At 29.6% G+C, this 57,671-nt stretch carries 54 protein-coding genes (1 of these 54 running past the window's edge); 43 read left to right on the plus strand and 11 right to left on the minus strand.

Annotation, left to right across the window (positions count from 1 at the left end; all coding sequences use genetic code 11):
* The 5 genes from ACAG39_10345 to ACAG39_10365 all read left to right on the plus strand — a co-directional run.
* Positions 1–192 (plus strand): hypothetical protein (locus ACAG39_10345; GenBank protein MEZ0537631.1); only part of this gene is annotated, 192 nt, incomplete at its 5' end.
* Between the two features lie 116 nt (positions 193–308).
* A complete protein-coding gene (locus tag ACAG39_10350; GenBank protein ID MEZ0537632.1) occupies positions 309–518 on the plus strand; it encodes a hypothetical protein in 210 nt (69 codons plus the stop codon).
* Between the two features lie 67 nt (positions 519–585).
* Positions 586–1,002: an ATP-binding cassette domain-containing protein gene (locus ACAG39_10355; protein MEZ0537633.1), complete on the plus strand. Its 417-nt coding sequence runs from the start codon at positions 586–588 to the stop codon at positions 1,000–1,002.
* Between the two features lie 529 nt (positions 1,003–1,531).
* Positions 1,532–1,975 (plus strand): hypothetical protein, encoded by a 444-nt coding sequence (locus tag ACAG39_10360; protein MEZ0537634.1) that lies wholly within the window; start codon positions 1,532–1,534, stop codon positions 1,973–1,975.
* Position 1,976: 1 nt separating this feature from the next.
* Entirely contained in the window at positions 1,977–2,765 is a 789-nt protein-coding gene (locus ACAG39_10365; protein MEZ0537635.1) for a hypothetical protein, read from the plus strand.
* A gap of 202 nt (positions 2,766–2,967) precedes the next feature.
* On the opposite strand, the gene ACAG39_10370 is transcribed toward ACAG39_10365, so the two are convergent.
* Positions 2,968–3,093, minus strand: a complete 126-nt coding sequence (locus tag ACAG39_10370; protein ID MEZ0537636.1) for a hypothetical protein — start codon at positions 3,091–3,093, stop codon at positions 2,968–2,970.
* A gap of 566 nt (positions 3,094–3,659) precedes the next feature.
* On the opposite strand from ACAG39_10370, the gene tnpB reads away from it, so the two are divergent.
* Positions 3,660–4,730, plus strand: coding sequence for an IS200/IS605 family element RNA-guided endonuclease TnpB (gene tnpB, locus ACAG39_10375; GenBank protein ID MEZ0537637.1), 1,071 nt, complete (start codon positions 3,660–3,662; stop codon positions 4,728–4,730).
* A 406-nt stretch (positions 4,731–5,136) separates the two neighbouring features.
* Entirely contained in the window at positions 5,137–5,613 is a 477-nt protein-coding gene (locus ACAG39_10380) for a hypothetical protein (GenBank protein MEZ0537638.1), read from the plus strand.
* A 57-nt stretch (positions 5,614–5,670) separates the two neighbouring features.
* On the opposite strand, the gene ACAG39_10385 is transcribed toward ACAG39_10380, so the two are convergent.
* Positions 5,671–7,890, minus strand: coding sequence for an ABC transporter permease (locus tag ACAG39_10385; GenBank protein MEZ0537639.1), 2,220 nt, complete (start codon positions 7,888–7,890; stop codon positions 5,671–5,673).
* Positions 7,890–8,588, minus strand: a complete 699-nt coding sequence (locus tag ACAG39_10390) for an ABC transporter ATP-binding protein (GenBank protein MEZ0537640.1) — start codon at positions 8,586–8,588, stop codon at positions 7,890–7,892. The genes ACAG39_10385 and ACAG39_10390 overlap by 1 nt, the downstream gene beginning before the upstream one ends.
* A gap of 235 nt (positions 8,589–8,823) precedes the next feature.
* On the opposite strand from ACAG39_10390, the gene ACAG39_10395 reads away from it, so the two are divergent.
* A complete protein-coding gene (locus tag ACAG39_10395; GenBank protein MEZ0537641.1) occupies positions 8,824–9,081 on the plus strand; it encodes a hypothetical protein in 258 nt (85 codons plus the stop codon).
* Between the two features lie 199 nt (positions 9,082–9,280).
* On the opposite strand, the gene ACAG39_10400 is transcribed toward ACAG39_10395, so the two are convergent.
* Complete coding sequence (locus tag ACAG39_10400; GenBank protein ID MEZ0537642.1) at positions 9,281–9,406, minus strand: hypothetical protein; 126 nt, start codon at positions 9,404–9,406, stop codon at positions 9,281–9,283.
* A gap of 279 nt (positions 9,407–9,685) precedes the next feature.
* Here ACAG39_10400 and amrA point away from each other — a divergent pair, with 279 nt between their 5' ends.
* The 17 genes from amrA (at position 9,686) to ACAG39_10485 (ending at position 26,944) form a co-directional block, all read left to right on the plus strand.
* A complete protein-coding gene (amrA, locus tag ACAG39_10405) occupies positions 9,686–11,086 on the plus strand; it encodes an AmmeMemoRadiSam system protein A (GenBank protein MEZ0537643.1) in 1,401 nt (466 codons plus the stop codon).
* Positions 11,087–11,100: 14 nt separating this feature from the next.
* A complete protein-coding gene (gene amrS, locus ACAG39_10410; protein MEZ0537644.1) occupies positions 11,101–11,946 on the plus strand; it encodes an AmmeMemoRadiSam system radical SAM enzyme in 846 nt (281 codons plus the stop codon).
* 18 nt (positions 11,947–11,964) lie between these two features.
* Positions 11,965–12,813, plus strand: a complete 849-nt coding sequence (gene cdaA / locus ACAG39_10415; protein ID MEZ0537645.1) for a diadenylate cyclase CdaA — start codon at positions 11,965–11,967, stop codon at positions 12,811–12,813.
* A 2-nt stretch (positions 12,814–12,815) separates the two neighbouring features.
* Entirely contained in the window at positions 12,816–14,033 is a 1,218-nt protein-coding gene (locus ACAG39_10420) for a YbbR-like domain-containing protein (protein ID MEZ0537646.1), read from the plus strand.
* Between the two features lie 24 nt (positions 14,034–14,057).
* A complete protein-coding gene (gene uvrC, locus ACAG39_10425) occupies positions 14,058–15,851 on the plus strand; it encodes an excinuclease ABC subunit UvrC (protein ID MEZ0537647.1) in 1,794 nt (597 codons plus the stop codon).
* Between the two features lie 24 nt (positions 15,852–15,875).
* A complete protein-coding gene (gene hprK, locus ACAG39_10430; GenBank protein ID MEZ0537648.1) occupies positions 15,876–16,808 on the plus strand; it encodes an HPr(Ser) kinase/phosphatase in 933 nt (310 codons plus the stop codon).
* A gap of 17 nt (positions 16,809–16,825) precedes the next feature.
* On the plus strand, positions 16,826–17,386 hold the full coding sequence (locus tag ACAG39_10435) for a Uma2 family endonuclease (GenBank protein MEZ0537649.1): 561 nt from the start codon (positions 16,826–16,828) through the stop codon (positions 17,384–17,386).
* 149 nt (positions 17,387–17,535) lie between these two features.
* Positions 17,536–18,597: a bifunctional phosphoglucose/phosphomannose isomerase gene (locus ACAG39_10440; protein ID MEZ0537650.1), complete on the plus strand. Its 1,062-nt coding sequence runs from the start codon at positions 17,536–17,538 to the stop codon at positions 18,595–18,597.
* 12 nt (positions 18,598–18,609) lie between these two features.
* The gene (locus tag ACAG39_10445) at positions 18,610–19,335 is read left to right on the plus strand and encodes a phosphatase (GenBank protein ID MEZ0537651.1); all 726 of its coding nucleotides are present in this window, start codon (positions 18,610–18,612) and stop codon (positions 19,333–19,335) included.
* A gap of 21 nt (positions 19,336–19,356) precedes the next feature.
* On the plus strand, positions 19,357–20,319 hold the full coding sequence (gene fba, locus ACAG39_10450; protein MEZ0537652.1) for a class II fructose-1,6-bisphosphate aldolase: 963 nt from the start codon (positions 19,357–19,359) through the stop codon (positions 20,317–20,319).
* Between the two features lie 141 nt (positions 20,320–20,460).
* A complete protein-coding gene (scfA, locus tag ACAG39_10455; GenBank protein MEZ0537653.1) occupies positions 20,461–20,601 on the plus strand; it encodes a six-cysteine ranthipeptide SCIFF in 141 nt (46 codons plus the stop codon).
* 99 nt (positions 20,602–20,700) lie between these two features.
* Entirely contained in the window at positions 20,701–22,062 is a 1,362-nt protein-coding gene (scfB, locus tag ACAG39_10460; protein MEZ0537654.1) for a thioether cross-link-forming SCIFF peptide maturase, read from the plus strand.
* A 1-nt stretch (position 22,063) separates the two neighbouring features.
* Complete coding sequence (locus ACAG39_10465) at positions 22,064–22,576, plus strand: gamma carbonic anhydrase family protein (protein ID MEZ0537655.1); 513 nt, start codon at positions 22,064–22,066, stop codon at positions 22,574–22,576.
* A gap of 143 nt (positions 22,577–22,719) precedes the next feature.
* Complete coding sequence (gene secD / locus ACAG39_10470) at positions 22,720–23,967, plus strand: protein translocase subunit SecD (GenBank protein MEZ0537656.1); 1,248 nt, start codon at positions 22,720–22,722, stop codon at positions 23,965–23,967.
* Positions 23,967–24,893 (plus strand): protein translocase subunit SecF, encoded by a 927-nt coding sequence (gene secF, locus ACAG39_10475; protein MEZ0537657.1) that lies wholly within the window; start codon positions 23,967–23,969, stop codon positions 24,891–24,893. Before secD ends, secF begins: the two co-directional genes overlap by 1 nt.
* A gap of 78 nt (positions 24,894–24,971) precedes the next feature.
* Positions 24,972–26,648 (plus strand): ribonuclease J, encoded by a 1,677-nt coding sequence (locus ACAG39_10480; protein MEZ0537658.1) that lies wholly within the window; start codon positions 24,972–24,974, stop codon positions 26,646–26,648.
* Between the two features lie 65 nt (positions 26,649–26,713).
* Positions 26,714–26,944, plus strand: coding sequence for a PRC-barrel domain-containing protein (locus ACAG39_10485; protein MEZ0537659.1), 231 nt, complete (start codon positions 26,714–26,716; stop codon positions 26,942–26,944).
* A gap of 25 nt (positions 26,945–26,969) precedes the next feature.
* Here ACAG39_10485 and ACAG39_10490 read toward each other — a convergent pair whose 3' ends face one another.
* The 3 genes from ACAG39_10490 to ACAG39_10500 all read right to left on the minus strand — a co-directional run bounded on the left by ACAG39_10490 (position 26,970) and on the right by ACAG39_10500 (position 29,087).
* Positions 26,970–28,301: a glycoside hydrolase family 28 protein gene (locus ACAG39_10490; protein ID MEZ0537660.1), complete on the minus strand. Its 1,332-nt coding sequence runs from the start codon at positions 28,299–28,301 to the stop codon at positions 26,970–26,972.
* A gap of 94 nt (positions 28,302–28,395) precedes the next feature.
* Positions 28,396–28,692, minus strand: coding sequence for a nucleotidyltransferase family protein (locus ACAG39_10495; GenBank protein MEZ0537661.1), 297 nt, complete (start codon positions 28,690–28,692; stop codon positions 28,396–28,398).
* Positions 28,689–29,087, minus strand: a complete 399-nt coding sequence (locus tag ACAG39_10500) for a nucleotidyltransferase substrate binding protein (protein ID MEZ0537662.1) — start codon at positions 29,085–29,087, stop codon at positions 28,689–28,691. Before ACAG39_10500 ends, ACAG39_10495 begins: the two co-directional genes overlap by 4 nt.
* Positions 29,088–29,268: 181 nt before the next feature.
* On the opposite strand from ACAG39_10500, the gene ACAG39_10505 reads away from it, so the two are divergent.
* From ACAG39_10505 to ACAG39_10550, 10 genes are all read left to right on the plus strand, one after another.
* Entirely contained in the window at positions 29,269–29,817 is a 549-nt protein-coding gene (locus ACAG39_10505; protein MEZ0537663.1) for an SGNH/GDSL hydrolase family protein, read from the plus strand.
* A gap of 39 nt (positions 29,818–29,856) precedes the next feature.
* A complete protein-coding gene (locus ACAG39_10510; protein MEZ0537664.1) occupies positions 29,857–30,636 on the plus strand; it encodes an ABC transporter ATP-binding protein in 780 nt (259 codons plus the stop codon).
* Positions 30,633–32,249 (plus strand): hypothetical protein, encoded by a 1,617-nt coding sequence (locus ACAG39_10515; protein ID MEZ0537665.1) that lies wholly within the window; start codon positions 30,633–30,635, stop codon positions 32,247–32,249. Before ACAG39_10510 ends, ACAG39_10515 begins: the two co-directional genes overlap by 4 nt.
* A 262-nt stretch (positions 32,250–32,511) precedes the next feature.
* Entirely contained in the window at positions 32,512–33,756 is a 1,245-nt protein-coding gene (locus tag ACAG39_10520) for a UDP-N-acetylglucosamine 1-carboxyvinyltransferase (GenBank protein MEZ0537666.1), read from the plus strand.
* A gap of 26 nt (positions 33,757–33,782) precedes the next feature.
* Positions 33,783–34,580, plus strand: coding sequence for an MBL fold metallo-hydrolase (locus tag ACAG39_10525; GenBank protein MEZ0537667.1), 798 nt, complete (start codon positions 33,783–33,785; stop codon positions 34,578–34,580).
* Between the two features lie 14 nt (positions 34,581–34,594).
* Positions 34,595–35,038, plus strand: a complete 444-nt coding sequence (rpiB, locus tag ACAG39_10530; protein ID MEZ0537668.1) for a ribose 5-phosphate isomerase B — start codon at positions 34,595–34,597, stop codon at positions 35,036–35,038.
* A gap of 21 nt (positions 35,039–35,059) precedes the next feature.
* Positions 35,060–35,701 carry a uracil phosphoribosyltransferase gene (gene upp / locus ACAG39_10535; protein MEZ0537669.1) on the plus strand — a complete coding sequence of 214 codons (642 nt, stop codon included), beginning with the start codon at positions 35,060–35,062 and terminating at the stop codon, positions 35,699–35,701.
* A 38-nt stretch (positions 35,702–35,739) separates the two neighbouring features.
* Positions 35,740–36,183, plus strand: coding sequence for a cytidine/deoxycytidylate deaminase family protein (locus ACAG39_10540; GenBank protein ID MEZ0537670.1), 444 nt, complete (start codon positions 35,740–35,742; stop codon positions 36,181–36,183).
* A 20-nt stretch (positions 36,184–36,203) separates the two neighbouring features.
* On the plus strand, positions 36,204–37,592 hold the full coding sequence (glmU, locus tag ACAG39_10545; protein MEZ0537671.1) for a bifunctional UDP-N-acetylglucosamine diphosphorylase/glucosamine-1-phosphate N-acetyltransferase GlmU: 1,389 nt from the start codon (positions 36,204–36,206) through the stop codon (positions 37,590–37,592).
* A gap of 163 nt (positions 37,593–37,755) precedes the next feature.
* Positions 37,756–38,733: a ribose-phosphate diphosphokinase gene (locus tag ACAG39_10550; GenBank protein ID MEZ0537672.1), complete on the plus strand. Its 978-nt coding sequence runs from the start codon at positions 37,756–37,758 to the stop codon at positions 38,731–38,733.
* A gap of 70 nt (positions 38,734–38,803) precedes the next feature.
* On the opposite strand, the gene ACAG39_10555 is transcribed toward ACAG39_10550, so the two are convergent.
* The 3 genes from ACAG39_10555 to ACAG39_10565 all read right to left on the minus strand — a co-directional run bounded on the left by ACAG39_10555 (position 38,804) and on the right by ACAG39_10565 (position 43,572).
* Positions 38,804–39,859, minus strand: coding sequence for an HD-GYP domain-containing protein (locus ACAG39_10555; protein MEZ0537673.1), 1,056 nt, complete (start codon positions 39,857–39,859; stop codon positions 38,804–38,806).
* Positions 39,860–40,293: 434 nt separating this feature from the next.
* Positions 40,294–40,884 carry a class I SAM-dependent methyltransferase gene (locus tag ACAG39_10560; GenBank protein ID MEZ0537674.1) on the minus strand — a complete coding sequence of 197 codons (591 nt, stop codon included), beginning with the start codon at positions 40,882–40,884 and terminating at the stop codon, positions 40,294–40,296.
* Entirely contained in the window at positions 40,885–43,572 is a 2,688-nt protein-coding gene (locus tag ACAG39_10565; protein MEZ0537675.1) for a DEAD/DEAH box helicase family protein, read from the minus strand.
* Between the two features lie 238 nt (positions 43,573–43,810).
* On the opposite strand from ACAG39_10565, the gene ACAG39_10570 reads away from it, so the two are divergent.
* The 8 genes from ACAG39_10570 (at position 43,811) to ACAG39_10605 (ending at position 56,482) form a co-directional block, all read left to right on the plus strand.
* Complete coding sequence (locus ACAG39_10570) at positions 43,811–45,967, plus strand: HD domain-containing phosphohydrolase (protein MEZ0537676.1); 2,157 nt, start codon at positions 43,811–43,813, stop codon at positions 45,965–45,967.
* Between the two features lie 198 nt (positions 45,968–46,165).
* Entirely contained in the window at positions 46,166–46,726 is a 561-nt protein-coding gene (gene pth / locus ACAG39_10575) for an aminoacyl-tRNA hydrolase (GenBank protein MEZ0537677.1), read from the plus strand.
* 4 nt (positions 46,727–46,730) lie between these two features.
* Positions 46,731–50,153, plus strand: coding sequence for a transcription-repair coupling factor (gene mfd, locus ACAG39_10580; protein ID MEZ0537678.1), 3,423 nt, complete (start codon positions 46,731–46,733; stop codon positions 50,151–50,153).
* Between the two features lie 75 nt (positions 50,154–50,228).
* Positions 50,229–51,251, plus strand: a complete 1,023-nt coding sequence (locus ACAG39_10585) for a peptidylprolyl isomerase (protein ID MEZ0537679.1) — start codon at positions 50,229–50,231, stop codon at positions 51,249–51,251.
* Between the two features lie 17 nt (positions 51,252–51,268).
* Positions 51,269–52,657, plus strand: a complete 1,389-nt coding sequence (tilS, locus tag ACAG39_10590) for a tRNA lysidine(34) synthetase TilS (GenBank protein MEZ0537680.1) — start codon at positions 51,269–51,271, stop codon at positions 52,655–52,657.
* Positions 52,654–53,187 (plus strand): hypoxanthine phosphoribosyltransferase, encoded by a 534-nt coding sequence (hpt, locus tag ACAG39_10595; protein MEZ0537681.1) that lies wholly within the window; start codon positions 52,654–52,656, stop codon positions 53,185–53,187. The genes tilS and hpt overlap by 4 nt, the downstream gene beginning before the upstream one ends.
* Positions 53,188–53,259: 72 nt before the next feature.
* On the plus strand, positions 53,260–55,062 hold the full coding sequence (gene ftsH, locus ACAG39_10600; protein MEZ0537682.1) for an ATP-dependent zinc metalloprotease FtsH: 1,803 nt from the start codon (positions 53,260–53,262) through the stop codon (positions 55,060–55,062).
* A gap of 292 nt (positions 55,063–55,354) precedes the next feature.
* On the plus strand, positions 55,355–56,482 hold the full coding sequence (locus ACAG39_10605; GenBank protein ID MEZ0537683.1) for an aldo/keto reductase: 1,128 nt from the start codon (positions 55,355–55,357) through the stop codon (positions 56,480–56,482).
* 84 nt (positions 56,483–56,566) lie between these two features.
* Here ACAG39_10605 and nagA read toward each other — a convergent pair whose 3' ends face one another.
* A protein-coding gene (nagA, locus tag ACAG39_10610) for an N-acetylglucosamine-6-phosphate deacetylase (GenBank protein MEZ0537684.1) crosses the window boundary here: on the minus strand, positions 56,567–57,671 show its 3' portion. It continues 29 nt past the right edge of the window; the window shows 1,105 of its 1,134 coding nt (coding positions 30–1,134); its start codon lies beyond the right edge, outside the window; it ends in the stop codon at positions 56,567–56,569.

Below are 57,671 nucleotides of genomic sequence, written 5' to 3' on the forward strand. Positions count from 1 at the left end.
CTAAGTATTTTACAGATATTACCTATAGTAAAATATGCAGATCCATTTAAGCTATTAGCAAATGAGATATCTCGAGTGTCTAAGATATCATTTGTAACTCCACAATTTAGCTTGTTTGTCTTATTACTATATTTAATTGTTCCACTTATTCTTTCGTTGAAGATTTTCGAAAAGAAAGATATTACAGTTTAATTGTTACATTGCCTTGGCAGCTACAACAACTAAATATGCACAAAATAGTTGCCAATATTATTCATGGTGTGGAGTACCTATTTTTAACATTGGTGTAAAAGGGATATACAATTCAGATGGCAATAAAAAGTTACTCAAACACATATTGCCTAACTTCCACGTTTATGTGGACTGCAAGTAATGAAACTTCATGTTGGACATATAAAGGAACATATAGTGGTAATTGTTATGCTCAAGCTAAATTTACTTTAGGCATAGTTAGCAGTGTGGTTACAATTGGACTTCAATCTACAACTGTTGGTATTTCTGCTACAGCAACACCATAGTTTGTTTTAGGAACTGCGATGAGCAGTTCCTAAAAAATTTTAAAATGTTAAGGATGGAGAGATAAACTTGGGAATTGTAATATCAGAAAATCTTACAAAAAAATTTAAAGATAAATTTGCAGTTAATAACCTAAGTTTTATTTTAGAAGAAGGCAAAATATATGGTATATTAGGGAAAAATGGAGCAGGTAAATCAACTTTATTAAAGTTATTGGTAGGTTTATATTTCCCTAACAGTGGTTCAATTAAAGTTTTTGGAAAACAGCCAGAAGCAGGTGATAAAAGAATAGGGTATCTGTCTGAAAATCTTGCAGCATATTTTAATTTGAGTGCTTATGATAATGTTGGTATTGTTTCTAAAATGTCAGGTATTAAAATGAACAAAAACCAGATATATAATATATTAGAAGAAGTTAACTTAGAAAATTTTGCTCATAAAAAAGTAAGTGATTTTTCATTAGGTATGAAAAGCGTTTACAATTAGCTCTTACAATTTTTATTGGACAGCATGAATTATTAATTTTAGATGAACCAACAAATGGTCTTGATATTAGTGGTATGTCTTGGTTTAAAGAAAAGGTTTCTGCTCTTAACAAAAAAGGAATAACAATTATTTTATCAAGTCATTCAGTGTCTTATTATTTTCATATTAAGATGCTTTATTTTCCTATTCAGTAGTAACATTGGTTAGAAAAACGAATATTGGTGTTATTATAGGAATTTTATTTCCAACATTATTAAATTATTTTTCAGCTTATATTACTATAATGAAAAAATATAGTATAAATAATTTCAAAATAGCCTTAATAAGATATGCATTTCTTAACATAGAAAAAGATAATCAGATTCAAATAGCATCTTTGGGGAACAATTTAGATGTAAATTTATGTATATTATCTATAATATTTTTAATAATAATACTCATTTTTTTTAATTTTATTATTAATAAATGTAGAAATATCAATTATTAGTTTTTGAGAATAGAATATATATATTTGAGGATGTGAGTAAATATGATAAAGAAAAATAAAATAATTTTATTATTAATTGTTATATTCTTTATAACATTAGTGATTATAGCACTTATTAATATATTACCATTTAACAATAATTTTAATAAAAATCAAATTGCCTTAAATGTAAGTTATAAAGATAAAAATCAAAGGTATATTAAAGATGTTTTTTTTGATTATAATGTATATAAAAGAGATGAAAGTAACTTTGATATTAACGTTACAAAAAATAAGCAGAGAATTACTTTCAAATGTGAAATTGATAGTAACAGTAAAATAATTATCTTTCTATTAAATACAAATAATAATATATTATATACTTGGAGATTTCAAAACATATTAGATACATACAAAGATTTAAATATAACACCAGGGATATATAAGCTTAGGATAGTATATTATCCTGGCCATGGTAAAGGTAAAATTGCTATTTTGGAGGAGTAGAATGTACAATTCAGTTAATGCAGAAATTAAAAAAATTGTTTCAAATAAAACAATAGTTTTAATATATTTAATATATTTATTTGTATTAAGTTATCTATATAGAGAGTCACTTAACCCAATTTTTAAGCATAATTTTCCAGGTTATTTTCCATCACTTTTTCTTTATAGTTTAACATTGTTTGGAATTATTATATTTATTATTATAGGGACATTTACAATATCTATAGATTATAATTCAAACATGATTGGAACATGCTTTTTTTGTTATAAAAAAAATCAATTGCTTATAGCTAAATTAGTTGCAATATTAATTATAAACACATTAATTGTAATAATAACTTATTTATTTGGAATTTTTCTTTCATTGTTATCAAAAGATAATTTTATTTTTTTACCACTTAGTAAACAGATATTGCAAATAATTACTATTATTGTTATTTGTACTTTTTGGAGTTTTACTGCTTTATTACTTACAATAATTACAAAGAATACAGCATTATCTATAGTATTTTTATTTTTATTAAGTTTTTTTGAGCCAGTACTGTATAATAAAATTGAAGTAATTATGATAAAAAAGTACTTTCTTGTATTTAATCAAATGGGGATATTAAAACATTTCTTTAGTAATTTAGGTTATGGTGGAATTATAATAATACCAGATTATAATTACAATTCATTATTATTTTCATTGTTTATGTTTTTTCTTTATTTTGCAATAGAAATAGTTATAATGCTTCTTTATATAAAGCAAAATGAAAGATTATATATATTAGGGCATAATTATAATTAAACCACAAAACATTCAAACAGAATTTTTATTTCATATTTCAAATGACAAATAATTGGTTTCATTAAAAACTACTCGGTGTTACTTGATATGAAGATTTTGCTATTAACATTAAAAACAATATTTACAAAAGAAGCATCAGAAGGAGTCAAAAAAGCAGGGTAAAAAGCCCTGCTTTTTATTTTGATTTTAACAATATGCTTTATCAAATTGAGGCTTGAAATATATATTTACTTTTTCCTAATACTTCAGCACTACATTGTTCATAAATAATGATAAGAGATAATATTAAAAATAGGGATATAAATCTAAATTTAATTTTTTGATTCATCATTATACCCTCCTGACATGAACTATATTAAATATTAATATGATAATATAAAATTTAATCATTAAATAAATTATAAGAAATATTACCAAATAAATCAAGTTACAAATAATTATAACTCTGTATAACTTTACAAAAATAGAAAAATATGTAATTAAATATATATTATTAATCGATGTAATAACCAATATTTCTTCAAATAATTATAAAAATACTATTAAAAAGGCTAATATTATAAAAATAGATAGTATTAAAATAATTATGCATTATTACAGATACTATGCAGATGCAATTTAAATCAGAACAATGACAAAGATAGCCTTAAATATGATGTTATTTTATTGGATAAACATGATAATATTATAAAATAAATTAATAGACATATACTTTAACATAAATAAAAAAACAATATACTATGGCCTTTTTAAGGGGCTGATTCCTAAGGATAAATAATGGGAAACATTCTCTTTAACTTAATTTGCGACAGAAGTCGCCCACTTCTATAAGTGGGTGATGAATGTCGCTCTATTTGATATAATAAAATCATATGAGAAAGGAGGTGTAGCCTTATGTTAAAAGCCTATAAATATAGAATATATCCCACAAAAGAACAAGAAGAATATTTATCTAAAGTATTTGGATGTGTAAGGTTTATATATAATACAATGCTTTATGATAAGATAGAGCATTATAAACAAACAGAAGAAATGCTAAATAATACACCTGCACAATACAAAAAGGAATATCCATTTCTAAAGGAAGTAGATAGTCTTGCACTTTCTAATGCACAACTTAATTTAGAAAAAGCATATAAAAATTTCTTTAGAGATAAAAAAGTAGGTTTCCCAAAATTCAAGAAAAAGAGAGGTTATCAATCCTATACAACAAACAACCAAAATGGAACAGTAGCACTTAAAGATGGGTATCTTAAAATACCAAAATTAAAAACAACAATAAAGGTAAAACAACATAGAACATTTGAAGGAAAAATAAAATCAGTAACAATATCGAAAACACCTACAGGTAAATACTATGCATCAATACTTGTAGAAACAGAGGTTGAAAAATTGCCTTATACAACAAAAAAAGTAGGGATAGACTTAGGGTTAAAGGACTTTTTAGTGTTGTCAGATGGAACAAAGATAAAAAATCCAAAATGGCTTAGGAAAACTGAAAAAAGAATAAAAAAGGTACAAAAAGCTTTGTCAAGGAAACAAAAACATAGCAAGAACTATGAAAAAGCAAGGCTTTACCTTGCAAAACTGCATGAAAGAATAGCAAATCAAAGGAAAGACTTTCTTCATAAATTATCCTCTAAAATTATAAACGAAAACCAAGTTATAGTTTTAGAGGACTTAAAGGTAAAGAATATGCAACAAAATCATAGATTAGCAAAGGCAATAAGTGAAGTATCATGGGCAGAGCTTAGAAGAATGTTGGAATATAAGGCTAACTGGTATGGCAGAGAAATAATAATAGCACCACAAAACTATGCATCAAGTCAAATATGTAATGAATGTGGATATAAGAATGTAGATGTAAAGAACTTAGCACTTAGGGAATGGAAGTGTCCAAACTGTGGTGCTGAACATGACAGAGATATAAATGCGTCAAAGAACTTACTAAAATTAGCCATGTAGATGGTATTTTTGGGGACGGAACAGCCCTTTGAGCGTGGGTAAACTTACTCCGATGGGAGTATTGACCACGAAGCCCCCACCTCTACAGGTGGGGGTAGTTCACTCAGATTGATAAAGATACTACTTTTGATGCTAATTTTAAGATTTTAGTAGATGAGGGCATAAGAAGGGTATTTTCAGCACATAAAAAAGATATCGAGTCAGGAGCTGCACTTAGGTACTTTATTGATAATTTTGATGTTAAAAATATTAATATAAGTGAAGCGGACATTGAGGATGTTGTAAGAAATGCTTATGAAAAGAATACTGTAGGAGTAGTATAAAATTGCTACTGTTAAATTAAAATTGATAATTATAAAATCTTTTTTTATAATATTTTATATGTAAATAATTTAGGAGGAATGAAATGGATAATCAAGTTATATCCCTTCTGAATCAAGTGATAGGCGAAATAAAAGACATAAAGAATGAGATGCAAGTAATGAAAAATGATATGCAAACAATGAAAAATGATATTCAGGATTTAAGAAAAGAAGTACAGACCATGAAAAATGAGATGCATGTAATGAAGAACGAAATGCAAGAAATGAAGAACGAAATGCAAACAATGAAAAATGACATACAAAGAAATTACATACTTCTTGAAGATACAAAAGTTAAATTGCAAATACTAGCAGAGGTTCAACAAGCACATAAAGAACAAAATGAAAGACAACATTTAGAATTAAAGAAAGAATTAAATGATAGAATGACCATTATTGAAACATCAATAAAGACTCTTTCTAATGATGTCAATGAAATTAAAGAAAGATTTTCAGCAGTTTCTGAAGTACTAGGAAGACATGAAGTAGATATTATGGTTTTACGTAAAAGGGTTGTATAATATAAATGAAAGCATAAATTTAAAATAGGGTGCCTTTAAAAAAAAGCACCCTATTTTTTAATCCATTTGTTCTTTTAGTATTTCAACTGGCTCAATCTTATTTATCTTAAGTCTTCCTAAATATCGTGAAAGTATATATACTGCTAATAAAGCAATAAATCCTATTAGAACGCTTGAGAGCTTTAAGCTTAAGTCAATTGAAAAATCGGAATCCTTTGTGGCATATGCAATTAATGCATCAGAAAGAATCCTGAAAAATGGCAGTCCCAAAATAAAACCAATGACAAATGAAATATTATTAAGCCCTAAGGTCATATAATCAACCTCATTGTTATAAAAACCAAGTAGCTTAAATAAACTAATATTTTTTCGACTTTCATTAATTGTCAACGAAGACAAAACATAAATAATAATAAGAGAAAGCAAGCTTGCCATAAGAGACATAACACCTATTACAGCTTGCATTGGCTTTGATAAATCTTTAAATGAGTTTATTAAATACTGTTTATCAAAAGACATAAAAAGCTTATCTGAAGGTATGTTAAGACTATCAAAACTAAATATTCCGTTATAGTATCCTTGCTTTAACCCGAATTTCTCAATTAATTGATTGATATCCATAAAGCCTTGTGAACCAATATAAATTGGAGCAATATCAGATATTTTTATTTTATAGTCCTTATCCCTGAATTTATCGTGTAATGTTATAATATCTCCTTTATTTAGATTAAACTTAATTGCTAATGATTTTGCTATGACAAGTCCTGAAAAATCTATATCTTGATTAGGGAATTTAATAAACTCAGTTTTCTTATTTATACCATAAAGTTGTACATTTGTTTTTGTATTATTAATTTCAAATGATACAACAACAAATGGTTCATAGTTTTGGTTATTAATATTAAGATCGGACTTTGTATAATATCCATTTAAGATATATTGATAGTTATATTTTAAGACCTCTTTATATGTGAAATTTGTTATGTTTTCAATTGATGATTGAGCTATAAGTCCATATAGCATTAAAACAGTGGAAGATGCTATTCCAATAATTAATATCAATTCTCTTGATATATGAATAAGGCCATGCTTAAACATAATTCGTGATTTAAAAGAAAATTTATCAAAGAATTTTAATTTTATCTTCTTAAAACTAAATTTTGATGTTCCCCTAATTATCTCTATAATACTTTTCGAAAGCATCTTGTTTAATGCTAAAAATCCAGATGGTATTATAAAGATAAATGGAAGAAGTATTGAAACAATTATTTCCTTTACTGGGTAAGACAATTCAACAACAGGTATAGAAAAATATGATCTATACATATTTGTCATTGGTATTGCTTCTACATATCCTAATATTGTTCCGAATATACTTCCAAATAACCAAATATAAATGGGAATCCTCATATAAACGCTTAACAATTCCTTTTTTGTATAGCCTAAAGAGTATAAAGCTCCAATCTCACTGTGAAGGATATTAATCTGTCTTCTTAATACAATGAACAATAAAAATGATGAAAGTAGTATTATAAAAACAGCAATTGGTAATGTTGCTTTTTCACCGCTTTTTATTTTCATTTCGCTATATAGTATTCTTGCATTTTCATTTTTATATTTAAAATCAAGAAGAGTGGTATTTTCCGCAATATAGTTTTTTAATTTGTCTATGTTTTTTTCATTTCCAACAGCCATATAATAGCTATAAACAGGTACTTTGAAATTTGATTTAAGTTCACTTTCATACATCATAGCAATTCCAAAATGGACAGGGTCGTTTAATATATCCTGCTCATTTTTAATTACATAAGTATAATCTGGCATAACAAAAAAGCCAACAATTTTATAACTCTTATTATTTAATTTAATACTTTCTCCAATTCTATACCCATTTTTATTAGCAAAATTTGGGTCTATTAATATTTCGTTATTATTTTTTATGGTTCTACCTTCTTGAACAAATGGTTTGTTTATTTCATTAGGCAAGCTAAATAATCTTAGGGTTTTACCAGAGAAATCATAATCTGATTGAAGCCTTTTTTCAATATTAACATTAAAATTTTTTTTAATAAAAGCTTTATCTAAGTCTCCCATTATAATAAAGTGTGCCTTCTCTTGATTTGTTTTTTCTTTAAATATCTCGTAATTATTAGATATATTTCCCATTGTTACTGCAAACATTGTATAGCACATACAACCAATAAGTATAAGTAAACTTATTCCTAAGTACTGAGATTTATTTTTCAAAATAAGCCTTTTAGGTATTTTATTTAGCATTACCATACAACCTCCTGTGCGGAGATTCTTTCTTTATTTTCCCTAAACTCAACTATTTTACCACTTCTTAATCTCATAATAGAGCTTGCCATACCACCTATTGCACTATTATGTGTAATTAAGATAATTGTTGTTCCATACTTTTTATTTACCTCCTCAAGTAAGTGTAAAACCCTTTTAGCATTTTCAAAATCCAATGCACCAGTAGGTTCGTCACACAAAATCATCTTTGGATTTTTTGCAATAGCTCTTGCAATTGCAACCCTTTGTTGTTGTCCGCCTGATAGTTCATAAGGATATTTATCTTTGCAATCATACATATCAACATTTTTTAATATTTCATCAACAGAAAATGAATTTTTTGAAAGAACAGCACAAGATAAAACATTTTCATAAACAGTGAGGCTCTGAACAAGATTATAAAACTGAAAAACAAAACCTATCTTTTCTCTACGGTAAAGTGTTAATTTGTTTTGGTCTAATTTAGTTATATTTTGACCATCAACTATAACATCTCCTGAAGTTACTCTATCAATTCCTCCTAAGATGTTTAGTAAAGTAGTTTTTCCCGAACCTGAAGGCCCAAATACTACATAAAAGCCCCCTTCATCTAAAGAAAAGGAAATATTATCTAATGCCTTAACCTCGAAATCACCAGTTTTATAAATCTTTGAAAGAGATGAAGCCTCAATAAACATGAATAAACCTCCAAAATTTACTTTTATATATTATGACTCTTTAGTCATATATATGTCAAGGTGTTTTATTTTATTCTCATTAAAAACTTTTTTTAGTTAAATATTATTTTGTTTAATTGAATATTAAAAAGAAAATTATATATGATAATATAGTATAAAATTTATTGTTATTTTTTATTGTAAATGATCCAATAATATGGAATGTTATTATACGTTTATTATTGAGGTGATATAAATGAATAAAAAATTAAAAAATGTTACATTCACTCTTCCTATTGAAACAATTAACAAGCTCAAACTATTAGTAAAAGAAAATTATATTAATTCTTTAAATTCAGGTGTTAAAGAGGCAGTAGAAAAGTATATAGCTAAAAAAGAAAAAGAAAAATTCAAAAAGGAAATGGAAGCAGCTGCAAAGGACAATATGTTTTTAAATGACTTATTTGAAACCATGACTGCCTTTGAAAAAGTTGACATAAAAACAGGAGCGTAATAGTCTACCTTGCACCAACCATGATAACTTATTACCCAGCTGCAATCTTCCGACTGCAACCAAGCAGGTCATCACCATGACTGATGGGTTGTTCGACTATATAGGATATCTGGCATAGCCATACACAACCCCAAATAGGCTGTATATGACCACAACCCATATACTTTCCTTAGCTTATTTAAGTAGAGGTTTATATCCTCTAAAAACTAAAGAAAATGAGTTCTTCGACACCCCATATAGTCTTAGCTCGACCCTGTATGATAGGTTGGAACCCTACTGCAATCAAATAAAGGTATTCGACTGCAATAAAGCTTTTCCCAACCATACAGAATCTTCCCTCCGGCTGTATATGGAGGGATTTAAGCCACCATATACAACCTTTGGCCGACCCATACACCACCCTTTCGGATAGTATATAAATCTGGGCTCAACCATTACGCTCCCTTCACTATTTATAATGTCCAACATCGAATCATTTATACATAAAAAAATTAAATATTTATTTTAAAAAATTTGTAAAAATTTTTTAATCTTATATTATAGAAGGTTGCAATAAAAAAGGGTAAAATATAAATGAAGTATTATTAAGCAAAGGTGAATAGAATTGGTTGGCTATTTTTTACCACACCCCCCCATATTAATTGATAAAATTGGTAAGGGAAGAGAAAAAGAATGCCAAAAAACTTTAGATTCATTTTATAAAGTTGCACATGAGATAAAAGAAATAAAACCTGATACAATTATTATTATTTCACCTCATGCACCAGTTTTTTCTGATTCATTTTTTGTAAATAACAGCAAAGTTATCAGTGGAAATTTAAGTAGATTAGGTTATAAAGATATAAAGATGACTTTTTATAATAATAATGAATTTGTTAATAAATTAACGATTATTGCCCATGAACAAAATATCCCATTAGCATTTATTGATGATAGTTTGAGGCATAAATATGGGATTGATAATAATTTAGATCATGGTGCAATAGTTCCATTATATTTTTTAACACAACAATATAGTAACTTTTCTTTAGTTCATTTATCATATTCCTTATTAGATGACTTAATGCTTTATAGATTTGGCATGTTATTAAGAAGTATATCAGAGACATTATCTCAAAATATTCTAATAATAGCTTCAGGCGATTTATCTCATAAACTAACACTTGACGGACCATACGGATATGTTGAGGAAGGGCCATTGTTTGATAGAACCTTTGTTGAACTGATAAAAGAGAGAAAGTTCAAAGAAGCCTTTCAAATTGATAAAGTTCTTGCTGAAAAAGCAGGAGAATGTGGTTTTAGGTCATATAAGGTTTTATTAGGATTTTTCGAAGGCTATAAAGTATACTCAGAAGTATATTCGTATGAAGGGCCTTTTGGTGTAGGCTATATGGTAGCACGTTTTGAAGATAAAAAAGAAAAGGACATTTCTTTATTTAAAGAAATTAAATATATAAAAAATAGCTATATGGATAATATCAGGAAGAATGAAGATGCATATACAAAACTTGCAAGAGAGAGCTTAGAATATTATATAAAACATAGAAGATTCCTCGATACATTTCCTGACTATGTAACAGACGAGATGCTTAATAAGAAAGCAGGTGTATTTGTATCGATTAAGAAAGATGGGACATTAAGAGGTTGCATAGGAACAATAGAACCTTTTTATGAAAACATTGCAAAAGAAATTATCAAAAATGCAGTTGCTGCAGGTACACGTGATCCAAGATTTTATCCCGTTGAAGAAGATGAACTTCATAACCTTGAATATCACGTTGATGTTTTAAATAAGCCCGAAAAAGTTTTGTCTAAAGATGAACTTGATCCTAAGATCTATGGCGTTATTGTTAAGAGTGGATATAAAAAGGGATTATTACTACCTGACTTAGAAGGTATAGATACAGTAGAGGAACAGCTTAGGATTGCATGTCAAAAAGCTAACATAGAATATGGAAGTGAAGATTTTGAAATTGAAAGATTTACAGTAGAAAGGCACCACTAAGGGAGGCAGAATTGATGAAAGAAGCAAAATACTATGATGTAGATAATGAAAAAGTTAAATGTAAACTATGTCCTCATATGTGCCTTTTGCCAGAAGGTAAATTTGGTATTTGCAGAACTAGACAAAACATAAATGGCAAGCTGTATTCATTAAATTATGGTTATATATCTTCAATAGCATTTGATCCAATAGAAAAGAAGCCTTTATATAATTTTTATCCAGGGAGTTCCATATTATCAATAGGAACTTATGGCTGTTCATTCAGATGTTTGCACTGCCAAAACTATGAGATATCACAAGAAAAACCAAATTTATTTGAAGTTGAGACAAACAAACTAATTGAATTTGCTAAAAATGACCCTAAATGTATCGGTATTGCATTTACTTATAACGAGCCTACAAACTGGTTTGAGTATGTTATTGATGTTTCAAAACAATTTAAGGAAAATGGTCTTAAAACAGTATTAGTTACAAATGGGTATTTGAATAAAGAACCTCTTTATGAACTTCTTAATTACATTGACGCAATGAATATTGATTTAAAGGCATTTTCAAATGATTTTTATAGAAAAATTTGTGGTGGAGAAATTGAGCCAGTAAAGCAGTTTATAGAAATCTCAGCACAAAAGATACATATAGAAATAACAACATTGATAATCCCTACACTAAATGATTCAATTGAGGAGATTGAAAAATTAAGTTCATGGCTTGCTTCAATAGATGATAGAATTCCACTACACCTAACAAGATATTTTCCTCGTTACAAAATGGATTTACCACCGACACCTAAAGAAAAACTATTAGAACTTCAAAAAATAGCAAAAAAATATTTAACTTATGTTTATATAGGTAATATATGAAGCTTAGGGGGATATACATTGCTTACAAATATTTACTATGATTTTGTGGATTTACTAAGAAACTTATCGCTTATTAGAATAACTATATTTGATATAGTTGATATAGCAATTGTATCTTTTGTTGTATATAAGCTTATTATGCTTATTAGAGACACAAGAGCATATCAGCTTGTAAAAGGTATTGTCATTTTACTTTTGATAACTCAAATTAGCAAATGGCTTAAACTAAACATAATAAATTGGTTACTTACAAACACATTATCCTATGGTGTTCTTGCACTTTTAATTGTTTTCCAGCCTGAGCTAAGAAGAGCATTAGAACAAATTGGCAGAAGTAAAATATGGGGTAAATTATTCTCGTTAGAAGGTGAAGAAAATAAAATTAAATGGCAAAACAGTATAGAAGAGATAATAAAGGCACTATTATATTTATCCAAAAATAAGATTGGTGCTCTGATTGTTGTTGAAGGTGACACAAAGATTGGTGAAATTATTAATACAGGTATAATTATTGATTCAGAGATATCATCGCAGCTTCTTATTAATATATTTATTCCTAATACTCCTCTTCATGATGGAGCTGTTGTAATCAGAGATGGCAAAATTAAAGCTGCTGCATGTTTTCTACCACTGAGCGAAAACAGGTACATAAGCAAGGAACTTGGAACAAGGCATAGAGCTGCACTTGGAATAACTGAAAACTCGGACGCTACAGCTATTGTAGTTTCTGAAGAAACAGGAATTATATCAGTTGCATATAATGGAGGACTTACACGAAACTTAAATACAGAAAGCCTTCGAAAGATTTTATCAAGACCACTTAAAAATGAAAAAAATAAAAACAGCTTTTTTAAATGGAGGCGTTAAATTTGAAGTTACTTAATATAAAGAAGGTTAATGATGATACATTTTATATAAAAGTTATTTCCATTGTAATTGCAATTATTTTATGGTTTTATGTAAATAGCATAATAAATCCAATTAAAAAGAAAGAGATAATTGTCCCAATAAAATATAATACAACAACACTATCAAAAGGACTTATTATGACCGAAACTAGCTCAAAAGAAACAAGGCTTGTTATTAGTGGGACCCAAGATGAACTAAACAAGATAGATGAGAGTGCAATACAGGCAGTTGTGGATTTTTCCAATGTTCATACAATAGGAGAGGTAAAGCTTGGCGTTACCATTCATAATCTACCAAATAGAGTTAATTTGGAAAATCAATATCCAAAAGCTGTAAATGTTAGTATAGATAACATTATATCAATTCAAAGAAGCGTTGATACAGAGTTAAAAGGTAAAGCAAAAGAAGGATATATTGTATACAATGTTCAGGAAGAGCCTAATGTCATTACAATTAAAGGTGCAGAATCAGATGTTAGGCAAATTAGCAAATGCCTTGCTTCATTAGATTTGAGTTTTAATGATAGATCCTTCAAAGCATCTATACCTATAAAAATAATTGATAACAAGGGCAAAGATATTACTAATTTATTTGAATTATCACAAAAGAGCATAGATATATATGTTGATATCTTAAAGACAAAGCAAGTTCCATTAACCATAAAATTCAAAGGACAACTTCCAAGTGATAGGATTATTTCAAAGGTTGTTATGAAGCCATCTGTAATTAATATTGCAGGGAAACCAGAAGATGTTGATAATTTAACTGAAATAGTTGTTGGAACAATAGATGTAAAAAACTTAAGTTCATATTCTACTTATCAGTTCAATTTCAGTATGCCTAAAGATGTCAAGAATCTTGATAAAGTGAAGCAGGTTGAGATAAATATATGGACAGATAAGGTATATGAAAAAACACTTAGTATTCCTATTGATGTTAAAACTGCTGATAATTCATTTGAATATGTGATTTTACAAAATAGCATAAAAATAGTTATAAAGGGACCACAATCCACAATTGATAAAATTACTGCAGATAACTTTAAAGCCACAATAAATGTTGATAATCCTCAGGAGGGGAAGATAAAAGTCCCATTAAATTTTGAAAAACCACAAAATGTAGAAATTTCCAACAATATTCCTGAGTACATAGAGGTTGAAATAAAAAAGAAAGAATAGATTAAAAATTCGGAGGAGACTTCTGTGGTAAATGCTTTAATAGAAGAAAAATTAAAACTTTTGCCGGGCAACCCCGGCGTTTATCTTATGAAAGATGAAAACAATCAAATTATATATGTTGGGAAAGCTAAAAATCTAAAAAATAGAGTTCGCCAATATTTTCAAAATATTTCTAATAAGGACTCAAAGACAGTTGCACTTGTTAAAAAGATAAGGGATTTTGATTTTATTGTAACAGATACAGAGATAGAGGCACTTGTCTTAGAATGTAACTTAATAAAAGAATATAGACCAAAGTTCAATATTCTTCTTAGGGATGATAAATACTATCTTTATTTTAAAATAACTAATGAAGAATATCCAAGATTGATACTTGCAAGACGTATTGAAAAAGACAAAGCAACATATTTTGGACCTTTTGTGAAAGGTGTAAGTGTTAGATACATTGCTGAATTTTTAAGATCACTATTTCAGGTAAGAACATGTAACCTAAATCTACCAAGTGATAAGAATAAGAAAAAACCATGTTTAAACTATCATATAAAAAAATGCAGTGCTCCATGTAACAATTTAATATCTCAAGAGGAGTATAATAAAAATATTGAAGAACTCAAAAAAGTCCTAAATGGGAAAGGTGATGAAGTAATAAAAAGACTTCAAAATGAGATGAATGAACTTGCAGAAGCACTAGAGTTTGAGAAAGCTGCAATACTTAGAGATAATATTAGGCAACTTAAAAATATTGTGGAAAAACAAAAGGTTATATATTATGATGATAGAAATGAAGATATAATAAATTATGCAAAAAATGATAAAGCTATTTGTTATGTAGTGTTAGTGATTAGAAATGGGAAACTAATAAATAAAGAAGAATTTTTTATAGACACACCAGACTATAACTTGCAGAGTTTTCTTGAAATGTATTATTCACAAGTTATATCTCTGCCTAAAGAGATAATAATTCCAGAAGAAATAGAAAATAAAGAAAATATTGAAGGTTTGATAGAAAAACTCTATTATTTTAAATCTAAGATTAGAGTTCCTAAGATAGGTGAGAAAAAAGAACTAATTGAAATGAGCAAGAAAAATGCAGAGATAGATCTTTTAAATAAACAGAAGCTTGATATATTTTATAAAGATATTCTTTCTAAACTTTCCGAAATATCTGGCTTGGATACAGACATTAATAAAATTGAAAGTTATGACATTTCAAATATAAGTGGGAACGATAATGTTGCATCTATGGTAGTATTTGAGAATGGCCGTTTTATTAAAGACTACTATAGGAAATTTAGGATAAAAACAGTTGAAGGACAAGATGATTACGGCAGTATAAGAGAAGTAATTCAAAGAAGGTTTACAGATATTGAGAAACACGGTAAATTCCCAGATGCAATATTTATTGATGGTGGTATTGGACAAGTAAATACTACAAAAGAGGTTTTAAAACAGCTAAATATAAATATTCCTGTTTTCGGAATGGTTAAAGACGATAGACACAAGACAAAAGACCTATTATATGAAGGAAAAGAATTAAACATACAAGAATATCCGGAATTATATAAACTAGTGTATCAAATACAAGAAGAAACACACAGATTTGCGATAAAATATCATAAACAATTGAGAAGCAAACATTTATATGAGTCAATATTAGATGAGATTGATGGAATTGGTGAAAAAAGAAAGATAAAGTTATTTAGAACTTTCGGATCAATTGATAACCTGAGGCAAGCAACAGTTGAAGAAATATCAAAACAGAGTGGTATTCCGATTGAGATAGCTGAAAGAATTAAAAGAAAGTTAACAAAATATTAAGTATTTATAGAAAGGATGAAAGAATTGTTTTACACCACAGTTGCAAAACTTGTGAAAGAATTAAGCCTTGAAAATTTATCAGGCCTTGATAATTTAGAACAAAGAAAAATTAAAGATATGAATCTTAACAGACCAGCATTACAACTTATGGGTTTTTTTGAACATTTTGACATTGAAAGAGTTCAGATTATTGGTATGTCCGAAACAGCATATTTAAAAACAATGTCAGAAGAACAAAGAAAAAATGCTGTCGAAAAGTTATTTACTTATAACATACCATGTGTAATTATTACAACAAACCTTGAACCATATCCTGAGTTTATTGAGTTTTCGAAGAAATATAATGTCCCTTTATTGAGGACAAAAGAGGTAACAACAAGATTTATGACTAATTTATCTACATTTTTATCTCATGAATTAGCTCCAAGAATAACAAGACATGGGACATTAGTAAATGTTTATGGTGAAGGTGTATTGATGCTTGGTGAAAGTGGAGTAGGAAAAAGTGAAACAGCACTTGAACTTGTAAAAAGAGGACATATACTTGTTGCAGACGATGCAGTTGAAATACGAAAACTTTCAGAAAAAACACTTGTTGGCGAAGCACCTGAGATTATAAGGCATTTGCTTGAGATAAGAGGTATTGGGATACTTGATGTAAAAAATCTTTTTGGTGTTGGTTGCGTTAAAGAATCAGAAAGAATAGATCTTGTGATACAGCTTGAGAATTGGAGAGAAAACAAAGAATACGAAAGATTGGGGCTACATGACCAGTTTATAGATATACTTGGCATTCAAGTTCCATCGCTCATAATTCCAGTTCGTCCAGGCAGAAACCTTGCTATTATTGTAGAGGTTGCAGCTATGAACAATAGACAAAAGAAGATGGGCTATAACGCTGCCAAAGCACTTTCGGAAAGACTTCTTAATCAGATGAATAAAACAGAAAAAGTATAATAGTTGAGGTGTCTTTAATGGAAGCTTTTAAAAAAAATATTCATACCTATAAAGAATATTTGCTGATTAATGATGGGAATAGGTATGAAATTATTGATGGCAATCTATTTCTATTAGCATCTCCATCAGAAATTCATCAAAGGGTATTAGGGAACCTATATCTAATTCTTGGTAACTATTTCAAATATAAGACATGTAGTGTTTATTTTGCTCCATTTGATGTATTGTTAGGTGATGAAAATATTGATGAAGTAAAAAATGTTGTTCAACCAGATATTTTTATTGTATGTGATAAATCTAAGCTAAGTTCGGGTAAATATTTGAAAGGAGCTCCGGATTTTGTATGCGAAATACTCTCACCTTCGACATCAACAGTTGATTTTGTTTACAAAAAATATCTATATGAAAAATACGGAGTAAAAGAATATTGGATAGTTAGTCCAGAAGAAAAAAAGATTACTATATTTAAGAATACTAATGGTAAATTTGATCAGGGAATTGTATATGATGATAATGGCTTATCAAAACCTGTATTATTAAACTTATTACAAATAGATATAAATGAGGTTTTTAGATAAATTTATTAATGAATCATGTTTTAATATTAATGATAAAATATACCAATTATAATTTCTAATAAATTAGGAACATTTATTAGGGAGTTTACAAAAAATATGTTTTGTTATAATATGAAATGGATAAAATATGCGAAAGGGGATATAGTAAGATGCTTGATAATCTTGAAATAATAAAACAAAATGACCCAAGTGGTATGTTTGAAGCTACATTCAAACTTCCAGAACAAATAGCTCATGCATTTGAAATTGGACAAAATATATCTGTTGATATTAAACCAACAGAAATTGATAAGGTTGTTATTTCAGGGCTTGGTGGTTCTGCAATTGGTGGCAATTTATTAAGAGTTTATGTTTTAGACAAATGCTCAGTACCTGTTGTTGTAAACAGAGATTATGTTCTTCCCAAATATGTAGATAATAAAACACTTGTAGTTGCATCGAGCTATTCAGGAAATACTGAAGAAACTTTATCAGCATACAATGATGCAAAAGCAAAGGGAGCAAAGATTGTTGCAATTACAACTGGAGGCAAATTAAAAGAACTTGCAACAAATGATGGGTATCCAGTAATTACAATACCAGCAGGGCTTTCACCAAGAGCAGCTCTTGGATATTCATTTATACCACTTTTAATGCTGTTTGTCAAAATAGGGCTGATTCCTCCAATTGATAACGAAGTGAAAGAAACAATAGAAGTTCTCTCAGATTTAAGAGAAAGATATAAACCAGAGGTTCCAGAAGAAAAGAACTTAGCTAAGAGATTAACACTAAAATTATGGAACAAACTTCCAATAATATATGGTATAAGTGGTACAACAGAGGTTATAGCTGAAAGATGGAAAGGTCAGATTTGTGAAAATTCGAAATCACCAGCATATTTCAACATTTTCTCAGAGCTAAACCATAATGAAGTTGTTGGAACAGACTCACCAAAGCATATCTTAGGACTATTTGAAATTGTAATGCTTCATGATGTTGAGGATCATCCAAGAAATGCAATAAGAATGGATATTACTAAGGATCTTGTAAAAAATAATGTTTCAGGAGTAAATGATATCTACTCTGTTGGTGAAACAAGATTAGCAAGGACATTTTCACTCATTTATCTTGGTGATTATGTATCATTATACCTTGCGACTCTATATCAAAACGACCCAACACCTGTTAAAAAGATTGATATATTAAAAAATAAACTTGCTGAAATTAAGTAATGGTGATAATGAATGTTTATAGATGTTGAAACACACTGCCATACTATTGCAAGTGGTCATGCATATAATACCATTGAAGAGATGGCAAGATATGCAAAGGAAAAAGGGCTTAAAGCCATTTGCATCACAGACCATGGCCCTAAAATGCCGTGGTCTTGTGGTATGTTTTATTTTTATAATATGGTAGTGCTTCCAAGGAAAATAAATGATATAATTATTTTTAGAGGTGCTGAGTCCAATATTATTGATTACGAAGGGACTATTGATATAGAGGAAGGAGCTTTAAAAAGGCTTGATTTTGTTATTGCAAGCCTTCATGATGTGTGTATCCTAAGTGGGACAATTTTAGACCATACAAGGGCAATAATTGGTGCACTTAAAAACCCTTATATTCATGCAATTGGCCATCCAGGGAACACTCTATATGAAATAGACAAGGAAGTTGTTGTGAAAGCAGCCAAAGAAAGCAAAAAAGCAATTGAGATAAATAATGGTTCATTTTATGTTAGACCAAAAAGTAAAGAGAACTGTATAGAAATACTTAAGCTATGTAAAGAATATAAAACATACATTATTCTCTCATCAGACGCACACCACGGAAGTGATTTAGGCAGGACTGATGTAACACAAAAGCTTATTGAAGATATAGATTTTCCCCATGAGTTGATTGTTAATAGAAGTTTAGAAAGTTTTGTTGACTTTCTTAAACTTCATGGCAAGGAAATAGAAATTTTTTAAAAACAAAAGGAGGTAATTTTTATGCCATTAGTAACTACAAAGGCAATGTTCAAAAAAGCTTATGAAGGTAAATATGCAATTGGGGCTTTCAATGTAAACAACATGGAGATTATTCAAGGAATTGTTGATGCAGCAAAAGAAGAACAAGCACCACTTATTCTTCAAGTATCAGCAGGTGCAAGAAAGTATGCTAAACATGCATATCTAATTAAGCTTGTTGAAGCAGCACTTTTAGATTCCGGAGACCTTCCAATAGCACTTCATCTTGATCATGGTGAAGATTTTGAGATATGCAAAGCATGTATTGATGGTGGTTTTACTTCAGTTATGATAGACGGTTCAAAATACCCATTTGAAGAAAATATTGCACTCACTAAAAAAGTTGTTGAATATGCTCACGAAAGAGGAGTAGTTGTTGAAGCAGAGCTTGGTAAGCTTGCAGGTATAGAGGATAATGTTAAGGTTGCAGAACATGAAGCAGCATTCACCGATCCAGACCAAGCAGCAGAATTTGTTGAAAGAACTGGCGTTGATTCACTTGCAGTTGCTATAGGAACAAGCCATGGTGCATACAAATTCAAAGGAGAACCAAAGCTTGATTTTGAAAGACTCCAAAAGATAATGGACAAACTTCCAAAAGGATTTCCAATAGTTCTACATGGTGCTTCCACTGTTCTACCAGAGTTTGTTGAGATGTGCAATAAATATGGTGGAAATATTCCAGGAGCTCAGGGTGTTCCTGAAGAAATGTTAAGAAAAGCAGCATCAATGGGTGTTAGAAAGATAAACATTGATACAGATTTAAGACTTGCTATGACAGCAGCAATTAGAAAACACTTTGTTGAATATCCAGATCATTTTGATCCAAGACAATATCTAAAAGATGGTAGAGAAGCTATCAAACAAATGGTAAAACATAAATTAACAACTGTTTTAGGATGTGCTGGAAAGGTTCCAGAGATTATGGAAGAAATTAATAAGTAATTTAGAGAACCTACCTCTATTACTTAGTACAAAAATGCTAAGATATGAGGTAGGTTTTATTTTATAAATTGTAAATAGCATAACTTTATGATAAAATACAAATGTTATTTTATAAACTATACAAAGAGGAGGTTTTTTAAGTTGAAGCATATAAAAGTTGTTGTTAAAAATACTTTATCAAAAACAATAGTAAGTGGTGGCTGTGGCGAATGCCAAGCTTCATGCCAATCAGCATGCAAAACTTCTTGCACAGTAGCAAACCAACCATGTAAAAATAAATAATTTAATATATAAGAATCCTTTTGATGATATACTTCGGGCCAATTTTTGCTCGGAGTATATTTTACTTTTTATGGTTTAATGGAGGGTAAATAAAAAATAATGATACATCTTTTTAAGAAATTTGGTTTAAATATAGTTTTGGATGTAGCATCAGGTTCAATATTGACTGTTGATGATTTAGCTTATGAGGTTTTGGATTATTACAATACTAATAACACATTTGAGGGAATTTATCAAAAGCTAACATTATATAGTAAATCTGATATAGATGAGACTATTAAAGAGATTGAGGAACTTATAGAACAAGAAGTGCTATTTTACAAAGACCAATACCAAGAATATGATTTAATTGAAAAAAGAAATCCTGTTGTTAAGGCATTATGTTTGCATGTTTCACACGACTGCGATTTAAGATGCAGATACTGCTTTGCTTCAACAGGGAGTTTTAAAGGCAACAGAAAGCTTATGAATTTAGAAGTAGGTAAAAAAGCAATTGACTTTCTTTTAGAGAATTCAGGAAATAGAAGAAATCTTGAGGTTGATTTTTTTGGTGGTGAGCCACTTTTAAACCTTGATGTTGTAAAAGGTATCATTGAATATGCAAGAGAAGTTGAAGCAAAATATAATAAAAAGATTTCTTTTACATTAACTACAAATGCAACAATGCTTTCTGAAGAGGTCATGGAATTTTTAAATGAAAACATGGAGAATATTGTTTTAAGTCATGATGGTAGAAAGAATGTAAATGACTATATGAGGATAGACATAGATGGAAAAGGAACATATGAAAATATAACAAATAATATTTTAAAGTTTATAAATAAACGTAAAGGGAAAACTTATTATGTAAGAGGAACTTTTACAGCAAATAACCTTGATTTTTCAGAAGATGTTTTGCACCTTGCTGACCTTGGCATAAAAGAAATTTCAGTAGAACCTGTTGTTTTGCCAGACAATAGCCCTTACGCAATTAAAGAAGAACATCTTGAAAAGCTAAAAAGTGAATATGATAGATTAGCAGAACGATATTTAGAAAGAAATCTTAGTGGAAATGGGTTTAATTTCTTCCACTTCAATATAGATTTAACTGGTGGGCCATGTGTATCAAAAAGGCTTGCAGGCTGTGGTGCAGGCTTTGAGTATATGGCAGTAGACCCCGATGGTAATTTGTTTCCATGCCATCAGTTTGTTGACAAGGCAGAGTTTAAAATAGGGACTGTCTTTAGTGGTATTGAAAATCACCAAACTGTTGAAAAATTTAAGAAAAATACAGTATTTACAAAAGATGAATGCTCAAATTGTTGGGCAAAATACTATTGCAGTGGAGGATGTGCTGCTGCAAATTACAATATGAATGGTAATGTTAAGAAATCTTATAGTGTTGCTTGTGAATTAGAGAAAAAAAGATTAGAATGTGCAATAGCATTAAAACTAAAACTTGAAGATAATAAGGATGAGTAAGATGATTATTGAATATAAAGGTAAAATGCCAAAAATAGATAAGTCTTGTTTTATAGCACCTAATGCTTGCATTATTGGTGATGTCAGTATTTTCGAAAACTCAAGCGTTTGGTTTGGTTGTGTGTTAAGGTGTGAAGAAAATAGGATAATTATTGGTAAAAATACTAACATTCAAGACTTGACTACAATTCACACAGACCACTGTTGTGATGTCATTATTGGGGACAATGTAACTATTGGCCATAATGTTGTTTTACATGGTTGTGAAATTTCAGATAATGTTTTGGTAGGTATGGGTTCTATTATAATGAATGGATGCAAAATTGGAAAAAATGTTATTATTGGTGCAGGGAGCCTTCTTACGCAAAACACAGAGATTCCAGAAAACAGTATGGTTTATGGAAGGCCAGCAAAAGTTATAAGAAGCCTCACTGAAGAAGAAATAAAAAAGATACAAATATCTTCTTTAGAATATGTTCAATTTACAAAGGAATATAACCAAATAGATTATTAAATTATTAAATGAAATATTACAGAATTATTAAATTTGTTGACTATGCAATATTTGAAGGATTATAATATAATGGATTATAGCAAAAATTTCTATATATAATTTATTACAACTACAAATTATTACAAAGAAGGGAGTAGTAGTTTATGCAGGGCAAAAATATTACAAAGCTTATTATTGCTGTCCTTGTAATTGCCTTTGGTTTCTACATAGTTTTCTTTGGGCTAAATTTAGGGACAGTAAGTATCCAATCGGTGAAAGATTTTATGAGGTTTGGGCTTGATTTAAAAGGCGGTGTTTATATTGTTTATGAGGCAGCTAAGGACAAGGTTGAAAAGAGGGAAATGGATTCAGCAGTACAGCTTATAAGGACAAGACTTGATATGAGAAATTTTTATGATGCTACTGCAACTCCTCAAGGTTCAAAAAGAATTAGGGTTGAAATTCCAGGCGTAAAAGACCCTGATGAAGCAATATCATATATTGGTAAAACTGCATTACTTGAATTCAAAGGGCCATCTGGTGATGTTGTTGTAACAGGTAGAGATATTACAGATGCCTTTCCACAACAAACAACATCTGGTGTTGTTGTTGCTTTGAAGTTTAATAAAGAAGGAACAAAAAAGTTTGCTGAAGCTACAAGAAAATACCTAAATCAAAATATTGGTATATATCTTGATGGAAAATTGATTTCAAACCCTGTTGTTCAGGCTGAAATAGATAGTGGTGAAGCAATAATTGAAGGTATGAAGGATATCACAGAAGCTAAAACACTTGCACAACAAATTAAAGCAGGTGCTTTGCCTTTTGCTTTAAATGTTATTGAAAGCAAAGCTGTGGGTCCATCGCTTGGTAACGATTCATTAAAAACAACTGTAAAAGCAGGTGTAATTGGTTTATTATTAGTATTCTTATTTATGATCATTGCATACAGATTTCCAGGATTTCTTGCAAGTATAGCGTTGGTTGCATATGTTGTAATCTTGGTTGCAATTGTTGGTTACGCAAAGATAACACTTACCCTCCCCGGTATTGCAGGTATAATACTTTCTGCCGGTATGGCTGTTGACGTTAATATTCTTATTTTTGCAAGAATGAAAGAAGAATTAAGAAATGGTAAAACACTCAGAGCAGCATTAGATGCTGGTTTTAGACGTGCATTAAATGCCGTAATTGACTCAAATATAACAACAATAATTGCTGGTATTGTTTTACTTGTTCTTGGAACAGGTCCTATTAAAGGTTTTGCATGGACACTTACAATAGGTATATTAATTTCATTCTTAACTGCAATATCATTTACAAGGTTCTTATTGTACAGTGCTGTAAACTCTGGTTTATTTAGTAATCCAAAGCTTTATGGCTCTGTTAAATCAGGGGAGGTGCAAAAGTAATGAAAATTGATTTTATGGGTAAAAGAAAATATTTTTATATATTATCTATTGCTATTATGGTAATTGGTCTTATATCATATTTTGTCCAAGGTTTTAACTATGATATTGATTTTACAGGTGGAACTGTTCTTGAAATAAATCTTCATAAGGTTCCTACATCAGCAGAAATTTCATCACTTGAAAAGCTTACAAAAGATATTACAGGAACACAAACACCAATTGTTAGAAAAGTTGAAGATGGAACAAAAATTATGATTAATGCACATGAGGTTCATGGCAAAAAGAAAACAGAGCTTTCAAAAGATACAAGGGATAAATTATTCAATGCAATAGCACAAAAATATAATTTAAAGAAAGAGGACTTAATCTCTTTCCAAAACGTAGGAGCTACTATTAGTTCAGAATTAAAATCTCAAGCTATTTGGGCTGTTATTATTGCATCAGCATTGATGCTTATATATATCGCACTAAGATTTGAAATTAAATTTGGGACAACAGCCGTAATTGCACTTTTGCATGATATCTTAATTATGCTTACTGTTTATACATTATTTAAAATACCAATTAATTCATCTTTTATCGCTGCAATACTCACTGTTTTAGGTTATTCTATCAATGATACAATTGTTGTTTTTGATAGAATAAGAGAAAATAAGCGTGTAGCTGGTAAGATGAGCTTACTTGACTTAACAAATATTAGTATGAACCAGACAATTGGAAGGTCACTTGCAACTTCATTTTCAGTTATTTTAGTATTATTTGTATTATATATTTTTGGTGTTCAGTCAATTAAGGAATTTGCATTACCGCTACTTGTTGGTGTAATTTCAGGTACTTATTCATCAATATTCATTGCAAGTGCATTATGGTTTGATTGGGAAAACTCATCAAGAAAAAAGCTACAACCAAGGGCTAAACGAGCATAAAAGTTACTTCGAAAGCTCTTGCGAAATTTAGTTCGTAAGGGCTTTTTTTGACAAGGTTCATTTTTGGAGGAGTTATATATGAAGAAAAAAGTACAAGATGCCAAAATTCGTATTATACCATTAGGCGGTTTAAATGAAATTGGCAAGAATATGACAGTTGTAGAAGTTAATGACGAGATAATTGTTATTGATTGTGGTCTTGCTTTCCCAGAGGATGAAATGTTAGGTATAGATCTTGTTATACCTGATATTAATTATCTTTTGAAGAATAGAGATAAAATTAAAGCATTGGTTCTTACTCATGGGCATGAAGACCACATCGGTGCAATACCTTATGTTTTAAGAGAATTAAATATTCCTATTTATGGGACAAGGCTTACTTTAGGTCTTGTTGAAATTAAGCTTTTAGAATTTGGCTACAATCTAGAAAAAACAGAGCTAAATGTTGTGAAAGCAGGAGATGTAATAGAATTCAACAATATGAAAGTGGAATTTATAAGAACAACGCATTCAATTGCTGATTCGGTAGCTCTTGCTATTCATACGCCACTTGGTTCAATTGTTCATACTGGTGATTTTAAGGTTGACTTTACACCTATTGAAGGAGAGCCAATTGACCTAATACGCTTTGCTGAATTAGGCAAACATGGGGTTTTAGCACTCCTATGTGATTCAACAAATGTTGAAAGAGAGGGATTTACTCTTTCGGAAAAGACTGTTGGTGCAACATTTGATAAGATATTTTCTTCTGCAACAGGAAGAGTTATTGTTGCTACATTTTCATCGCATATTCATAGAGTTCAACAGGTTATTAATTCGGCTGAAAAATTAGGTAGAAAAGTAGCAGTTCTTGGTAGAAGTATGATTAATGTAGTAAATAAAGCTATGGAACTTGGTTATCTAAAGGTTTCAGAAGGTATGCTAATTGATATTGACGAATTAGATAGATACCCATTAAACAAGATTGTATTGATAACAACAGGAAGCCAAGGAGAGCCAATGTCTGCACTTTCTCGAATGGCATCATCAGAACATAAAAAAGTAGAGATACTACCTGGTGATGTGGTTATTATTTCAGCAGCACCTATACCTGGAAATGAAAAGTTTATAAATAGAGTTATAAATGATTTATTTAAAAAAGGTGCACAAGTTATTTATGAAGACATAGGTGAAGTTCATGTTTCAGGACATGCTTGTAAAGAAGAGATAAAGCTAATTCATAATCTAACAAGGCCTAAATACTTTATACCTGTCCATGGTGAGTTTAAACACCTTATTCACCATGCAAAAATAGCAATGGAAATGGGAGAGAACCCAAGGAATATTTTTATTTTAGAAAATGGTAAAGTTTTAGAGATAACAAAAGAACAAGCAAAGGTAATAGGTTCTATTCAAGCAGGGAATGTATTGGTAGATGGATTAGGTGTCGGAGATGTTGGAAATATTGTATTAAAAGACAGAAGACATTTAGCTCAAGATGGATTGTTTATCATTGCTCTTACTATTGATAAGGATACCAAAGAACAAATAACAGGTCCAGAGATTATATCTCGAGGATTTGTATATGTTAGGGAATCTGAACAGTTAATTGATGAAACAAAGCGTATTGTAAATGATTTGATGCTATTCTGTCAAAAAAATCAGGTTGATGATATTAATGGCATGAAAATGGTATTAAAAGATGGAATTAAGAACTTTTTATATGAGAAAACAAGGAGAAATCCTATGATATTACCCATTATTATAGAGGTTTAATAACTTTTTTTCCTAAAGATGCATATAATATTAAAAGACAAGAATGTTTTTTGGAATGATAATATATGTACAAATCATCTGATTTAAGAGAAAAAGATGTTATAAGTATACATGACGGCAAAAAGATTGGCCGTGTTTGCGATTTAGAGGTTGACCTTACTAATGGGAAGGTTGAAGCAATTGTTGTTCCGGCTCCCTTTTCAATGGGAAGCATTTTCTCTAAAGATAAGGATTATATTATACCTTGGGAGAAAATAAAAAAGATTGGTGAAGATGTTATACTTGTAGAAATGTAAAAAGGCTGCTTATAGCAGCCTTTTTTCATTCTATTGTTCTTATATTGTCAATATACGCATTATACACTTCTTCAAAGATTGAATCTAAACTGTAAATTTGATTTTCACTATTATCTTTATCAATTCCGTATGAAATATATTCTAAGGTTAAACCATTAACCTTTCTTGCAAATATCCAAGGAATTTGTTGCATATAATTATCAAAGTAAATAGGTTCAGAAGGCCTTATATCAAAGAATTTTGTAAATAATCTTCTATGTTTGCTATAACCTATTTTTAATTCAATATCTTTTAAAACAACATTTTTGACATTATTACCATTTCCAACAATAACAATACCATTTTCTGAGTTTGCCTTAAAGTTAGTTATTTTGATATCTTCAATGTAATTTCCTTCTTCAGGTGCAGCAATTACAATTGGTTCTCCTTTTCCCCACCATGTACCTGCAAATATTTTTGTTTGGGCAATTACATTTGAAATATTAACAGATTTTACCCATCCAGTTTTTGCGTTTGCAAATATATGTATACCTCTGTTTGAGTCATTTATGATAACATTATTTATAGTAACGTTTTTTACCTTGCTATCAAGATGACCTATTGCAATAGCTTTAGATCTGGTTCTCATAATACAGTTAGATATTGAGATATTTTCACAAGGTCTATCCCAATTTGTGATACCAGAAATTGCAATACAGTCGTCACCACATGTAAAGATGCAGTTAGTTATAATTACATTGGTTGATGAACATACATGAATACCATCATTATTAGGAACTCTTAAATTGTTATCAATAAAAACATTGTTTATTTTAATGTTGCATGATGAATGTATACATACTGTCCAACAAGGAGAGTCAATAATTTTTATATTTTTTATACTTATATTCTCACAGTCAAAGAAAAATATAGGTTGATTAGGCCTTTTTAATGGTTTACATTCAACTTCTTCTATTTCTTCAGGTGAAAGATAAGCAAACTCCTCAAATTGATTAAATATTTGAGAAAAATCCATAAATGATTTTCCAGAGAGATCAATTATCCCGTGACCTTCTATTGAAATATTCTTTGCATGCATACAATATAGAAAGGATGTGACCTCGCCAAATTCATTATGATAATATCCAATATTTTTATAATGTTCAATATTTGGTGAAGCCTTTAATATGCCACCATTCTCAATGTGCAGAGTAACATTTGATTTTAACTCAATTGGCATGCTAACAAAGGTTCCTTGTGGGATAACAACTATTCCACCACCATTTTCAAAACATTTATCTATAGTTTTTTGAATTGCATCTGTATTTATTGTTATACCATCACCAATGGCACCGAAGTCAGTTATATAGTATTTCAATTTAGCCCTCCATAAACTTTTTTATATACCATTTTATATAAGTAATAACAAGTTTTCCTCTCAAAATTTTACTAAATATATCAAAAATTTAATATTAAAGTTTTCTGTATATCTCTATACCTTGCTCCTCAATACTTTTTCGAAGTTTTTCACTTATTGAACTATTCATATCTAATATATCAGTTTTATAAATCCCGCTTACTTCATCTAAAGCTAAATAAAATTCAGGTGAAAGGTTTCCTTCATAATATATAGCAATATCAATATCAGAATTATATTTAAAATCGCCTCTTGCACGTGAACCGAAAATAATAGCTTTTGTTATATTATCAGTATTTTTTAGTATACCTATTATTGCTTGCAGAATATGTTCAGGTAAACCAAAATTCATTTCAGCATCTCCACCATTCTATCCAAAAATGTAGAAAAAGAGTTGTAAAACTTTTGTTTTATCAGATTGTAGATCTCTTTTGCCAGCTCTTCATCATATGTATGTGAAGTTAGGTTACGAGCATTAATCATCTCAATCCATATATCACCATCAAGTATAAGACCTGAAGAAAAAGCTTCTTTAAAAGCTGATCGTGGTGAATTTACATTTGTTATTCCAATGTATTCAAGATAAGCTTTCATAAGTTTCCATGCAAGCTCATAAGTAAATTCAAATCTTTGAATAACTGCATCATAGATTAGCGGATTAGCCTGGTTTTCTTCTAAAGCTTCTTTAAGCCTTATTACAGCTTTATTGTAATCATTTAACCTTTCTTTTAGTCTTTCTGTGTTCATACATGAAACCTCCAATATTAAAAATAATAATATTTATATTTTCCCACATTGTACTAATATATAATAATGATATAATATTTGTTAGTTAATTATTAGAGCTAAGTAAAAGCTATCATTAATATTGTATCACAGCATTTGGGAGTATATAATCTATTGAAAAAATATATGGAGGTAAAAAAAGATGAAAAAGGTATTATTGTTAGGTGATTCAATAAGAATGGGCTATCAAGAGTATGTAAAAGAAGGGTTAAAAGGCTTAGCCGAGGTTGTAGCACCTGAGGAAAATGGCCGTTTTGCAAAATATACATTATGGGGTGTAAACCTTTGGATAAAAGAATTAGGAAAGCCTGATATTGTTCATTGGAATAATGGACTTTGGGATGTGCACCATGAAGCACCAATGGTAGAAGCACTGACTCATATTGATGAATATGTTGAAACATTAGGTCGCATAATCAATGAACTAAAACGAACTGGTGCAAAGATAATATTTGCAACAACAACACCAGTACAAGTAGATGCAATAGGGAGAAGCAATGCTGAAATAGACAAATATAACAAAGCAGCTATTGAATTAATGCAAAAAGAGGGTATTGAGGTAAATGATTTATATAGCTTAGTAAAAGAGGACTTAAACAAATACATATGTGATGATAAACTTCATTTATCTGATGAAGGGTATAGAAGGTGTGCTGAAAAAGTAGTAGAGGTAATAAAAAAATATTTATGACATTATTGGCATAATAAAAATTCAAATGGAGGACATAAAATGGATAAAGTATTACAAGTCCAAGAACTATACATGGATTATGGTTCTGGGAATGTACTAAATGGTATTAGCTTTGATGTAGAGGCTGGGCAAATCATAGGATATATTGGACCAAACGGTGCTGGTAAAAGCACTACAATTAAGATATTTTTGGGGATGATTACTAACTATAAAGGTAAAGTGGAAATATTTGGTGAGGACATTAAAGGAAAAGTTGAGTATAAAAAAAGAATTGGCTATGTTCCTGAGATTATTGAAATTTATGAAAGCCTTACTGCAATGGAATATTTGAATTTTGTGGGACAGTTATATGGACTTAGCGAAATTGAAATATCAAGAAAAGCAGCAAAATTAATTGATATATTTGATTTAGGTGATGCAATTCACTCTCGACTATCAACTTACTCAAAAGGTATGAAACAAAAACTTGCTATAATTTCAAGCCTTATTCATAACCCAGACTTATTATTTTTTGATGAACCTTTGACAGGTTTGGATGCAAATACTGCAATAATCTTTAAAGAGCTCATGCAAGAACTCAAAAAAGAAGGCAAAACTATCTTTTATTCATCACATATAATGGAAGTTGTAGAAAAGGTTAGTGATAGAATAATTTTATTAAATCAAGGTAAAATTGTTGCAAATGCTCCTTTTGAAGAACTTATAAAATCAGCAAAACAAGAAAGTTTGGAACAATTATTTAATCAGCTTACTGGATTTAATAATCACTATCAAATTGCAAAAGAGATAGTAAACGTTGTAAAAGGAGATGTGCTATGAAGGAGCCAATTACATTAAGGATTTTAGATCTATTTCAACTATACATAGAGAAAAAAGGTATTGACTTTAAGAAACTTAGAACCATCTTGAAATATAAATTTATAATGGGGAAAAGAGCAGGAAGTACACTTGTAAAAGAACAAAACAGCTTTAATTCTGCTAATATTTTTGTGATATTTATGCAGCTATTTATGGGATTAATACCTGCACTTTTTATGCTTTTAGATACAACAATCTTCGTAAAATTATCTATTGGGATAGGGATACTTCTTTTTGTCTTATTATCAACTATAATTTCTGATTTTTCGTGGTCTATATTAGATATTAAAGATAAAAATATTTTACTTTCAAAACCAATTGATGACCAATTGGTTTCTTTTGCAAAAACAATATTTATCATTGTGTTTCTGCTAAGCAGAACCTTTTTTATTATTGTTCCTATGCTAATTATTGGTAGCATAAAATATGGGGTAGCTTTTCTTTTTACAATGCTTTTAACTTATGTGTTTCTTTTAATATTCTCTTTTTGTTTTTGCCATTTAATGTATGCACTTGTACTTGTATATTTTGATGGGGAAAAACTAAAGGATATTATTAATACTTTTCAGGTTATATTAATGGTTGTTTCAACTATAGCTTATCAATTTGTTGGAGAGATAACAAAGCTAATAAACGTAAATGTCAAAGATAACTTACCATTTTGGGTATATTTAATGCCATCATCTTGGTTTTCAGCAACATTTGAAGTTATACTTGCAAATAAAAGTATAAGCTATATAGCACTAAGCCTCATGGCACTAATAACAACAATTTTTTTATTTTTTATATATATCACTTATTCAAGTAAAGTTCTTGAAAAGAATCTTGTAAAACTCAACGCAGGAGAGCTTGAAGTAAAAGCTCAAAGTTATAAAGTAAACTTTATCACTAATTTATTTTTAAATAGTGGTATTCAAAAAGCATCATATACCTTTTCAAAAGCACAGTTAAAAAGAGATAGAATCTTAAAAAGTAAAATCTATACAACTTTAGCTTCATTTATTATTGTAACAATTGCTCCATTTGTAAGGGAAATAATTAATAAAAAAATTGATTATAATAATAATGCAATAATGTTTTTGGGCATGTATACATTTATTATTGGTGCAATATCAGTGTTACCTTATATTGAACGCACAAGTAACAAAAATGCTGCGTGGATATATCATGTATTACCAATTAAAGATACAATCGAAATAAAAAAGGGAGCTTTTTTAGCATTCTTCTTTAATATTGTATTACCTATATTTGTAATGATAATAGTCTTATTTTCTTTGATTGCTAAAATAAAACTTACTGATATTATAATAATATTTTTAGTCCTTATTATGTTTTCGTTAATATCATTTAAATGGTCTATCAAAGATTTACCCTTTTCGAAAGACTTTTTGGATATCAGTGGCAAGAAAAATAAAGCATCAGGTGTAAGCTTTATATTATTGTTAGTTATTGCAGCAGGTTTAGGATTTTTACATTATTATTTTATTAAAGGAAACCATATTATATATATTACTATAGGAGTATTATTACTATTAAATGCAATTTTATATAAAATTTTATTTAAAAATAAATAAGTTTGTGTGAAATACAACATAAAACTTATATCATTGCTTTATTATTTTACAAAAATAAATCTAAAATACTACTACCTAAATATGTAAGTATAAAGATACAAAATATTTAGGTGTTTGCACAACGAATATTCATTCAACCCTTTTTTTTTTGCACTTTTAATGATATATTATATAAGAATATATTAATAATGTATAAAACAATTTCATTTGTGTTTACATAGAAAGAAGGTGCAATTATTTGTCTTATAAATCCACTTCGAAAATGATTATAAATGGAGGCAAACCTTTAAAAGGTGAGGTTACAATTTCTGGTGCAAAGAACGCAGCTGTTGCAATAATTCCAGCAGCATTAATGGCAGAAGGTGAAAGTATTATTGAAAACTTGCCTTTTATAGAAGATGTGTTTGCTATTGATGATATATTATTACATTTAGGTGCAAAGATAGAATATAATGAAGACCATTCATTGAAAATAGATACTTCAAACATAGTAAATTATCAAGCTCCATATGAAGCTGTTAAAAAAATTAGAGCTTCATATTATTTTATTGGGGCACTTCTTGCAAAATTTGGTCAAGCTGAGGTTGCTATGCCAGGTGGCTGCAACTTTGGCAATCGTCCGATTGACCAACATATAAAAGGCTTTAGGGCACTTGGGGCAGATATAAAGATAGAAAATGGCATTATAAAGGCATACGCAAAAAAACTAAAAGGAACACATTTATATCTTGATGTTGTTTCAGTTGGCACAACAATAAATCTAATGCTTGCAGCCTCTTTAGCAGAAGGAACTACTGTTATTGAAAACGCTGCTAAAGAGCCACATGTTGTTGATGTTGCCAACTTTTTAAATGCCATGGGTGGAAAAGTTATAGGAGCAGGGACAGATACAATAAGAATACAAGGTGTTGAAAAACTAAAGCCAACAAGATATGCAATTATACCAGACCAAATAGAAGCAGGAACATTTATGATTGCAGCAGCTGCTACAAAAGGACATATAAAGGTAAATAATATAATTCCTTTACATCTTGATTCTTTGTCAGCAAAGCTTATTGAGATGGGAGCAGAGGTTAATATTTACGAAGATTCAATAGAGGTAAAAGCAAATAACAGGCTTGAAAAAACATCCATTAAAACAATGCCATATCCTGGTTTTCCAACAGACTTACAACCTCAAATGGCTGTATTAATGGCAATAAGTGAAGGAACCAGTATAATTACAGAAGGTGTTTGGGAAAATAGATATCAATATGTTGAAGAACTCAAGAAAATGGGTGCAAATATAAAGGTTGATGGAAGACTTGCAGTAATTGAAGGGGTTGAAAAGCTTCAAGGTGCTGAGGTTTCTGCAACTGATCTTAGAGCAGGTGCAGCTCTTGTTTTGGCTGGACTTACCGCTGAAGGAAAAACTGAGATATATAATACAAGAAACATTGATAGAGGATATGAAGATATTGATAAAAAACTAAAGAGCTTAGGTGCTGAAATAAGTAGAGAAGAATAATTTTATCTTAAGTGAGGAACCAAGTTATGCAAGATGATATAATTTTTTGCCCATTATATAGCGGAAGTAGTGGAAATACCATATTAGTTTCATATAAAGATACATCAATATTGGTTGATGCGGGTGTTAGCTTTAAAAAAGTTGATATGGCATTAAAAAAGATAGGATTTAATAAAAAGATTGATGCTATACTTTTAAGCCATGACCACTCAGATCATACAAAATGCTGTGGTGTTTACCATAGAAAGCTAAACATACCTATTTATACAAATTTTAAAACATGGGAGTATATAAAAAATTTTTCAGGCAAGGTAGACCAAAATAAAGTAAATATAATAGAAACAGGAAGTGAATTTTCTATTGGTAGCATTGGTATAAAAACATTTTCAATCCCTCATGATGCTTTTGATCCAGTAGGATTTAGCTTTTTTATTGGTGATAAGAAAGTTTCTATTGCTACAGATATGGGCCACATACATAAAAATGTAGTAAGAGAAATTGATAATTCGGATATAATATTACTTGAATCAAATCATGACGTTAATATGCTTTTATCAGGTCCTTATCCATATTTTTTAAAACAGAGGATAAAAGGTGATAAAGGACATTTATCTAATGAACAGGCAGCACAGTTTATCTTAAATTTAAATCTTTCAAAAGTAAAAAGAATTTATCTTGGGCATCTTAGTGAGGAAAACAATCATCCTTCTCTTGCTATGGTAACAGTGAAATCTATCTTAAACGATAAAGGCGTTTTTGATAGTTTTAATTTTGATATACAAATTGCAGATAGATACGAACCATCATATTGTTCGATATTTTAATGGAGGTGTTTTAATTGAAAATAGCAATTGGTTGCGATCATGCTGGGGTTAGAATGAAAGAGACAATAAAAGATTTCTTAACAAAGTTGGGACATACTGTTGAGGATTTCGGAACTTATACAGAACAAAGCTGCGATTATCCAGATATTGCTTTGGAGGTTTCTACAAGAGTTGCTAACAATGAATTTGAAAAAGGTATACTTATATGTGGGACAGGTATTGGCATGTGTATTGCAGCAAACAAGGTAAAAGGTATAAGAGCTGCTCTTTGCCATGATACCTTTTCAGCAAAAGCCACAAGAGAGCACAATAATGCAAACATTTTAACTATGGGTGCAAGAGTAATAGGTGAAGGATTAGCTCTTGATATTGTTAAATTGTTTGTTGAGACAGAATTTTCTAATGAGGTAAGACATCAAAATAGAGTGAACAAGATATCTACAATTGAAAATCAATAGTAAATTGAAAGGAGTAAAGTTATGATTGAATATCAAAAAAATGTTTATGTTTTCGACCATCCATTAATACAACATAAGTTAACACTTATTAGGGATAAAAATACCGGGGTTAAGGAATTCAGAGAACTTGTAGAAGAGATTGCTATGCTTATGGCCTATGAAGTCACAAGAAACCTTCCATTAAAAGAGGTTGAGATTGAAACACCAGTTGGCCTTGCAAAATCTAAGGTTATCTCAGGAAGAAAAGTAGGTATTGTTCCAATTCTAAGGGCAGGGCTTGGTATGGTAGATGGTATGCTTAAACTAATTCCTGCTGCGAAAGTAGGACATATCGGACTTTATAGGGACCCAGAGACACTTCAGCCAGTAGAATATTACTGCAAACTTCCAGCTGATGTGCAAGAAAGAGAACTAATTGTTTTAGACCCAATGCTTGCAACTGGAGGTTCTGCTTCTGCTGCCATGACATTTATCAAAAATAGAGGTTGTCAAAGTCTAAAGCTTATGTGTTTAATTGCAGCACCAGAAGGAATCAAAAGATTAACCCAAGACCATCCAGATGTTGAAGTTTATTGTGCTGCAGTTGATGAAAAGCTAAATGACCATGGATACATTGTTCCTGGGCTTGGAGATGCTGGAGACAGATTATTCGGAACAAAATAGAAAAAACCTAATGATAAAAAGTTTAAGGAGAGATAATTATGAGACCAAGCTGGGATGAATACTTTATGCAGATTGTAGATATAGTAAAAGAGAGATCAACCTGCCTCAGAAGAAAGGTTGGAGCACTAATAGTTAAAGATAAAAGAATACTTGCGACAGGTTATAATGGTGCCCCTACTGGTCTTAAACACTGTGAAGAGGTTGGGTGCATGCGTGAGGCATTAAATGTTCCATCAGGGCAAAGACATGAATTATGCCGTGGCCTTCATGCAGAGCAAAATGCTATAATTCAAGCAGCAAAAACTGGCGTTGTTATTAATGATAGCATAATATATACAACAACATATCCTTGTGTTATCTGTGCTAAGATGATTGTTAATTCTGGTATAAAAACTGTAATATATAAAGGTTCTTATCCAGATGAGATGAGCCAAAAGATATTTGAAGAGGCTAATATTGAGGTAATAAAATACGAAAAATAAAAATGGTGGTGTTTTAAAAAATGAAAAATGCCTTCATTATTTTAGCTGCTGGTGAAGGAAAAAGAATGAAATCAAAATATTCAAAGGTTGTTCAAAAGATTATGGGTAAACCCATGATTTTGTATATCACAGATGAGGTAGAAAGGACCTTTGAAGATGTTGAGATAGTAATTGTTGTCGGGCATAAAAAAGAAGATGTATATAAACTTTATGATGGTAAAAATATCAAATTTGCAGTTCAAGAAGAGCAACTTGGTACTGGACATGCTGTTATGACTGCAAAGGATTTAATTTCTTCTGATGTTGAAAATGTGTTTGTCATATATGGAGATACTCCATTTATTAGGGGAGAAACACTTTTAAATATGCTTGATACTAAGATTGATAATGATGCAAAGCTTTGCTTACTTACTGCAAAGTTTGATAATCCATTTGGATATGGAAGAATTGTAACAGATGAAAATGGCAATGTTTTAAGAATTGTTGAAGAAAAAGATGCAGATGAACAAACAAAAAAGATAAATGAGATAAATCCAGGATTTTATTGTTTTTCAAAAGATGCTTTATTTGAAGCTTTAGGCAAGATAGATAACAATAATGCTCAAAAGGAATATTACTTAACTGATACAATAGAAGCACTAAATAAGCTAAATTACAAAGTTACAAAGCTAACTGTTTTAGATAATTTTGAGGTTGTAGGGATAAACTCAAGATACGAGCTTAGCCTTGCTGAAAAGGAATTAAGAAAAAGAATAAATAAAAAACATTTAGATAATGGCGTTATGATAGTTGACCCAGACAATACATACATTGACATAGATGTTGAGATTGGGAAAGATGCAATAATTTACCCAGGATCATTTATACTTGGGAACACAAAAATAGGTGAAGATAGTGTAATTGGTCCACAAAGCTATATAGTTGATTCAATAATAGGTAACCATTGTGAAGTTATATTCTCGATGATTGAAGAATCTGTATTAGAGGATAACGTAAAGATAGGCCCATATTCTCATTTAAGACCACATAGCACTCTTGAAGAAGGTGTAAAGATAGGCAATTTTGTTGAAATAAAGAACTCTCGTATGGGTAAAGGTTCAAAATCGGCTCATCTAACCTATGTTGGGGATGCTGATGTTGGTGAAGATGTGAATCTTGGATGCGGAACAATCTTTGTAAACTATGATGGGTTTAAAAAGCATAAAACAGTTGTTGGTAACAAAGCATTTATTGGCTGCAACTCAAATTTAGTTGCTCCTGTAAATATTGGCGAAAATGCATTTATAGCTGCTGGTTCAACAATTACCCAGGATGTTCCTGCGAATGCTCTTGCAATTGCAAGGCAAAAACAGGTTAATAAAGAAGGATGGGTTTTAAAAAGAAAAGCAATTTATGGTGATAAAAAATAGTTTGTTAAATTAAAAATAGGCTTCTAAATGATATAATTTTTCAAGTAGAAGCCTAATTTACATATTTTTTTTGTTAATTATGGGTATTTTAATTTTAAACTTAAAGAATTATAATAAAAAATGTTGTGTTTTTTGTATACAAAATTTTTGGAGGTATAAAAAAGTGATAACTCATGGTAAGGATATAAAGATTTTTGCTGGAAATTCTAATAAGGCACTTGCTGAAGAAATAGCAAATAAGCTAAATTTAAAACTTGGTGATGCTGAAGTTGGCAGATTTTCAGATGGAGAAATCTCGGTTAAAATTAATGAAACTGTTCGTGGTTCTGATGTTTTTGTCGTTCAATCAACAAGCTATCCAGTAAACGATAATTTAATGGAGCTTTTGATACTTATAGATGCTCTAAGAAGGGCATCAGCGGGTAGAATAACTGCAGTTATACCATACTATGGTTATGCAAGACAAGATAGAAAAGCAAGAGCAAGAGACCCAATCACAGCAAAATTGGTTGCAAATCTTTTAACATCAGCAGGAGCTGATAGAATCTTAACTATGGATTTACATGCCCCCCAAATTCAAGGTTTTTTTGATATTCCATTAGACCATCTTTTAGGAGTTCCAATTCTTGCAAGATATTTCTTAGAAAATGTAAATTTAGAAAATGGTGTTGTAGTATCTCCAGACTTAGGTAGTGTTACAAGGGCACGAAATTTTGCAACAAAACTTGAATTACCACTTGCAATTATAGATAAAAGAAGGCCTAAGGCTAATGTTGCTGAGATAATGAACATCATAGGTGATGTTAAGGATAAAACAGTTATAATGGTTGATGATATGATAGATACTGCTGGAACAATTGTTTTAGCAAGTCAAGCTCTTAAAGACTATGGAGCAAAGAGGGTTCTTGCTTGTTGTACACATCCAGTATTATCTGGACCAGCAATTGATAGGATAAAAGACTCACCAATTGAAGAATTGATAGTTTTAAATACTATCCCACTACCAGATGAAAAGAAACTTGATAAGATAAAGGTAATAAGCGTTGCTAGCATATTCGCAGAAGCCATTACAAGAATATACGAAGATGTAGCAATAAGCTCACTTTTTGATGATTATATAAGTACAAAGAATAATAGATAAAATAACAAAACTACCTGGACAAAGCTTTATAAAGCTAATTCAGGTAGTTTTTTGTTTTTATGTACTATTACTATATATTTCCCATAGCATTTAAAATTGTTACATTTAGATGTTTTGTTAATTCTAATATGCAAGGATTATCAATAAAAACATTGTTAATTTTAAATATCTTTACATCAGGTCTTAATGGAAAAGATTTATAATTTTTAACTACTATACCCACCATATCATTACTTAATTGAACAATTGTCCCTATTGGATAGGGGAAAATTCGGCGAGTAAATGCACTTACAATCTTTTGTTCAAAATGGGTTCCTGATAATGAACCTATGTACTCAAAAGCTTCATTTGGTGGAAAAGCTTTTCTATACGTTCTTGTTGACGTTAATGCATCATATACATCAGCAATAGATATTACTCTTCCAAAAAAGCTTATTTGCTTTTCTCTTTTTTTATTGGGATAACCTTCACCATTATATCTTTCATGGTGGTCTATTATACCACTGCATACTAATAATGAAAAACCCATCTCTCTTGCATATTTATAGCCTAAAATAGGATGATTCTTTATTTCTTCATATTCCTGTTCAGTAAGTTTGTCAGGTTTATCCAATATTTCTCTTGGTATAAATTTTTTACCAATATCATGTAAAAGAGCTGATATTCCTAAATGATATAATTCTTTCTTTCCTAACCCTAATTCAATTCCAATTAAAAGTGAGATTAATGTTGTGTTAACAGAATGAGAATAAAGATATTCATCAACTGTTTTTAGTTCAATTATGTTTAAATATGCATCTGTATTAATTAACTCTTCAATTACGGTTACAATAACATTTTTAATTTCCCTGATATTTGTATCTTTTTTAAACTCACCTTCTGAAATAAGTTGCAAAGCCTCAACCATTTTCATCCTCAGCGAATGTGGTATTATATCTGATGGTATAATATCTTTAGATATGTCATCTTCGATATAAATGCCATTGAAATTTTTCTTTTTTAAACTTTCAATGTAAAAATTATTAAGAACAATACCTGCTCTAAGAAGGATGGTTCCATGTATGTCTAAAATATCTCTTCCTACTATCATTCCTTCTTCAAGATGGTCTATATCAACAAATCTCATTAAATCACACCCATTCTGTAAAAAAAACTAAAAGTCGAAAAATGTAAAATTTTATAATACTATTCTTTTTATATTTATACTCCAAAGACTTTAAATATGCAATAAAAAAATTATAATATTGTGATTATTAAATGATAATGCAACATATTATTTTTTAGATAGAATGTTACGATGGGAAATCATAGATATGCTGTTTAATGGGTAGAATATATAGTTTACATAATATCTATTATAAATAAAATTATATATAAAATAAGCTATAAATTAATTATTTAAAAAAGAACTGATAATTATTGAAATGAAAATAATAATTAAAGATATTAAATTGGATGAATTATAATTAAAAAATAATACAAATAAGGAAATATTAAATAAATATAATTTCATTTATTGTTTTATTTATTTTTTGTGTTAAATAAACTTATAAATTTCTATTATTTGATAACTCTTAAAACTGCACTAAACCACTTCTCATTTTCTCGACCTTGTCTGACATCGGTAGTAATAACTGTTTTGACAATCTCAAAGTACGGATGATTATTTATAAGTAGAGTAAATGATTCTTGGTCATAGTAATTAAAAAATCTTCCATTCCTATATTCTTCTTTGTTACCGTATTTGAATGAAGCAAACAGAATTCCATCTTTTTTTAGTGCATTGTAAATTTTTTTAAAGATATTATCTATATTACTTCTACTTACGTGAAGAAGTGAAGCACAAGCCCAAATACCATCAAATTCCTCATGAAAATCAATATCTTCAAATTTCATATATAATGTTTTTCTGCCTGTATACTCACTTGATAGTTTAACCATTTCAATTGAACCATCTAATGCAACAACATCATAACCCTTATCTAAAAAGTATTTTGTATCTCTGCCAGACCCACAGCCTAAATCAAGAATTTTAGCTTTCTCAGGCAAATAACTTAAAAAAATGGCATATAAATCTTTCATATTGGCATCTTTGGTGTTCTGAAAAAAATCAAGTGCATTCTCATCATAATATCTTATTGTATCATCCATTTATCTAATTCTCTCCTTATAGTAACGTTTAATTCTATAATCTATAGCATCTTTAAAGTGTCTAACAAATTCTTGATTTTTAATAAATGGTTCAAGCTTTTCATTAAGACAAAAACTATCATTATTTCTAAAAAAGAACTCTGGATGCGATCTTATTAAGAAATTTTCTGGGTTTCTTCGTGACAATTCTAAATAATCATCTTTATCCCATTCAATAAAACCTTCTGTGCTTTTATGCCTTTCTAAATCAACAGCATTTGATGGATTTGAATAAAAATCTTTAAAACTTTTATAAATATCATCTGGTGAAATTGCAAGTTTCATGTCACCATTATTATAAAAAGCCAAAAGTAGAGGCATCTTATAGCTTTTACTCATATAGGTATTTTCAATACATTTAATAAAATCATGTGCAAATGTAGAATATAGTAATAATTCCTTCTCATTTAATTCATTATATTTTTTCAAAAATGATATATAATCTTTCAAAATATTTATATTTGATTTAGAAGCTTTTTTCATGTTTAAATAAATTGCCTCATCGGCATATTTGAAAAAATCTAATCTAAGCGGTTTATAACCCAGCATCTCTTTTATTCTCAAATATTCTTCATATATTATCTCTTCAATATTCTTATATTGTTCAGATTGCTTTTTAAATATATCAATTATTCGAAAATCAAAATCCACCAAGCAATCATCAGGAAATTCAAAATCATCTGCAAAATACTTTGTTCTCTTAATTCTTTCAATATCATATTGATCACCACATAAGAAAAATGGTATTAAGTTTGCTTTTTTATAATTACCTATAAAATCTAATACAGTTAAGTAATTTTTATTTTTTGATTTTCGTAAACCTCTACCTAATTGTTGCATGAATATTGTTGGGGATTCTGTTGGACGCAAAAACATTACCATATCAATCTCTGGTATATCAACACCTTCATTAAACATATCGACTGTAAATATAACCTTAATGTCTCCTTTTTTAAACTTCTCTAAAGCTTTGTTTCTATCTAAGGTGTTTTCACCTTGAATTCCACTATAAACAGCACATGCTTTTATACCATTATCCTTAAAATATTTTGCCATATATTCAGCATGATTTCTAGTTGAACAAAAAGCCATTGTTTTTTGTTTATTAAATTTAAGATAGTTTTTAAGAATTAAATCAGCTCTTTTATTTATCATCAAAACCTTTTCTAATTCTTCTTCATTATACTTTCCATTTGTTATTGGTATATTTGTATAATCTGTTTCATCATATATACCATAATAATGAAAAGGGACAAGATAGCCTTTGTTTATTGCATCTTTAAGCCTTATTTCGTATACAATGTTATAATCGCATAATTCAAAAACATCTTTATTATCTAATCTTTCTGGCGTAGCAGTTAATCCCAATAAAAATTTAGGTTTGAAATAGTTTATTATATTCATATAACTTTTAGATACTGCGTGATGAAATTCATCCACTATTATGTATTCAAAATATTCAGGTGTAAAATATTGTTCATTGAGATATTCTTCTTTTCCTAAAGTTTGAACAGAAGCAAATATAATATTGCTTATTGTATCTTTTATATCAGCATTAAAAAAACCAAAAGTATCTTGTGGTCTTATATTTTTAAAGATATTTTTAGCCTGTTTTAAAATTTCTTCTCTATGAGCAACAAATAAAACCTTTTTAAATTCCTTTGAGTCAAAAGCAGCTAAATATGTTTTTCCAATACCTGTTGCAGCAACTATGAGACCTTTATTAAAACCTTCCAGTCTACTTTTTTTAAGTTCATATAATGCTTCTATTTGAGCTCCTCTTGGCTCAAATAATTTCACTATTTTTTTATTTGTGGGATTAATAATAGAAGAAGTAATATTTTGATTATTATTTTGTTCAGGACTATTAACTGGTTTTACGTCATATACTAAAGCATTATCAGATATATTTGAAATATTAGATATATGATTTTCATAATCATAATTGTGTTCAGGTATATAATACTGTGAAGGCAATAAATCATCTTCAATTGGAATTTTTGGCTTCTTCCAGTTTATACTATATACTTTTAATGTTTTATCATTAATTTTCTCAGAATTATAATTATAAATCTTTAAAAATTCTTCTTTAAAAAACATAAAGTCTTGATAATTAGTGGTTTTCTCAAGCCTATAATTCCATTCGATACCATAAGTTAGAGCAGATTCCGAAATATTTGATGAACCTATGAATAATTCTTCTCCACCATCAACATATTTAAATAAATAGGCTTTTGGGTGAAAAGATATATCTTCATGCCTATAAAACCTTAAATCGACATAATCTCCTAATTTATTCTTAATAAGATATAAAGCAGATGGTTGAGTTATATTTAAGTATTTACCTGTTATTATTCTTATTTTACAATTCCTATTCCTTGCTTCTATTAAATCTTCTATTATCAGCCTTACTCCAGATTCAAGTAAAAAAGATACAATTATATTTATTTCAACTGCATTTTTGAAAGCTTTTTTTAATTCGGTTAAGAAATCAACATTACCACCAGTAAAACATTTTTTTATTTGGATGCCGTTATTTGAAAGTAACCTTTTATATATTTCTTCAATATTTTTATAAATATCTTTAATTTGGTCCATTTCTGCTTGTTGCAAATAATCTTTTATGATATTTATTTTTTCTGGTTTCATTTTGTTCAACCTTCTTATTTTTCAATAATATATTCATTTATCAACCATATAATGTAAAGAATATAAATATTATATCATATATTCAGCTATAACATCTTTTGAAATCTCTAAAAATTTCTGAATTGTATAAAATTTATTTTCAGGTAATATCTATCAATTCCTAATTACATAATGTTTCAAATAACCTTATTTATATTATATAATAAAACTATACAAAACTAAAAAAGGCTGTTATTTCATGATTACTCAATTAAATAAAAAGAAAAAATACAAAAATTTAATATTATTCATTATTGCTATACTTATTATTTCTTCTATTTTATCAATTTTTCTAATATCAAATAACTTTTATCGTCAAGTTGAAAAACAAAGGAAGGCAGAACTTAAACAAAAGGTTGAAATTGCTTATAACGCTATCTATCCAATTATTTCAAAGGTTAGAAAAAGTGAAATAACAAAAGAAGAGGCAAGAAAAAGGATAGCGGACATTGTTAAAAATATGACATTTCATGATGAATTTTCTGAAAACTATATTTTTATAAGTTCGTATGATGGGATTTATTTAGTCCAACCATTTGAGCCAGAAAAAGTTGGGACAAGCCAATGGAATTATAAAGATATTAAAGGAACATATGTAATAAGAGAGCTTGTTAAAGCAGCAAAAAAGTATCCGCAAGGTTCTTATGTTTCATATTATTCATATTTACCGCATTCAAAAGAATATCAACCAAAGTTATCATATGTAAAAGGTATTCCAGAGATTGAAGCATATATTGGAACTGGTATGTATATTCAAACAACATATAAGAAGATGATAAACCTACTAAACTTACAGAGATTAATTCTTATATCTGTATTTGCACTTGTATTAATATTAATGCATTATTTTATTATAAAAGAAAAAGAAAACAATAGAATATTGGAAAAAGAAATTAATAGAAGAATACAATTAGAAGATGAATTGATGCATGAAAAAGAAGAATTAACTTTAAAGAATCAATATTTACAGACACTTTTTGATAATTCTCCAAATGCTTTAGTTCAATTTGATAAGAATGGATATATTGTTGAAATTAATAATAGCTTTACAAAAATATTTGGATACACTTTAGAAGAATGTAAAGGTAAACATATTGATGATTTAATTACGAAAAAAATTAATTATTATGAAGCAAAAAATATTTCTAAAGAAGTTTTCGAGAAAGGCTTTGTTGAGACACAGGGCATAAGATTTAGTAAAAATAATAGGCCTTTATATGTTATTATTAAAAGTATTTTAATAAGGATAAATAATAAAATTGTTGGTGGATATGGCATATATATTGATATTACACCTCTTAGGGAATACCAAAAGAAATTGGATTATATGGCAAAGCATGATTCTTTAACTGGTCTTTATAATTATAACTATTTTAACTATCTATTGAAAATAAAAAATAAATTCAATTACCCAGTAGGACTAATTGTTTTTGACTTAAATGGTCTTAAATTGATAAATGACACCTTAGGACACAGTTTTGGTGATTTGCTTTTGAAAGAATTTGCAAATATATTATTTAAATCCAAAAAGAGAGAAGATTTAGCAATAAGAATTGGTGGAGATGAGTTTTTATTAATTCTTCAAAATGTCAATAGCATTATATTAGAAGAAGTTAAAAATAAAATTTTACAAAATATTAGTAATTTTAATCAGCAATCAAAAACTAATATGCTTGTATTAAGCGTTGCACTGGGATTTTCAATAGTTGAAAATAATAAAAAAAGTGTAACAGATGCTTTGAAAGAAGCAGATGAAAATATGTATAAAGATAAGCTACTAAATAAAGCAAGTTCAAAGAACCAGATAATAAATGTTTTATTAGCAGCTCTTGGCGAGAAAGATAATATAACAAAAGGACATACAGAAAGGGTAAAAAACATGTGCGAAATAATAGCCCAAAAACTTGGACTTGATGAAAACCAAACAAATAATCTGATTCTGCTTGCAGAAATGCATGATTTAGGAAAAGTAGCAATACCCGATTCGGTACTAAACAAAAGTGAACCACTTACTAAGGAGGAATGGGAACTTATAAAAAGCCATTCAGAAAAAGGATATAGAATTGCACTAGCTTCTCCTGAATTATCAAATATAGCTGAATTAATACTAAAACACCATGAAAGATGGGATGGGAGAGGCTATCCTTTGGGGCTTAAAGGGAAAGAAATTCCAATTGAATGTAGAATACTTGCATTAGCTGATTCGTATGATGCTATGACAAACTTAAGGCCATATAACAAAGTAAAAACACATAGTGAAGCTATTGAAGAAATCAAGAAGTGTTCAGGCAAACAATTTGATCCATATATCGCTCAGATTTTTGTTGAGGTCTTTGAAAATACTTCTATCATTTAGTATTATTTAGGCAGAGAATAGATTGTGATATAATATAATTAAGAACAATGGATGTTGCTAAAAATAACTTATCTTTTGATAGTTTACAATTTGAAGTTAGCAAATGGTAGAATTCGGAATAAAAAGGGAGTTTATTGTTTGCATGAGAAAACACCTTATCACCAACATGATATTATCAAAACGAGGAGCTGATTTTTATTGGACTACATTATTGCAGGGCTTGGAAATCCAGGTGAAAGATACAAATTTACAAGGCATAATGCCGGGTTCTTAACAATAGACTATATCTCGCAATTATTGAATATAAATGTTGAAAAGATTGGTTTTAAAGGGGTATATGGCACTATAGAATACAAAGGAAAGAAAATAATGCTTTTAAAGCCAATGACATATATGAACTCAAGTGGCGATAGCATAGTTGAAGCTGTTAACTTTTATAAACTAAAGCCTCAAAACTTGCTTGTAATATATGACGACATTGCCTTTGATGTAGGAATAGTAAAGATGAGAATGAAAGGTTCAGATGGTGGACATAATGGTATGAAGTCAATTATACAAAGGCTATCTACAGATCAATTTCCAAGATTAAGAATTGGAATAGGCATCCCTAAATATGATATGGTTGATCATGTTTTATCAAATTTTGGAGATAATGAAAAAGAAAAGATTTTTAATGCAATAAAAAAAGCAAGCGAAGGAGCTTTGCTATTTGTATCTGAAGGAATAGACAAAGCAATGAACTTTGTCAATCAGGAGTGAGAAAATGAATAGTATATTTTCAAAATTAGAACAGTATAGCACACTAAAAAATGCTATTTCTCATGAACGGTATCCTATACTTATTTCAGGGCTTGGAGATATGGCAAAAACACTCATTATTAAAGATATTTGTGAAAATTTTAACAAAAAGGCTATTGTTGTGACACACCAAAGAAACAGAGAAGATTTATTAAAAAGGCTTAAAAACCAGTTTGAAAAGATTTACTCTATTCAAGAAAGAGATAATCCTTTATTACCTTTTAAAGCAAAGGGTAAGGAATCAAGCATAAAAAGGATAGAAGAGATAATCAAAATAAAAAACTCTTATGATATTGTTGTATTAACACCTCAGAATCTTATAGAAAAGTATCCACAATATGATTTTAAATATATTACACTAAATGTAGGAGATACAATAGATTTTAATGATTTTATAAAAAAACTTATTGATTTTGGATATGAAAATGTTCAAACAGTATATGAAAAAGGACAGTTTTCAAAAAGAGGTGGTATATTAGATATATTTCCAATATTATGTGATAGCCCTGTAAGAGTAGAATTTTTTGGAGATGAAATAGATACAATAAAGATATTTGATGTTGAATCTCAGAAATCATATGAAAAAATAGATAATGTTACCATTTATCAAGTAACTGAATGGGAACAACAAAAGGTGCAAGAAAAGATTGATGAGTTTCTAAAAGATTATAACAAGGTTTATTCAAAGCTTTCAAAGGAATATAAGAATAACTTAAATGAAACTTTTAAAGAAGTTTTAGAAGGGACTGATTATAAAGAAGAAAGTCTATACCCGTATTATTATAATAAGCTTTATACAATTTTTGATATATTTAAAGATGCTATTATATTTATTGACGAATATCCAAGAATTATAGATAGTATGGAAGGCTTTGAAAAACAATTTGAAGAGACATTTTTTGATTTATTAGAAAAAGGATATGCCCTTCCTAAACAAGCAGAATTATATTTCAAAAGCTCATATATAATAGAAATGTTACAGGAAAAATCAATTGTATTAACTACATTTATTCAGGGTCTTAGATTTTTGAAACCTAAGGAGATAATAAGCTTTGTATTAAGAGAAATCCCAAGCTTTAATGGGAACAAGGAACTTCTGCTTTCAGATGTTAAGTTTTTGGATAGCCATAACTATGCTATTAACATTTTTTGTGGAAGTCAAACTGCAGTCGATGAACTAAGTAACTTTTTAGAAAACAACGGGCTTTATGTATATCCTTCATCTGATATTAGCCTTACAAAAGGGGTATATCTTCTTCCATATAGCCTTGAAAAAGGCATTGAGATAAGCCAGATAGGTTTATCATTATTAAGCTTTTTGAACATTGAACTTCACAAAAGAGATAAAAAACAAGCAAAGCATAAATCAAAGAAGGAAGCTTTTTATACATTAGAGGATTTGAAGGAAGGAACATTAGTTGTTCACCACTCACATGGTATTGGAAAGTTTATTGGATTTGAAAAGGTTGAGATTGAAGGTATTACAAAAGAATATATAAAGCTTGAGTATGCAAACAATTCTTTTTTATATGTTCCTACCACAAACCTTGATTCAATTGAAAAATATATAGGTTCAGAAGATACAGTTCCCAAACTATCAAAGCTTGGGACAAATGATTGGCAGAAACAAAAACAAAAGGTGAAGAAGTCTTTAGAGATAATTGCAAAGGACATAATAGAATTATATGCAAAAAGACAACTTAAAAAAGGATATAAATTCTCAAATGATACAATTTGGCAGAAAGAATTTGAAGAGAAGTTCCCTTATCAAGAAACTGAAGGACAGCTTAATGCAATTGAAGAGATAAAAAGGGATATGGAAAGCGATAAGGCCATGGATAGAATTCTTTGCGGTGATGTTGGCTATGGGAAAACAGAGGTTGCACTAAGAGCTGCCTTTAAAGCTGTTATGGATTCAAAACAGGTTGCATTCTTAGTACCTACAACTGTATTAGCTCACCAACACTATATGAATTTTTTAGAAAGGCTTAAAGAGTTTCCGGTCAAGGTTGAAGTTTTATCAAGATTTAAAAGTGAAGGAGAGCAAAAAGAAATAATAAAGGCTATTTCAAATGGTATGATAGATATTATAATTGGAACACATAGATTATTGTCAAAAGATGTGAAATTCAAAGACTTGGGTCTTTTAATTATAGACGAAGAGCATAGATTTGGTGTAGAGCACAAGGAAAAGATAAAAAAACTTAAAGAAAATGTAGATGTTTTAACACTTACTGCTACACCTATTCCAAGAACATTAAATATGGCTATGTTAGGAATTAAGGAATTGAGTGTCATAGAAGAACCACCAGAGGACAGATTCCCTGTTCAAACATTTGTTATGGAATACAATGAAAAGATAATCAAAGAAGCAATTTTAAAAGAGGTTCAAAGGGGCGGTCAGGTATTTTATCTTTATAATAGGGTTCAAGGTATTGATGGTGTTGTTGATAAACTGCAAAGGCTTGTAGGTGAGGATATCAAGATTGCTTATGCTCATGGGCAAATGGATGATGACAAGCTTGAAGAGGTTTTAGTAGATTTCATGAATGGCAACTATGATGTTTTAGTTTGCACAACAATAATTGAATCAGGTGTAGATATTCCAAATGCTAATACATTGATTGTTGAGGATGCAGATAAGCTTGGACTTGCACAGCTATATCAAATAAGGGGTAGAGTAGGAAGAGCTAATAAGATAGCCTATGCTTATCTAACCTTTAGAAAGGACAGGGTTTTGAGTGAAGAAGCTCAAAAAAGGCTTTCTGCAATAAAAGAATTTACTGAGTTTGGTTCTGGTTTTAAAATTGCAATGAGGGATTTAGAAATAAGAGGTGCTGGTTCTATTCTTGGCAAAGTCCAGCATGGACATATTAATGCTGTTGGATATGATATGTATATAAGACTTCTCTCAGAAGAGATTAAAAGGTTAAAAGGTGAGCAGATTGTTGAAGAGTTTACACCTCAGATAGATATTAAGATAAGTGCATTTATTGATAAAAACTATATTTATGATGATGGCGAACGAATTAATATGTATAAGAAGATATCCTCAATTAAAACAAAAGATGATATGGACCAAATATATGATGAACTTATTGATAGATTTGCTGATATACCCATTGAAGTTGATAATCTTATAAAAATTGCTTATATAAAGGCTTTATGCCAAAATAATGGTATAATATCAATAACACAAAAAGAGAATATAGCAAGACTTCAATTTATTAATGAAGAAATGCTGAAAAATTTTGTAGATATAAATAAGGATATAAATTTTGTTCCAATAAAAGATGAAAATACTATATTAATTAAATGGCCAAACATGGATATATTAAACAACTTAATAAAAATTTTAGAAGAATCAAAACAAAATGCCTACTGTTAATTTTTTTTCTTTAAAATAAATTAATTATGTTTTATAATTATAGTATTATTAAAAAAACAAAGGAGAAGGGATCGTATGACAAAAAATGCAAAGATAATTATAACAATTGCAGCAGTATTGATACTTGCAATTATTGTTATTGCTGTAACACCTGAAATTGTAAAGACATATGACAACAATAAGGCTGTCGCAGTAGTAAATAATCAAAAGATTACAAAGAAAGAGTTTAAGATTAGATTTGAGGAAATGAAGCAGCAGTATTCATCATATTTAGGTGGGGATTTAACTTTTTTAGATAAAAAGACATCAGATAACAAAAAGACCTACAGAGAAGTAATGAAAGAACAGCTAATAGACCAGTTAGTAACCCAAAAGGTTCAACTACAAAAAGCAAAAGATTTAGGTATAACCCTTACAAGTGCTGATAAAAAAGAAATTGATAATTTAATTAAACAATATAAAACAGATGCTAACTATAAAGATAGTTTCAAACAATATCTTACTACTGTTGGGGCTACCGAAGAAGAATTTAAAAAAGCTTTAGAAGATTCAAAAATATATAATAAGCTTTATGATAAAATAACAAAATCGCAAACAGTTTCTGAAAGTGAAATGAAAAATTACTATGATAAAAACAAAGATTCTTACCTCGAAGTAAAAGCAAGCCATATACTGTTTAGTGTTTCAGATACATCTAAGGATGCTCAAATTAAAAAGAAGGCAGAAGAGGTTCTTAAGAAAATTAAAAATGGAGAAGATTTTGCAAGGCTTGCAAAACAATATTCTGACGATACATCAAACAAGGATAAAGGTGGAGATTTAGGATATTTTAGAAAGGGCACAATGGTTGCTGAATTTGAAAAGGCAGCTTTTTCACTTAATGTGGGACAAGTAAGCGATTTAGTTAAGACAACATACGGATACCATATTATCAAGGTCACAGGCAGAAAACAACTTGAATACAAAGATGTAAAGAGCGAAATTAAATCATCACTTGAGCAGAAGAAAAAGGATGAATACTTCCAAAAACAAACAACTGAATGGAAGAAAAAAGCTACTATTAAGAAATATCCAAATGTTGTTAAGGATATTTTATAAGGTTTGAGGTGTAGTCTTTGGATCTGCTTTTAAAAGTAAAAGATACAATAGAAAGATTTTCATTATTAGAGAAAAATGAAAAAGTCTTGGTTGCATGCTCTGGCGGTATTGATTCCATGACATTATTAGATATTATGCTTAAAATAAAAGATGAATATAATATTTGTATATCTGTTGCTCATTTAAATCATATGCTAAGAGAAAATGCAACTTCTGACGAGTTATTTGTAAAGTCTTTCTGTGAAAAAAAAGGTATTCCTATTTATATAAAAAGGGTAGATATTAAGCAATTTAAAGAAGAAAAAAAGTTATCAGAAGAGGAAGCAGGTCGCGTTGCAAGGTATAGCTTTTTTGAAGAACTAAAAAAGAAAATTGGATTTGATAGATTAATTCTTGGCCATAACAAAAATGATGTTGTTGAAACATTTTTTCTAAATCTCTTTAGGGGTAGTGGGATTGATGGACTTTTGTCAATTCCACCGAAGAGAGGCTGGATATCAAGGCCTCTTATTGATACAACAAGAGACCAAATACAAGAATATGCAAGAACCAACAATATTAAATTTGTTGAGGATGAGACTAACAAAACATTGAAATATAAAAGAAATAGAGTAAGGAATGAATTATTACCTTATGTAAAAAGTCATTTCAATCCTCAAATATCTCAAGCTATATCCTCAACTATTGAAATATTAAGACAAGAACAATATTATTTAAATAAGATTATTCAAGAAAAATATAAAAATATACTTAGATGGGACACACCTTTTTTTATTATTGATTTTAAGAGAATAATAAATGAGGACCAATTTATTAAGTCCTTTTTTATTAGAAAAGCACTTAAAAATTTCAACATTATTCCTAACATTAAAAATGTAAATGAGATTATTAAGTTATTTCATTTACAGACTGGTAGCAAATTTATTATTGAGGATATAATAATTGAAAAGCAAGTTGATGGAATTGTCCTCTATAAAAAGGATTTAGATTTCAATTTTTATTTTACTTTTGAAGCATTTGAAAATCAAAAGATTATATTACCAAATAAAGAGATAATTCTTGATGTGTTACAAAATCGGATTGAGGGGTATAATTTATATGTTAATATTCCCAAAGAGTTTAAGATATTATCTATTCGAAATAGAAGAGATGGTGATTATATAAATCTTGAATTTGGTAGAAAAAAACTAAAGGACCTTTTTAATGATTTAAAGATTCCATCAAGGATAAAAAATAAAATACCACTTTTAACAGTTGATAATGAAGTTATTGCAATTTTAGAGAAAATAAATTCAAAAAATGGGTATATTGTTAATGTGAAGTATTTAAAAAATAATGATGGTTCTTCTTTGATTGGCATTAAAGTAAATGACATAAAAACAAGTAGAGAGGAGTATATGTTGTGACAGACATAAAAAATAAGGTTAAAGAAATTTTAATAACTGAACAACAGCTAAAAGATAAGGTGATTGAATTAGGAAAGCAGATATCTGAAGATTATAAAAATAGCGATGACTTTTTGATGGTTTGTATACTAAAAGGCGGTGTAATATTTATGGCTGATTTGATTAGAGCTGTAGATGTTCCTGTAAAAATTGAATTTATGGCTGTTTCAAGCTATGGAAATTCTACATCATCATCAGGTATTGTTAGAATAATGAAAGATTTAGATACAAGTATTGAAGGGAAGGATGTCCTACTTGTAGAAGATATTGTTGATACAGGACTTACATTAAAGTATATTAAGGAATATCTACTTGCAAGAAAACCAAAAAGTCTGAAAATTTGCACTATGCTTGATAAACCAAGCAGAAGAAAGGTACAGGTTGATGTTGACTATAAAGGCTTTGAGATACCAGATAAATTTGTAATTGGGTATGGCCTTGATTATGCTGGACTTTATAGAAATCTACCATACATTGGAGTGTTAGAGTAAGTTAATTTTACTGAAAGGAGTGCCATGTAGGCTTTGAAAAACTTATTTAAAACTGCAACATTATATATTGTAATTATTATTTTAGTTCTTTCCATTTTAAGTTTTATTGATGGTGGAAAAGGGCTACTGAATGTTTCTGAAAAAAAGAATGTTGTTTATTCACAGCTTATAAATGATATTAAAGCTGGTAAAGTAGAAAGTATTACACTTACATCATATGAAGTAAGTGGTGTATATAAATCAGGTGAGAAATTTGAAAATGTTTTTGTTCCTTCACCTGATGTATTTTTGAATCAAATTAAAACAGAAATGGAAACTGGCAAAATTGAAGTTATAACAAAAATACCACCTCAAGTTCCATGGTGGCTAACAACACTACTACCTATGCTTGTTTTTGCAGGCTTACTTATATTCTTTTGGCTATTTATGCTTCAGCAAACACAAGGTGGCGGAAGCAAGGTAATGTCATTTAGTAAAAGCAGAGCAAAAACCCTTCAAGATCTAAAAAAGAAGGTTACATTTAACGATGTAGCAGGAGCAGATGAGGAAAAGGAAGAATTAAAAGAGGTAATTGATTTTTTGAAGAATCCAAGAAAATATATTGAACTTGGTGCAAGAATTCCAAAAGGTATATTGCTTGTTGGGCCTCCTGGAACTGGTAAAACACTTCTTGCAAAGGCTGTTGCAGGAGAGGCTGGAGTTCCATTTTTCAGTATATCCGGTTCAGACTTTGTTGAAATGTTTGTAGGTGTTGGTGCAGCAAGGGTAAGAGACCTCTTTGACCAAGCTAAAAAGAATTCACCATGTGTTGTTTTCATAGACGAAATAGATGCCGTAGGTAGACACAGAGGTGCAGGGCTTGGTGGCGGACATGATGAAAGAGAACAGACACTTAATCAACTACTTGTTGAGATGGACGGTTTTGGGACAAATGAAGGAATAATTATTATGGCAGCAACAAATAGACCTGATATATTAGATCCTGCACTTTTAAGGCCTGGAAGATTTGATAGACAAATTGTAGTAAATGTTCCGGACTCAAAAGCAAGAGAAGAAATTCTAAAGGTACATGCAAGAAATAAACCAATTGGTGATGATGTAAAGATAGATGCAATTGCAAAGATTACAGCCGGCTTTACTGGTGCTGATCTAGAAAATCTTCTTAATGAAGCAGCACTTTTAACAGCAAGAAAAGGCAAAAAACAAATAAGCATGGAAGAAATTCAGGAAGCTGTTACAAAGGTTCTTATGGGGCCAGAAAAAAAGAGCAGAGTATATACCGAAAAAGAAAAGAAATTGACTGCATACCATGAAGCAGGACATGCTATTGTTAGAACAATGATGCCTGATACCGAACCTGTTCATGAGGTTTCAATAATACCAAGAGGATATGCAGGCGGCTATACAATGTATCTTCCTAAGGAGGATAAGTTCTACTCATCGAAATCAGATATGATAAAAGAGATTATTACACTTCTTGGTGGTAGAGTAGCTGAACAAATTGTATTAAGTGATGTTTCAACAGGGGCTTCAAGCGATATTAAAAGGGCGACAAAAATTGCTCGTGATATGGTAACAAAATACGGTATGAGCGATAAACTTGGACCAATGACCTTTGGAACAGATCAAGAAGAGGTTTTCTTAGGAAGAGACCTTGCTATGAGCAGAAACTATTCAGAAGAAGTTGCTTCTGAGATAGATAGAGAAATAAAAAGAATAATTGAAGATGCTTATTCAAAAGCAGAAAGCATACTAAAAGAAAACATGCATAGGCTTCATAGAATAGCAAATGCATTAATTGAAAAAGAAAAACTTTCTGGTGATGAGTTTATGGCTCTAATGAACGAAGATAACCCAATACCAACAGAAGCGTAAAAAATCTGGCAAGCAGGGAGAGCCAATGGGGACGGTTCTCCCTGGCTCACAGTGAGCCACCGGGGACGGTTCTTCCTGTCCCATTTTCCCATCTTCTTATAGATCTTATTTTTGCCACATATGTTAGCACATACAATTGTAATTTTAGTTATCAAAAAATACAATAATTAGTTGCAAAATATGTGTATATTTACTAATTGAAAAATATTAGCCCAACATGATATCATTTATATAAATGAATAATTAAAATTATATACTATGAACGCGTGTTAATTTTTAAGGAGGTTTAAACATGTTATATAGAAATTTTGGTAATACAGGGGTTGAAATTTCCGCATTAGGCTTTGGGGCTATGAGACTTCCTCAAAAAGAGGTCAATGGCAAATTTGTATTTGATGAAGAAGAAAGTATTAGAATTATACACAGGGCTTTTGAACTTGGCGTTAATTACATAGACACAGCACCTTACTATTGTGACGGACAAAGCGAAATAATTGTAGGTAAGGCTTTGAAAGGATATAGAGATAAGGTATATCTTTCTACAAAAAATCCAATTGAAGATGACTCTGGTGAGCATTTTCTTGAAAGACTAGAAAGATCACTTAAAAAATTAGATACAGATTATATTGATTTTTATCATATGTGGGGAATAAACTACCAGACATTAACAAATAGCATTCTTAAAAAAGATGGTCCTCTTGATGCAGCAATTAAGGCAAAAGAACAAGGCCTTATTAAACATATTTCTTTCTCATTCCACGATAAGCCAGAAAATATGATTAAAATAATAGATGAAGCTCCATTTGAAACAGTTCTTTGCCAATATAACCTTCTTGACAGAAGCAATGAAGAAGCTATTGCTTACGCAGCTTCTAAAGGATTAGGTGTTGTTATAATGGGGCCTGTTGGTGGTGGAAGACTTGGAAGTCCATCTCCAGTTATCAAGAGCCTGCTTCCTGGTAAAGTAAATTCAAATGCCGAACTTGCACTTAGATTTGTTCTAGCAAATCCAAATGTATCATGTGCATTATCTGGAATGAGTTCAATTAAGATGGTTGAAGAAAACTGTGCTGTTGCTTCAAATCCAAATCCACTAAGCCAAGAGGAATTGGAGAGAATAAATGCATCAATGGAAGAAAATAAAAGGCTTGCTGAACTTTACTGCACAGGATGCAACTACTGCATGCCATGCCCACAAGGGGTTAATATACCACTTAACTTCCAATTGATGAACTATCATAGGGTTTATGGTCTTACAGATTATGCAAAAGGTGAGTATGCAAAGATTGGGACAGTTCAATGGTTATCAGGCAAAAAAGCAGAAGAATGTATTGAATGTGGTATTTGTGAAGAAAAATGTCCACAAAAAATTCAGATTAGAAAACAATTGAAAGAAACAGCTATGACATTAGGTAAATAAATTTATTCATAAATACACTTATATAAATAAAGAGGCTGCCTTCCAAATAATAAATATAAATTGGAAAGTAGCCTCTTTTATAATTTAATTATTCTTATATAAAATGTTACCTTCAACAATAGTAGCGTTTATATTAAATTGGTCATCGAATACAATAAGATTAGCAAGTTTACCTTTTTCTATGCTTCCATATTTGTTGTCAATTTTAAGAAGCTTTGCAGGATTTAATGAGGCTGCTTTAAAACAATCATAAAGTGGTAACTGAGTAATATTATAAAAGTTCTTAACAGCTAAATTCATTGGGATTACACTTCCTGCAATTGTCCCATCTGATAGAGTAGCCTTATTATTTTTTACAAAAACCTTAAAGCCGCCCAAATCATATTCACCATCACCTAAAAGGCAGGCTTTCATTGAATCGGTAACAATAATAATATTGTCAATCCCCTTAAGCTTTAATAGCACATTAATTATTGAGGGATGAAGGTGAACATTATCTGGTATAATCTCACATGTTACTTTAGAATCAAGTAAAACAGCACCTAAAACACCGGGATTTCTATGATTTAAAGGAATCATTGCATTAAAGGTATGTGTTACATGCCTTGCCCCAAACTCAATTGCAAGCTTTGCTTGCTCATATGTAGCATTTGTGTGACCAATTGAAATAACAATATTTTCATCATTTGCTCTTTTAATAAATTCAAAAGCTCCTTCAACTTCAGGTGCTATTGTAACTAATTTAATTAAATCATTATAGCTTTCAATTAAATCAAAAGAAGGCTTTAAAATATACCTCTCATCATGTGCACCCTTATATTTTTTATTTATAAATGGGCCTTCTAAATGAATACCTAAAACTTGTGAATATTTATTACTATTTTTTATATAATCTTTTATTTGCTTAAGTGTTTTTTCAATCAATGAAAACTCAACAGACATTGTTGTAGCAAGAAAGGATGTAACACCTGTTTTAAGCAATGTTTTTGAAATCTTTTCAATACTGTTGTTGTCCATTACATCATATCCATTACAACCATGTATATGAAGATTAATAAAGCCAGGAGCGATATACTTTCCATTTGCATCAATGATATCAATATTACCATTAAAATCAATTCTATCAGCAATATCAATAATATTATCCTCAAATAAGAGAACCTTATCGTTAACAATCTTATCTCGTAAA

This window comes from Caldicellulosiruptoraceae bacterium PP1 (genome assembly GCA_041320695.1).
In the GTDB taxonomy this organism is placed as follows: Bacteria; Bacillota; Thermoanaerobacteria; order Caldicellulosiruptorales; family Caldicellulosiruptoraceae; genus JBGGOQ01.

Excerpts from the sequence above, each read along its gene's own strand:
- ACAG39_10350 (MEZ0537632.1), top strand. The coding sequence starts at position 309 with ATGGCAATAAAAAGTTACTCAAACACATATTGCCTAACTTCCACGTTT.
- ACAG39_10360 (MEZ0537634.1), top strand. The coding sequence starts at position 1,532 with ATGATAAAGAAAAATAAAATAATTTTATTATTAATTGTTATATTCTTT.
- ACAG39_10365 (MEZ0537635.1), top strand. The coding sequence starts at position 1,977 with ATGTACAATTCAGTTAATGCAGAAATTAAAAAAATTGTTTCAAATAAA.
- ACAG39_10370 (MEZ0537636.1), bottom strand. The coding sequence starts at position 3,093 with ATGAATCAAAAAATTAAATTTAGATTTATATCCCTATTTTTAATATTA.
- tnpB (MEZ0537637.1), top strand. The coding sequence starts at position 3,660 with ATGTTAAAAGCCTATAAATATAGAATATATCCCACAAAAGAACAAGAA.
- ACAG39_10380 (MEZ0537638.1), top strand. The coding sequence starts at position 5,137 with ATGGATAATCAAGTTATATCCCTTCTGAATCAAGTGATAGGCGAAATA.
- ACAG39_10385 (MEZ0537639.1), bottom strand. The coding sequence starts at position 7,890 with ATGCTAAATAAAATACCTAAAAGGCTTATTTTGAAAAATAAATCTCAG.
- ACAG39_10390 (MEZ0537640.1), bottom strand. The coding sequence starts at position 8,588 with ATGTTTATTGAGGCTTCATCTCTTTCAAAGATTTATAAAACTGGTGAT.
- ACAG39_10395 (MEZ0537641.1), top strand. The coding sequence starts at position 8,824 with ATGAATAAAAAATTAAAAAATGTTACATTCACTCTTCCTATTGAAACA.
- ACAG39_10400 (MEZ0537642.1), bottom strand. The coding sequence starts at position 9,406 with ATGGTTGGGAAAAGCTTTATTGCAGTCGAATACCTTTATTTGATTGCA.
- amrS (MEZ0537644.1), top strand. The coding sequence starts at position 11,101 with ATGAAAGAAGCAAAATACTATGATGTAGATAATGAAAAAGTTAAATGT.
- ACAG39_10435 (MEZ0537649.1), top strand. The coding sequence starts at position 16,826 with ATGGAAGCTTTTAAAAAAAATATTCATACCTATAAAGAATATTTGCTG.
- ACAG39_10440 (MEZ0537650.1), top strand. The coding sequence starts at position 17,536 with ATGCTTGATAATCTTGAAATAATAAAACAAAATGACCCAAGTGGTATG.
- ACAG39_10445 (MEZ0537651.1), top strand. The coding sequence starts at position 18,610 with ATGTTTATAGATGTTGAAACACACTGCCATACTATTGCAAGTGGTCAT.
- fba (MEZ0537652.1), top strand. The coding sequence starts at position 19,357 with ATGCCATTAGTAACTACAAAGGCAATGTTCAAAAAAGCTTATGAAGGT.
- scfB (MEZ0537654.1), top strand. The coding sequence starts at position 20,701 with ATGATACATCTTTTTAAGAAATTTGGTTTAAATATAGTTTTGGATGTA.
- ACAG39_10465 (MEZ0537655.1), top strand. The coding sequence starts at position 22,064 with ATGATTATTGAATATAAAGGTAAAATGCCAAAAATAGATAAGTCTTGT.
- secD (MEZ0537656.1), top strand. The coding sequence starts at position 22,720 with ATGCAGGGCAAAAATATTACAAAGCTTATTATTGCTGTCCTTGTAATT.
- secF (MEZ0537657.1), top strand. The coding sequence starts at position 23,967 with ATGAAAATTGATTTTATGGGTAAAAGAAAATATTTTTATATATTATCT.
- ACAG39_10480 (MEZ0537658.1), top strand. The coding sequence starts at position 24,972 with ATGAAGAAAAAAGTACAAGATGCCAAAATTCGTATTATACCATTAGGC.
- ACAG39_10485 (MEZ0537659.1), top strand. The coding sequence starts at position 26,714 with ATGTACAAATCATCTGATTTAAGAGAAAAAGATGTTATAAGTATACAT.
- ACAG39_10495 (MEZ0537661.1), bottom strand. The coding sequence starts at position 28,692 with ATGAATTTTGGTTTACCTGAACATATTCTGCAAGCAATAATAGGTATA.
- ACAG39_10500 (MEZ0537662.1), bottom strand. The coding sequence starts at position 29,087 with ATGAACACAGAAAGACTAAAAGAAAGGTTAAATGATTACAATAAAGCT.
- ACAG39_10505 (MEZ0537663.1), top strand. The coding sequence starts at position 29,269 with ATGAAAAAGGTATTATTGTTAGGTGATTCAATAAGAATGGGCTATCAA.
- ACAG39_10510 (MEZ0537664.1), top strand. The coding sequence starts at position 29,857 with ATGGATAAAGTATTACAAGTCCAAGAACTATACATGGATTATGGTTCT.
- ACAG39_10515 (MEZ0537665.1), top strand. The coding sequence starts at position 30,633 with ATGAAGGAGCCAATTACATTAAGGATTTTAGATCTATTTCAACTATAC.
- ACAG39_10520 (MEZ0537666.1), top strand. The coding sequence starts at position 32,512 with ATGATTATAAATGGAGGCAAACCTTTAAAAGGTGAGGTTACAATTTCT.
- ACAG39_10525 (MEZ0537667.1), top strand. The coding sequence starts at position 33,783 with ATGCAAGATGATATAATTTTTTGCCCATTATATAGCGGAAGTAGTGGA.
- upp (MEZ0537669.1), top strand. The coding sequence starts at position 35,060 with ATGATTGAATATCAAAAAAATGTTTATGTTTTCGACCATCCATTAATA.
- ACAG39_10540 (MEZ0537670.1), top strand. The coding sequence starts at position 35,740 with ATGAGACCAAGCTGGGATGAATACTTTATGCAGATTGTAGATATAGTA.
- glmU (MEZ0537671.1), top strand. The coding sequence starts at position 36,204 with ATGAAAAATGCCTTCATTATTTTAGCTGCTGGTGAAGGAAAAAGAATG.
- ACAG39_10555 (MEZ0537673.1), bottom strand. The coding sequence starts at position 39,859 with ATGAGATTTGTTGATATAGACCATCTTGAAGAAGGAATGATAGTAGGA.
- ACAG39_10560 (MEZ0537674.1), bottom strand. The coding sequence starts at position 40,884 with ATGGATGATACAATAAGATATTATGATGAGAATGCACTTGATTTTTTT.
- ACAG39_10565 (MEZ0537675.1), bottom strand. The coding sequence starts at position 43,572 with ATGAAACCAGAAAAAATAAATATCATAAAAGATTATTTGCAACAAGCA.
- ACAG39_10570 (MEZ0537676.1), top strand. The coding sequence starts at position 43,811 with ATGATTACTCAATTAAATAAAAAGAAAAAATACAAAAATTTAATATTA.
- mfd (MEZ0537678.1), top strand. The coding sequence starts at position 46,731 with ATGAATAGTATATTTTCAAAATTAGAACAGTATAGCACACTAAAAAAT.
- ACAG39_10585 (MEZ0537679.1), top strand. The coding sequence starts at position 50,229 with ATGACAAAAAATGCAAAGATAATTATAACAATTGCAGCAGTATTGATA.
- ACAG39_10605 (MEZ0537683.1), top strand. The coding sequence starts at position 55,355 with ATGTTATATAGAAATTTTGGTAATACAGGGGTTGAAATTTCCGCATTA.